Source organism: Streptomyces sporangiiformans (assembly GCF_005768555.2).
Classification (GTDB): Bacteria; Actinomycetota; Actinomycetes; order Streptomycetales; family Streptomycetaceae; genus Streptomyces; species Streptomyces sporangiiformans.
Genome location: NZ_VCHX02000342.1, coordinates 1 through 46,173, shown reverse-complemented (window position 1 = coordinate 46,173; position 46,173 = coordinate 1). Strand labels below are relative to the sequence as shown.

Annotated in this window: 43 protein-coding genes; 25 read left to right on the top strand and 18 right to left on the bottom strand. The window is 70.5% G+C overall.

The annotated features are described in order from the left end of the window. Positions 1-99: 99 nt before the first annotated feature. Positions 100-960: a dihydropteroate synthase gene (folP, locus tag FGD71_RS43905; RefSeq protein ID WP_119106198.1), complete on the bottom strand. Its 861-nt coding sequence runs from the start codon at positions 958-960 to the stop codon at positions 100-102. Between the two features lie 164 nt (positions 961-1,124). On the opposite strand from folP, the gene FGD71_RS43900 reads away from it, so the two are divergent. Both FGD71_RS43900 and FGD71_RS43895 read left to right on the top strand, forming a co-directional pair. Beyond that, on the top strand, positions 1,125-1,475 hold the full coding sequence (locus FGD71_RS43900) for a DivIVA domain-containing protein (RefSeq protein ID WP_119106197.1): 351 nt from the start codon (positions 1,125-1,127) through the stop codon (positions 1,473-1,475). Next, the gene (locus FGD71_RS43895) at positions 1,472-2,053 is read left to right on the top strand and encodes a DNA-3-methyladenine glycosylase I (RefSeq protein WP_119106196.1); all 582 of its coding nucleotides are present in this window, start codon (positions 1,472-1,474) and stop codon (positions 2,051-2,053) included. Before FGD71_RS43900 ends, FGD71_RS43895 begins: the two co-directional genes overlap by 4 nt. A gap of 15 nt (positions 2,054-2,068) precedes the next feature. On the opposite strand, the gene chcB is transcribed toward FGD71_RS43895, so the two are convergent. After that, a complete protein-coding gene (gene chcB, locus FGD71_RS43890; protein WP_119106195.1) occupies positions 2,069-2,884 on the bottom strand; it encodes a 2-cyclohexenylcarbonyl CoA isomerase in 816 nt (271 codons plus the stop codon). Positions 2,885-3,227: 343 nt separating this feature from the next. Between chcB and FGD71_RS43885 the strand changes: the two genes are divergently transcribed. Then, positions 3,228-3,395 (top strand): DUF3117 domain-containing protein, encoded by a 168-nt coding sequence (locus FGD71_RS43885; protein WP_003966491.1) that lies wholly within the window; start codon positions 3,228-3,230, stop codon positions 3,393-3,395. A 161-nt stretch (positions 3,396-3,556) separates the two neighbouring features. Here FGD71_RS43885 and FGD71_RS43880 read toward each other — a convergent pair whose 3' ends face one another. Next, positions 3,557-4,255, bottom strand: coding sequence for an O-methyltransferase (locus FGD71_RS43880; RefSeq protein WP_119106194.1), 699 nt, complete (start codon positions 4,253-4,255; stop codon positions 3,557-3,559). Between the two features lie 214 nt (positions 4,256-4,469). Between FGD71_RS43880 and sigE the strand changes: the two genes are divergently transcribed. From sigE to FGD71_RS43855, 5 genes are all read left to right on the top strand, one after another. Continuing rightward, positions 4,470-5,171: an RNA polymerase sigma factor SigE gene (gene sigE / locus FGD71_RS43875; RefSeq protein ID WP_119106193.1), complete on the top strand. Its 702-nt coding sequence runs from the start codon at positions 4,470-4,472 to the stop codon at positions 5,169-5,171. Further along, positions 5,168-6,097, top strand: coding sequence for an anti-sigma factor family protein (locus FGD71_RS43870; RefSeq protein WP_119106192.1), 930 nt, complete (start codon positions 5,168-5,170; stop codon positions 6,095-6,097). The genes sigE and FGD71_RS43870 overlap by 4 nt, the downstream gene beginning before the upstream one ends. Before the next feature lie 138 nt (positions 6,098-6,235). Next, positions 6,236-8,311, top strand: a complete 2,076-nt coding sequence (locus tag FGD71_RS43865; protein ID WP_119106191.1) for a trypsin-like peptidase domain-containing protein — start codon at positions 6,236-6,238, stop codon at positions 8,309-8,311. Positions 8,312-8,510: 199 nt separating this feature from the next. Beyond that, positions 8,511-8,954 (top strand): sec-independent translocase, encoded by a 444-nt coding sequence (locus tag FGD71_RS43860; RefSeq protein ID WP_119106190.1) that lies wholly within the window; start codon positions 8,511-8,513, stop codon positions 8,952-8,954. Positions 8,955-9,152: 198 nt separating this feature from the next. Next, entirely contained in the window at positions 9,153-9,824 is a 672-nt protein-coding gene (locus FGD71_RS43855) for a hypothetical protein (protein WP_162931397.1), read from the top strand. 57 nt (positions 9,825-9,881) lie between these two features. On the opposite strand, the gene FGD71_RS43850 is transcribed toward FGD71_RS43855, so the two are convergent. The 3 genes from FGD71_RS43850 to FGD71_RS43840 are packed head-to-tail and all read right to left on the bottom strand — an operon-like array spanning position 9,882 to position 12,944. Next, entirely contained in the window at positions 9,882-11,015 is a 1,134-nt protein-coding gene (locus tag FGD71_RS43850) for an Mrp/NBP35 family ATP-binding protein (protein ID WP_119106188.1), read from the bottom strand. Between the two features lie 44 nt (positions 11,016-11,059). After that, positions 11,060-11,638 carry a DUF1003 domain-containing protein gene (locus tag FGD71_RS43845; protein WP_119106187.1) on the bottom strand — a complete coding sequence of 193 codons (579 nt, stop codon included), beginning with the start codon at positions 11,636-11,638 and terminating at the stop codon, positions 11,060-11,062. Next, positions 11,628-12,944: a magnesium transporter MgtE N-terminal domain-containing protein gene (locus tag FGD71_RS43840; protein WP_119106186.1), complete on the bottom strand. Its 1,317-nt coding sequence runs from the start codon at positions 12,942-12,944 to the stop codon at positions 11,628-11,630. Before FGD71_RS43840 ends, FGD71_RS43845 begins: the two co-directional genes overlap by 11 nt. A 245-nt stretch (positions 12,945-13,189) precedes the next feature. Here FGD71_RS43840 and FGD71_RS43835 point away from each other — a divergent pair, with 245 nt between their 5' ends. Next, positions 13,190-13,948 (top strand): hypothetical protein, encoded by a 759-nt coding sequence (locus FGD71_RS43835; protein WP_119106201.1) that lies wholly within the window; start codon positions 13,190-13,192, stop codon positions 13,946-13,948. Positions 13,949-13,987: 39 nt separating this feature from the next. Here the strand turns inward: FGD71_RS43835 and FGD71_RS43830 are convergent, their stop codons facing one another. Continuing rightward, positions 13,988-14,527, bottom strand: coding sequence for a hypothetical protein (locus tag FGD71_RS43830; RefSeq protein WP_119106185.1), 540 nt, complete (start codon positions 14,525-14,527; stop codon positions 13,988-13,990). 77 nt (positions 14,528-14,604) lie between these two features. Then, positions 14,605-15,714, bottom strand: a complete 1,110-nt coding sequence (locus tag FGD71_RS43825) for a magnesium and cobalt transport protein CorA (RefSeq protein ID WP_119106184.1) — start codon at positions 15,712-15,714, stop codon at positions 14,605-14,607. Between the two features lie 518 nt (positions 15,715-16,232). Between FGD71_RS43825 and FGD71_RS43815 the strand changes: the two genes are divergently transcribed. The 4 genes from FGD71_RS43815 (at position 16,233) to FGD71_RS43800 (ending at position 19,456) form a co-directional block, all read left to right on the top strand. Then, positions 16,233-16,817: a suppressor of fused domain protein gene (locus tag FGD71_RS43815; protein ID WP_119106183.1), complete on the top strand. Its 585-nt coding sequence runs from the start codon at positions 16,233-16,235 to the stop codon at positions 16,815-16,817. 151 nt (positions 16,818-16,968) lie between these two features. Further along, entirely contained in the window at positions 16,969-17,610 is a 642-nt protein-coding gene (locus FGD71_RS43810; RefSeq protein ID WP_119106182.1) for a DUF6758 family protein, read from the top strand. Between the two features lie 162 nt (positions 17,611-17,772). Then, positions 17,773-18,639, top strand: coding sequence for a PHP domain-containing protein (locus tag FGD71_RS43805; RefSeq protein WP_119106181.1), 867 nt, complete (start codon positions 17,773-17,775; stop codon positions 18,637-18,639). A 211-nt stretch (positions 18,640-18,850) separates the two neighbouring features. Next, entirely contained in the window at positions 18,851-19,456 is a 606-nt protein-coding gene (locus FGD71_RS43800; RefSeq protein WP_119106180.1) for a MarC family protein, read from the top strand. 109 nt (positions 19,457-19,565) lie between these two features. Here FGD71_RS43800 and FGD71_RS43795 read toward each other — a convergent pair whose 3' ends face one another. After that, entirely contained in the window at positions 19,566-19,718 is a 153-nt protein-coding gene (locus FGD71_RS43795; RefSeq protein ID WP_095852725.1) for a hypothetical protein, read from the bottom strand. Between the two features lie 233 nt (positions 19,719-19,951). Between FGD71_RS43795 and FGD71_RS43790 the strand changes: the two genes are divergently transcribed. Next, positions 19,952-20,866: an NYN domain-containing protein gene (locus FGD71_RS43790; RefSeq protein WP_119106179.1), complete on the top strand. Its 915-nt coding sequence runs from the start codon at positions 19,952-19,954 to the stop codon at positions 20,864-20,866. A 71-nt stretch (positions 20,867-20,937) separates the two neighbouring features. Here FGD71_RS43790 and FGD71_RS43785 read toward each other — a convergent pair whose 3' ends face one another. Continuing rightward, positions 20,938-21,900, bottom strand: coding sequence for an alpha/beta fold hydrolase (locus tag FGD71_RS43785; RefSeq protein ID WP_119106178.1), 963 nt, complete (start codon positions 21,898-21,900; stop codon positions 20,938-20,940). A gap of 242 nt (positions 21,901-22,142) precedes the next feature. After that, positions 22,143-24,440, bottom strand: a complete 2,298-nt coding sequence (locus FGD71_RS43780) for a DEAD/DEAH box helicase (RefSeq protein WP_240437061.1) — start codon at positions 24,438-24,440, stop codon at positions 22,143-22,145. Between the two features lie 468 nt (positions 24,441-24,908). Between FGD71_RS43780 and FGD71_RS43775 the strand changes: the two genes are divergently transcribed. After that, entirely contained in the window at positions 24,909-25,676 is a 768-nt protein-coding gene (locus tag FGD71_RS43775; protein ID WP_119106176.1) for a ferritin-like fold-containing protein, read from the top strand. Between the two features lie 175 nt (positions 25,677-25,851). Here FGD71_RS43775 and FGD71_RS43770 read toward each other — a convergent pair whose 3' ends face one another. The 4 genes from FGD71_RS43770 to FGD71_RS43755 all read right to left on the bottom strand — a co-directional run bounded on the left by FGD71_RS43770 (position 25,852) and on the right by FGD71_RS43755 (position 27,831). After that, the gene (locus tag FGD71_RS43770; protein WP_119106175.1) at positions 25,852-26,145 is read right to left on the bottom strand and encodes a hypothetical protein; all 294 of its coding nucleotides are present in this window, start codon (positions 26,143-26,145) and stop codon (positions 25,852-25,854) included. 223 nt (positions 26,146-26,368) lie between these two features. After that, positions 26,369-26,596, bottom strand: coding sequence for a DUF3107 domain-containing protein (locus tag FGD71_RS43765; protein WP_119106174.1), 228 nt, complete (start codon positions 26,594-26,596; stop codon positions 26,369-26,371). 168 nt (positions 26,597-26,764) lie between these two features. Continuing rightward, positions 26,765-27,409 carry a TetR/AcrR family transcriptional regulator gene (locus FGD71_RS43760; protein WP_119106173.1) on the bottom strand — a complete coding sequence of 215 codons (645 nt, stop codon included), beginning with the start codon at positions 27,407-27,409 and terminating at the stop codon, positions 26,765-26,767. Between the two features lie 209 nt (positions 27,410-27,618). Continuing rightward, positions 27,619-27,831, bottom strand: a complete 213-nt coding sequence (locus FGD71_RS43755; protein WP_119106172.1) for a hypothetical protein — start codon at positions 27,829-27,831, stop codon at positions 27,619-27,621. A 137-nt stretch (positions 27,832-27,968) separates the two neighbouring features. On the opposite strand from FGD71_RS43755, the gene FGD71_RS47805 reads away from it, so the two are divergent. The 8 genes from FGD71_RS47805 (at position 27,969) to moeZ (ending at position 37,262) form a co-directional block, all read left to right on the top strand. Further along, a complete protein-coding gene (locus tag FGD71_RS47805; protein WP_162931396.1) occupies positions 27,969-28,121 on the top strand; it encodes a hypothetical protein in 153 nt (50 codons plus the stop codon). Positions 28,122-28,454: 333 nt separating this feature from the next. Beyond that, positions 28,455-29,447 (top strand): alpha/beta fold hydrolase, encoded by a 993-nt coding sequence (locus FGD71_RS43750; RefSeq protein ID WP_119106171.1) that lies wholly within the window; start codon positions 28,455-28,457, stop codon positions 29,445-29,447. A gap of 8 nt (positions 29,448-29,455) precedes the next feature. Then, positions 29,456-30,946, top strand: a complete 1,491-nt coding sequence (locus FGD71_RS43745) for a DUF3152 domain-containing protein (RefSeq protein ID WP_162931395.1) — start codon at positions 29,456-29,458, stop codon at positions 30,944-30,946. 163 nt (positions 30,947-31,109) lie between these two features. Next, positions 31,110-32,903, top strand: a complete 1,794-nt coding sequence (locus FGD71_RS43740; protein WP_119106169.1) for a DUF3492 domain-containing protein — start codon at positions 31,110-31,112, stop codon at positions 32,901-32,903. A gap of 17 nt (positions 32,904-32,920) precedes the next feature. After that, complete coding sequence (locus tag FGD71_RS43735) at positions 32,921-34,165, top strand: hypothetical protein (protein WP_420878403.1); 1,245 nt, start codon at positions 32,921-32,923, stop codon at positions 34,163-34,165. Positions 34,166-34,323: 158 nt separating this feature from the next. Beyond that, entirely contained in the window at positions 34,324-35,283 is a 960-nt protein-coding gene (locus FGD71_RS43730; RefSeq protein ID WP_119106168.1) for an NAD-dependent epimerase/dehydratase family protein, read from the top strand. Continuing rightward, on the top strand, positions 35,271-36,020 hold the full coding sequence (locus FGD71_RS43725) for a spherulation-specific family 4 protein (RefSeq protein WP_119106167.1): 750 nt from the start codon (positions 35,271-35,273) through the stop codon (positions 36,018-36,020). The genes FGD71_RS43730 and FGD71_RS43725 overlap by 13 nt, the downstream gene beginning before the upstream one ends. Before the next feature lie 63 nt (positions 36,021-36,083). Beyond that, a complete protein-coding gene (gene moeZ, locus FGD71_RS43720) occupies positions 36,084-37,262 on the top strand; it encodes an adenylyltransferase/sulfurtransferase MoeZ (RefSeq protein ID WP_119106166.1) in 1,179 nt (392 codons plus the stop codon). A 149-nt stretch (positions 37,263-37,411) separates the two neighbouring features. Here moeZ and FGD71_RS43715 read toward each other — a convergent pair whose 3' ends face one another. From FGD71_RS43715 to FGD71_RS43705, 3 genes are all read right to left on the bottom strand, one after another. Continuing rightward, positions 37,412-38,905, bottom strand: a complete 1,494-nt coding sequence (locus FGD71_RS43715; RefSeq protein ID WP_119106165.1) for an alpha/beta hydrolase — start codon at positions 38,903-38,905, stop codon at positions 37,412-37,414. A 128-nt stretch (positions 38,906-39,033) separates the two neighbouring features. Beyond that, positions 39,034-40,575 (bottom strand): alpha/beta hydrolase, encoded by a 1,542-nt coding sequence (locus FGD71_RS43710; RefSeq protein ID WP_119106164.1) that lies wholly within the window; start codon positions 40,573-40,575, stop codon positions 39,034-39,036. 103 nt (positions 40,576-40,678) lie between these two features. Next, positions 40,679-43,510: a lysylphosphatidylglycerol synthase domain-containing protein gene (locus FGD71_RS43705; protein ID WP_119106163.1), complete on the bottom strand. Its 2,832-nt coding sequence runs from the start codon at positions 43,508-43,510 to the stop codon at positions 40,679-40,681. Positions 43,511-43,695: 185 nt separating this feature from the next. On the opposite strand from FGD71_RS43705, the gene FGD71_RS43700 reads away from it, so the two are divergent. After that, the gene (locus FGD71_RS43700; protein ID WP_276147193.1) at positions 43,696-44,061 is read left to right on the top strand and encodes an MGMT family protein; all 366 of its coding nucleotides are present in this window, start codon (positions 43,696-43,698) and stop codon (positions 44,059-44,061) included. Positions 44,062-44,372: 311 nt separating this feature from the next. Further along, positions 44,373-46,173: ATP-dependent helicase (locus FGD71_RS43695; protein WP_140936068.1), on the top strand; the 1,801-nt coding region annotated here is incomplete at its 3' end.

Genomic DNA, 46,173 nt, shown 5'->3' with positions numbered 1-46,173 from the left:
GTTTGAGGACGAGGCCGTTCAGGCCGATAGCGGGGGTCTGGGGGCGCAGCCCCCAGGATGAGGATGGGACGGGTAGGGGCGGCGGGGGCGATCAAACCGCTACACCAGCCCCCGCCGGGCGACCGCGGGCGGCCGATGGCCGGCGATGGACGCGACCATGTCCAGCACCTGCCGGGTCTCGGCCACCTCGTGCACCCGGTACACCTGCGCACCCAACCAAGCCGACACGGCCGTGGTCGCCAGCGTCCCGAGCACCCGCTCCTTCACCGGCTTGTCCAGCGTCTCCCCGACGAAGTCCTTGTTGGACAGGGACACCAGCACAGGCCACCCCGTCCCGACCATCTCGCCCAGCCGACGCGTGGCCTCCAGACTGTGCCGCGTGTTCTTGCCGAAGTCGTGCCCGGGATCGATGAGGACCGACTCACGGGGCACCCCGAGTGACACGGCCCGCGAGGCGAGCCCGAGCGTCACGCGCAGGATGTCGGCCATCACGTCGTCGTAAGCGACCCGATGCGGACGGGTGCGCGGCCGCGCACCCCCCGCATGCGTACACACCAGCCCGACCCCGTACCGCCCGGCGACCTCCGCGAGCCGCGGATCGACGCCGCCCCACGCGTCGTTGAGCAGATCCGCCCCCGCCTCGCAGACCGCCTCGCCGACCTCATGCCGCCAGGTGTCGACGCTGATGATCACGTCGGGGAAGCGACGCCGCACCTCGGCGACGAACCCCACCGTCCGCCGCGCCTCCTCCTCGGCCGTCACTTCCTCCCCGGGGCCGGCCTTGACCCCGCCGATGTCGATGACCGCCGCGCCCTCCGACACCGCCTGCTCCACGCGCGCGAGCGCGGGCTCGTCGCGGAACGTGGCCCCCTGGTCGTAGAAGGAGTCCGGGGTCCGGTTCACGATCGCCATGATCACCGGCTCGTGCGCGTCGAATTCGCGCCTGCCCAGCCTGAGCATCCCCTGTGGCCTCTCCGAGTAGTTCTCGCTGTTCGGCCGCCTGCGACCCTGACTGTCAGCGTCGCATGGCACGATCGGAGCCTGACACTTTCCGCGCCGACGCGTCCGCGTCGGCACCAATCGCTGTCGGCAGCAGCCGACAACAGAGCGTGGGGACCTCAGCGATGTTCATGTTCTTGTTCCTGGTTGTCGCCCTCGTCGTGGTGGTCGGCGCGGTGACCCTGACCGTGGTGGGCGGCGGGGAGAGCGGCGCCCTGCCCGAGGCCTCGCCCGAGCGCTTCCAGGATCCCCTGCCCGCCGACCGCCCGCTGCACCGCGCCGATGTGGAGATGCTCCGCTTCCCGGTGGCCGTCCGCGGCTACCGCATGGGGGATGTGGACGACGCCCTGGGCCGCCTCGGTGCCGAGCTCGCCGAGCGGGACGCCCGGATCGCCGACCTGGAGACCGCGCTGGCCGGAGCCAGGGCGCCGGGGTCCCACTCCCTGGAGAAGCCCACGGAGGACGACCAGCGGTGACCGACGCCCTGAAGGGACCCGACGGCGCCCTGCGCTGCCCTTGGGCCCTGTCGACCGAGGACTACGTGACGTACCACGACCAGGAGTGGGGCCGTCCGGTCCACGGTGACGACGCCCTGTACGAGCGGCTGTGCCTGGAGGCCTTCCAGTCCGGCCTGTCCTGGATCACGATCCTGCGCCGCCGTGAGGGCTTCCGCGCCGCCTTCGCCGATTTCAAGATCGCCGAAGTGGCGGCCTTCACGGACGAGGACAAGGAGCGGCTGCTCGCCGACCCGGGCATCATCCGCAACCGCGCGAAGATCGAGGCGACGCTCGCCAACGCGCGCGTGCTCGCCGACTGGTCCCCCGGGGAGCTGGACGAGCTGATCTGGTCGTACGCGCCGGATCGGGCGTCCCGACCGGTCCCGAAGACCCTCGCCGACGTCCCCGCGGTCACCGACGAGTCGACGGCCCTCGCCAAGACCCTCAAAAAGCGCGGTATCCGCTTCGTCGGCCCGACCACGGCGTACGCCCTGATGCAGGCATGCGGCCTGGTCGACGACCACTTGGCGGACTGCGTGGCCAGAAGCGCCCCGTAACTGCCCGGTGCTGCGTCACCGCCCCAGATACTTCGGCTTCTCCTTGTTGACGAAAGCCTGCACAGCGATCGTGTGATCCTCGGAAGACCCCGCCCGCGCCTGCAACTCGTCCTCCTTCTCCAGCGTCTCGTCCAGGGAGTGGGAGAGCGCGTAGGCAAGGGACTCCTTGAGCGCGGCATACGCCAGGGTCGGCCCCTCGGCCAGCGTGCGGGCCAGCTTCAGGGCCTCGGCCGCCAGGTCGGCGGAGGGGACGACGCGGTTGGCGATACCGAGGTCGTGCGCCTCCTGGGCAGTGATGCTGCGCGGGAAGAGCAGCAGGTCGGCGGCCCGGCCGGGACCGACGACGCGCGGCAGCGTCCAGGAGATGCCGGAGTCGGCGGTCAGCGCCACCCCCGCGAACGAGGTGTTGAAGGAGGCAGTGTCCGCGACGATCCGGTAGTCCGCGGCGAGAGCGAAGCCGAAGCCGGCTCCGGCCGCCACACCGTTGACCGCCGCCACGACCGGCTTCGCCGCCCCGGTCAGGGCCCGCAAGATCGGGTTGTAGTGCTCCCGCACCGTGCTCATGACCCCGCCCTGGTCCTGGGCGCCGCCCGATTCACGCGCCGCGAGCAGCCCGCCGATGTGCTCCTTGAGGTCCTGGCCCACGCAGAAGGCCCGGTCACCGGCAGCGGTGAGCAGCACCGCCCGTACGGAGTCGTCCGCCGCTGCCGCCTGCGCCGCGTCCCGGAAGGCGACCTTGGTCTCGGTGTTCAGCGCGTTCATCGCCTCGGGGCGGTTCAGCGTGATCGTCGCGAGTCCGTCGCTCACCTCGTAGAGCACGGTGTCGGCCATGGTGGATCCCCTCCGTTGTCGCGGCTCGGTCATCGTCTGAGGACAGCATGGCGGAGATCATGAAGGACGGCAGGGTGCGGACATGTGACCTGCGTCAAAGAATTCCCGCGCCCGAAAGTCGATGCGGTGGCGCAGTATCGCAGTCACATCGGCGAATTGAGTGGTTTTGCTCAAGCGCGTTGCGCAAGCGATGCCGACTGATGTTGGTCATCGGGTCCTGAGATGCGGGATAATGGCCTGGAAGCAATGTGTTCGATGCCGGTGACGCGCGTCCGACAAGAGGACGCGTGCCCATCAAGGGGCCGTCGGCGAGGATGAGCTGGTTTCAGGAAGGGGAACGAGCATGGCGGCCATGAAGCCGCGGACGGGCGATGGCCCGCTCGAGGTGACCAAGGAGGGGCGGGGCATCGTCATGCGCGTTCCGCTCGAAGGCGGCGGTCGGCTCGTCGTCGAGCTGACCCCTGACGAGGCCGACGCGCTCGGCGACGCCCTCAAGAAGGTCGTCGGCTGAGCGGAAGCGACATACCTTTTAGCTGCCCCGGCACCGCGGTTTGCGGTGCCGGGGCAGTTTTTTTCGGCTCGGCTCGTTTTTGGGGCGGAAACTTGGCTCGTCGCGTACCTGTCAACCGCTTTTCGGCTCACTCGCCGGGCCCGGGCAACTCGATGCCTCAATCAGCGTTTGACCGCGCAGAGCAGGCCGTCGCCCACCGGCAGCAGCGAGGGCACCAGCTCCTGGTTCTCGCGGACCGCGCGCAGCAGCTCGCGCTGGCGCAGTACCTCCGTGGGCTGAGGGCCCGAGTCCACGGTCCGGCCGTTCGAGAAGACGCCCTCGAAACAGACGAGGCCGCCCGGACGCAGCAGGCGCAACGATTCAGCGAGATAGTCCAGATATTCCAGACGGTCCCCGTCGCAGAAGACGAGGTCGTATCCGGAGTCCGCGAGCCGGGGCAGGACGTCCAGGGCGCGCCCCGGAATGAAGCGGGCGCGATTGCTGGCGAAGCCGGCGGTCCGAAAGGCCTGCCGGGCGAACTGCTGGCGCTCCGGCTCCGTATCCACGGTGGTCAGTACGCCGTCGGGCCGCATACCGTGCAGCAGATGAATTCCGGAGACTCCGGTTCCGGTCCCGATCTCCGCCACCGCCTTGGCGCCCACGGTGGCGGCGAGCAACCGCAGCGCGGCGCCCGTGCCGGGCGACACCGAGCGCAGGCCGACCTCCTGGGCCCGGTCCCGGGCCCAGTGCAGCGCGTCGTCCTCGGCGACAAAGGCGTCGGCGAACGCCCAGCTCGTCTGCCGGTTGCCGGTAATGGCCCTCTCCTGTCCCCGTGGTTGCCTGGGCGTGACTGTATCCGTTGGCGTCGGGAACCCGCAGATGGGACCGGTCGTTTAGAGGGGTGGGGAACGACGCGGGGGGAAAGAGATGGATCAGGACGCCGAGCAAGTGCTGACGCAGCCCCAAAAGCGCGCATCAAATTCTCGTAAAACCGCTTATCCGGAGCTAACGGGCGAGGTGGCTATGGTAGGGGCTCCACTGGACACCACCAGAGCCGACAGGGGAGGTGCGGCTGCGCCTGTGGATCGAGGAGGGGTGCTGAGGCGCCTGCTCAGATCGGCGGGTGAGCCGAAATCCGTGAACAACATCGCTGACCGTTCCCGCACCGCTGACTCCGCTCAGACCGCGACCTTCACGTCCGAAGCGGACTCGCAGGCGTGGACTCCGCCCACCTGGGAGGAGATCGTCAGCATGCACAGCGGCCGGGTCTACCGGCTCGCCTACCGCCTGACCGGCAACCAGCACGACGCCGAGGACCTGACCCAGGAAGTCTTCGTCCGGGTCTTCCGCTCCCTGTCGACGTACACGCCGGGCACCTTCGAGGGCTGGCTGCACCGCATCACCACGAACCTCTTCCTGGACATGGTGCGCCGCAAGCAGCGCATCCGCTTCGACGCGCTCGGCGACGACGCGGCCGAGCGGCTGCCCAGCCGCGAGCCATCCCCACAGCAGGTCTTCAACGACACCCACTTCGACGCCGATGTCCAGCAGGCGCTCGACACGCTCGCGCCGGAGTTCCGCGCCGCGGTCGTCCTCTGCGACATCGAGGGGCTTTCGTACGAGGAGATCGCCGCGACCCTGGGCGTCAAGCTCGGCACGGTCCGCAGCCGGATCCACCGCGGCCGTTCGCAGCTGCGCAAGGCCCTCGCCCACCGGTCGCCCGAGGCCCGCGCCGAGCGGCGCGGCTTCGCGATCACCGGAGTGCCCGCACTGGGAGGAGGGGGCGCGACCGCGTGAGTGGATCACGTCCTACGCCTGCAGAGCAGCACCTGGGAGACCGACTCTCCGCCCTGGTGGACGGAGAGCTCGGTCATGAGGCGCGCGAGCGCGTCCTGGCCCACCTCGCCACCTGTGCGAAGTGCAAGGCCGAGGCCGACGAGCAGCGACGCCTGAAGAACGTGTTCGCGGAGGCGGCCCCACCGCCTCCCTCAGAGAGTTTCCTGGCCCGCCTTCAGGGGCTGCCCGGGGGAAGTGACGGGGACGGGGGCGGCTCTCGGCTGGGCGGAGGAGGTTTCGGATCGTCCGGCCTCTTCGGAGTGAAGCCGGAACCGTTCGAGTACGTGCCGTCGGGACCCCACGCCTCCATGCTGCCGTCGGAGCAGCACGGATTCCGTATCCATGACATCAGCAGACGTGACGCCGACCGGTCGGCCTCACGTGGGCTGCGCTTCGCGTTCGTCGCGGCCGGGGCGGTGTCGCTCGCCGCCATCGCGCTCGGCGGTGTGACGACCGGCGTGCCCGCTGACACCACGGACGCGCGGGGCGGCCCCTCGGGCTCGGGCAGCAACGTGACGCCGATGCGCACACAGGGCACGGCCGGTGCGATGGCCCCCGAGTCGCAGCGCCGCCGTGGCACGGGGCCGCTCCTCGCGCAGGGACAGCGCTCCTTCAGCGCGGACCTGGGCACGCCGACCGAGGCGGCCGCGCCGCTGATGCCCGGCGCACCCCAGCCGGTCGATCAGGGCATGGAATCCCTGCCGGAGCTCACCACACCCGTGGTGGCCGGCGCCGCCGCGATGTCCCCGCTCATACGGCCGCTCAGCACGCCCCCGCCGGTCACGCTGACCTCATGGTCGACGGCGTCGGAGTTCGCGACGTCCGGGCTGCCGGCCGTGCCGATGCCCGACTCGTCGGCCTCAGCTGCGCCTCCCCCCTCGCGCTGACCCCGTCGTCTGCGCGGCGGCCCGTGAACCTGGTTGAATCCAGGGATGGGCCGCGCCAGCCGGAGGGAACCGGGGCGCGGAGTCGACAATCCGCGGCGACCGGCGACGGGTCTGCCGCGGGCCAGGTGTGGGGAGAGCATGGACGAGGGGAAGCCCGCGAAGCCGAAGTGGTGGAGCCGGCCCAGGGCACATTCCGCTGCCGCGGTGGAGCGGGATGAGGTCGGCCCCGCCGGGGACGAGACGGCGCCGGTCGACGGCGCCCCGGCCCCTGCTCCGGCCGGGTACGCGGCGGATGCCGCGGGCGGGCTTCGCGGGAGCGACACCGACGGGGACTTCGAGCTGGAGCGGCCCGCGGGGGCCGCGCCTGTCCGGGCCGGATCCGACGGTGGTGCGCACGGTTCGGTGTCAGGGGGTTCGGTGTCGGGCGGTTCCGTTTCGGACGAGGTGCGCGGTGGCGCGAGCCCGTCCAGTGATCCTGGCTCACGTGAGCCCGCGTCCGGTGAGCGGCCCAAGCCCCTGCACGACCCCGACCCCTACAGCACGCCGCCGTACGGTGAGCCCGGTCCCTGGGCGCCCGCGCCGCCGGTGCAGCATCCGGGGGCAACTCCCGCACACGGTACGGCCGTTGCGCCGGGGACACCGGCGCACGGTACCGCCATACCCGGGGCGAGCGCTGATCGCGGTGTGTCTGGGCAGGCGGCAACTCCGCCGCCGAACAGCCCGGTCGGGGTCGCGGCCCCGATCCATGGAAACCCCGGCCCCGCCCAGGGCACCTCCAGCCCCGCCCAGGGCGCCCCCAGCCCCGCCTACGGCACGCACATACCCTCGCCCACCGCCCCGGTCCCCCCGCCGGCGCAGGGGCTGCACGGTCCTCATACCGGCCCTCATGCGAGCCATCAGCACAGCCACGCACAAGATCCCCAGACCCAGGGCCCGCGGATCCCTGGCCCGCAGGCCCATGGCCCGCAGCCTCAAGGTCCTCAGCCCCAAGGTCCGCAGCCCCAAGGCTCTCAGCCCCAAGGCCCCTGGCAGCACTACGACCCCTGGGCCGCCGCTCCCCTCCAGCAGAACGGGGCAGCGGTCGAAAGCACGGGCGGGCGGCGTAGGCGGGCCAAGCGGATGCTGGTCCTCGGGGCCGTACTCATCGCGTTGGTGTCCGGAGGCGTGGGAGGCGCCGTAGGGGCGTATCTGGAGCGGAACGGCGGGATCGACGACGTCGAGCTGCCGCAGGCCGGGGCGGAGGCCGAGGGGCGCGCGCCGGACAGTGTGGCGGGGATCGCGGCCAGCGCGCTGCCCAGCGTGGTGACCCTGCATGTGCGCGGGTCGGAGGCGCAGGGCACCGGCACCGGGTTCGTGCTCGACGAACGGGGACACATCCTCACCAACCACCACGTGGTGGAGCCCGCCGGATCGAACGGCGAGATCTCCGTGACCTTCAGCGGCGGCGAGACCGCCAAGGGCAAGGTCGTCGGGAGCGACATCGGCTACGACCTCGCCGTGGTGAAGGTGACCGGCGTCAGCGGCCTCAAGCCCCTGCCGCTGGGCAACTCCGACAACGTCCAGGTCGGCGACCCCGTCGTGGCCATCGGCGCCCCCTTCGACCTCGAGAACACCGTGACCTCCGGGATCATCAGCGCCAAGGAGCGGCCCATCACCGCGGGCGGGGAGTCGGGCGGCGGCAGCGATGTCTCGTACGTCGACGCGCTGCAGACGGACGCCCCGATAAACCCGGGCAACTCGGGCGGGCCCCTCGTCGACTCCAAGGCCCGTGTCATCGGCATCAACAGCGCCATCCGCTCCGCCGACAGCGGCTCCGACCTGGAAAGCAGCCAGGCGGGTTCGATCGGCCTGGGCTTCGCCATCCCCATCAACCAGGGCAAGCGCGTGGCCGAGGAGCTGATCAACACCGGTAAGGCCACCCATCCGGTGATCGGCGTCACGCTCGACATGGACTACGCGGGTGACGGCGCCCGCGTCGGCGACAAGGGCAAGGACGGCGGCCCGGCAGTCACTCGGGGCGGCCCGGGCGACCAGGCCGGCCTCAAGGCGGGAGACGTCGTCACCGAGGTCGACGGCCAGCGCGTCCACTCCGGTGAGGAGCTCATCGTCAAGACCCGCGCCCACCGTCCCGGCGACCGCCTGGAGCTGACGCTGGAGCGCGACGGCAAGGAGCGGAAGGTCACCCTCGTCCTCGGCTCCGCCGACGGCAGCTGACAGGGCGATTGACAGAAACTTCACAGGGAGCGGGTCGAAGTACCGCCCGACAAGGCAAACATCCCGGAAAACCCGGCGTGTACACGCGGCCGGAGGTCCCGGGACAGTACCGGACAGACAGGAACGGCGGGTACCGTGGACCCGGCCCGGACCACGGACAAACCCGCCGCGGGCCGAGGACATCGCGAGGAGCTGCAAGGTGTTCAATGACATAGGACCGCTTGAGCTGGTGACGCTCGTTGTCCTTGCCGTGCTCGTCTTCGGCCCGGAGAAGCTCCCGAAGATGATCCAGGACGTTTCGCGGACCATTCGCAAGATCCGTGACTTCTCGGAGAGCGCCAAAGAGGACATCCGCCAGGAACTCGGTCCGGAGTTCAAGGACTTCGAGTTCGAGGACCTGAACCCCAAGACGTTCATCCGCAAGCAGCTGGACAACGAGGACCTGGGGCTCAAGGAGATCCGCAACGGCTTCGACCTGAAGAAGGAGATGGCCGAGGTCACGGACGCGGTGCACAGCCGCGAGTCCGACGGGTCGTCATCCTCGTCCTCCTCCTCGTCGGGCTCGGGCACCGTCGACATGACGAAGAAGCGCGAGAAGCTCGAATCGGCCGAGCGTCCCCCGTTCGACGCGGACGCCACCTGAGGCGCAAGCCTTGCGCCGCCTGGGTTTCCGCCTGCTCACGGCGGTCCGAATCTGACGCGTACACGCCCCACGAGCCGACCGGTTTCGCGGCCTGCTCCTAAGCTGTGGCTATCCTGCCTAGTTGTTGTGCGGACCGGAAGGACGCCCGAGGGGGGCGGGCCGCTTCGGTCCGACGAGAGCAAGGAGGCGTCCGGGCAGATGGAGACGACAAGTCGGGTAGGCGCGGAGGCGTCGGACGCGGAGGGCGGACAACAGGCCCCCTCCGACCGGCGTACGGTCGACGGCTACCTACTGGCGCCCTTCCCGTGGTACGGCCTCGACGAGGCCTTCACGGGGCCGCGCTGGCTGATGCAGGTCGGCACCGCGGCTGACGGTGCCGTCGAGCACGGCTCGATCGGGCACGGCGACGAGCCGTCCATACGCAGTGAGGGGACGGCAGGGTCGGCGAAGGACGCCAAGGAGCGTTTCGCGGTGGTGGTCACCGTCGCGGCCAACCCCGTGCGGCGCAGCGCCGACGGCACGGGGCTCCTGGAGGCCACGTCGGTCTCGTCCGCGGCCTGGCTCGCGGGTGTGGGCCTGCTGTCCGTCACGTGGCCCGGCCAGATGGACCACACGCTGCGGGACGACTGGGTGGATCAGCAGACCGAGACGGCGTGGGTCCTCGCGGACGACCTCACCGGCCCCGACTGGTCGACGCTGTCCCTCCCCGTGGACGGGGTGCCCAGCACCTTCCACTACCGCGAGTCCGAGTTCGGCTGGGTTCTCGCGGGCTCCACCCAGCAGGGCGTTCACCTGGGCGCGTACGGGCGGGGGATGAGCGCGTACGGGCTTGGCTTCGCCTTGATCAAGGACATCGGAGCGTACGCCTAGCCGGCGAGGTTACGGGGAAGGGGGCGCCGTCTTTGGACGGCGCCCCCTTTCGAAGCCCTAGAACTTGTTCCTCGGGGTGATCCCCAGGGACATGCCCGAGAGGCCGCGCTGGCGGCCGCCCAGTTTGCCTGCGATGGCTCGGAGGGCCGCACCCGCCGGGGAGTCGGGGTCGGTGAGGACGACCGGCTTGCCCTCGTCGCCGCCCTCGCGCAGGCGGACGTCGATCGGGATGGCGCCGAGGACCGGCACCGTGGCGCCCGTCGTGCGCGTGAGGCCGTCGGCGACGCTCTGGCCGCCGCCCGTCCCGAACACGTCGACCATCTCGTCGCAGTGCGGGCAGGGGAGGCCGGACATGTTCTCCACGACGCCGACGATCTTCTGGTGGGTCTGGACGGCGATGGCGCCCGCCCGCTCCGCGACCTCCGCGGCAGCCTGCTGAGGGGTCGTCACCACCAGGATCTCCGCGTTCGGGACCAGCTGCGCGACCGAGATGGCGATATCGCCCGTGCCCGGGGGCAGGTCGAGCAGCAGGACGTCCAGGTCGCCCCAGTAGACATCCGCGAGGAACTGCTGGAGTGCGCGGTGGAGCATCGGGCCACGCCAGACCACCGGCGCGTTGCCCGGGGTGAACATGCCGATCGAGATGACCTTCACGCCGTGCGCGGACGGCGGCATGATCATGTTCTCGACCTGCGTCGGACGACCGTCGGCGCCCAGCATGCGCGGCACGGAGTGGCCGTAGATGTCCGCGTCGACCACACCCACCTTCAGACCGTCCGCCGCCATCGCCGCCGCGAGGTTGACCGTCACGGACGACTTGCCGACGCCCCCCTTGCCGGAGGCGACCGCGTAGACGCGGGTGAGTGAGCCCGGCTTGGCGAACGGAACCTCACGCTCGGCCTGGCCGCCGCGCAGGGCGGCCGTCAGCTCACGGCGTTGCTCGTCGCTCATCACGTCCAGCGTGACGTCGACCCGCGTGACACCGTCGACCGCCGAGACCGCCTTCGTCACGTTCTCCGTGATGGTCTCGCGCATCGGGCAGCCGGAGACGGTCAGATAGACGGTGACCGCGACCGCACCGTCCGCACCGATCTCCACCGATTTGACCATCCCCAGCTCGGTGATGGGTCGCTGGATCTCGGGGTCGTTCACCGTCGCCAGTGCTTCACGCACCGCGTCTTCCGTAGCCATACGGACGATGGTACGGCGCTTTCACCCACCCCCGGAAAGCCCTGTCAGTGGTCGCCTACATCACGTCCGCGCGGATGTTCCGCCGGGAATACGACACGTCCCTCCGGCGGCCGCTCCTCCAGCCCCCTGACCAGGTCCTCGAGCTCGGAGCGGATCCAGTCGCGGGTGGCGACCTCACCGAGGCCGGTGCGCAGCGCGGCGATCTCGCGGGTCAGATATTCGGTGTCCGCGATCGACCGCTCGTTCTGCTTGCGGTCCTGTTCGAGGTTCACCCGGTCGCGGTCGGCCTGCCGGTTCTGCGCAAGCAGGATCAGCGGGGCGGCGTACGAGGCCTGGAGCGAGAGCATCAGGGTCAGGAAGATGAACGGGAACTCGTCGAAACGCAGGTCGCTGGGCGCCGTGACGTTCCACAGCACCCACAGGATGATGACGACCGTCATCCAGACGAGGAACCGCCCGGTGCCGATGAGCCGTGCGATCCGCTCCGACAGCCGTCCGAAGGCCTCCGGGTCCCACTCGGGCACGAACCGGCGGCGCGGCGGCAGCGGCTGGTCGAGCCGGATGCGCGGCCGCGCGGCCGCGCCCACGGGGACCCGCTGGTGGGCCTCGCGCTCAGGAGCCATGGGCGGCCCCCTCGGCTCTCCCGGTCCCCTCGGTCCCCTCGGCCGTCTCCTCGTCGAGGTGGAACTCCGTCTCGCGCCAGTCGTCGGGCAGCATGTGGTCGAGTACGTCGTCCACGGTGACCGCCCCGAGCAGCGAGCCGCTCTCGTCGACGACGGGCGCCGCCACCATGTCGTACGTCGCGAAGAAGCCGACCACCACGGGTAGCGCGGCCTCCGGGGCCAGCGGCTGGAGATCGTCGTCGAGGAGCGAGCCGACGAGCGTGTACGGCGGGTCGCGCAGGAGCCGCTGGAAGTGGACCGTGCCGAGGTACTTGCCGGTCGGCGTCTCGTCGGGCGGGCGGCACACGTACACCTGGGCGGCGAGGGCGGGGGAGAGGTCGGCGTTGCGGATCCGGGCCAGCGCGTCGGCGACCGTCGCGTCCGGCCGCAGCACGATCGGCTCGGTCGTCATCAGACCGCCGGCCGTCCTCTCCTCGTACGCCATCAGCCGCCGCACGTCCGCCGCCTCGTCCGGGCGCATCAGCTGCAGCAGCCGCTCCTTGTCGGCCTCCGGCAGCTCGGCCAGCAGGTCGGCGGCGTCGTCGGGGTCCATCGCCTCCAGGACGTCCGCGGCGCGCTCCTCCTTCAGCTTGCCGAGGATCTCGATCTGGTCGTCCTCGGGCAGTTCTTCGAGGACGTCGGCGAGGCGGTCGTCGTCGAGTGCGGCGGCCACCTCCGAGCGCCGCTTGGGCGAGAGGTGGTGCAGCACGTTCGCGAGGTCGGCCGGGCGCAGCTGCTCGAAAGTGGCGAGCAGGTTCTCCGCGCCCTGCCCTTGTTCGTCGAGCGAGAAGCCGGTCACGGCGGACCACTCCACGGTCAGCGTCTCGCCCCTGCTGCGCCGGAAGGCCCCGCTCCTTCCCTTCCGTACGAAGACCCGGTCGATCCCCCAGTCCCGGCGGGCCGGCAGCTGCTGGATCGACACATCGAGGACCGTGACCTCCTCCTCGCTCTCCACGAGCCGTACGCGCCGGTCCAGCAGCTCGCCGAGCACGAGCCGTTCGGTGGGCCGCTGCTCGAAGCGCCGCATGTTCAGGACGCCCGTCGTGATGACCTGGCCCGACTCGATGCCGGTCACACGGGTCATCGGCAGGAAGATGCGGCGGCGCGTGGACAGCTCGACGACCAGACCGAGCAGGCGGGGCGGGCGGTTGCCGACGCGCAGCATGGCGACCAGATCGCGTACGCGGCCCACCTGCTCGCCGTTCGGGTCGAAGACGGCGGTGCCGGAGAGGTGCGAGACGAAGATCCGGGGGGCGCCTGCGGCCATGCTCGCGCCTCCTTTTCGTACTGCGGGTGCGCACTGCTTCGTACGGCGTCGGGGGTACTGCTTCGCTCGGCGAGTACGTACTGCCTGGATATCCCAATTGTCCGCTCGGATGGGCTTCAGGCTAGCCCGTCCCGGTCGGATACGCCCTGGTGAGCGGTCCGGAAGGACTGGCTCCGACGGGCGTGGGCGGCACCGGTACGCTGCGGTACACCGCTGAGGACCCCGTACGAGAGGCGGCCCCACCTGTGACTGCGATTCCCTCTGGTCGTACCCCTAGGGCGGCGCTGCTGAGCGCGATGTGTGCCCTGATCGTGACGGGTACAGGACTGACGGGCTGCGGTGGCGAGGACCCGAATGCGGGCACGAACGGCGTCGGCAAGCTTCCCGCCGACGAGATCCAGGCCAGGACGGCCAAGGCTGCCGGGGCCGCGGACGCGGTCCGTCTCTCCGGCTCGGTGGTGAGCAACGGGCGTACGTACAAGCTCGACATGCGGCTGAAGTCCAACGGAGGCACCGGTTCGGTCACCTCCAAGAACATGGACTTCAGGCTGCTGCGGGTCGGCGAGCATCTGTTCCTGAAGGCCGACAAGGCGTTCTGGGACCACGAGGAGGGCAAGGGCGGCGCCGGCCACGGGGACACGGAGGCCGCCGACAAGCTCGGCGGCATGTACGTCAAGGTCCCGAAGGGCGACCCCGCCTACCAGCGCTTCAGCGGCTTCACGGACAAGAACGTACTCCTCGAGGGCCTCCTGACCCTCCACGGCACCCTTGCCACGGACGGCCACCACGAGCAGTCCGGCATCCGTACGATCCGCATCACCGGCGACAAGGGCTCCGGCGGCACACTCGACGTCTCTCTGGAGGGCAGGCCCTACCCGCTCCGACTGGCCCGGGCCGGCGGCGCCGGCACGCTCCGCCTGACCGAGTGGGGCAAGGACTTCACCCTGGAGGAGCCGGAGAAGGACGAGGTAGTGGACTACGGGAAGCAACTGCCGACGTCGTAGTCCTCCGGCGTCCTGGTCCTACCGGACAGGTCTCAGGTCCTAGCGGCGCTTGCGGCGGAACAGCAGCCGGTGAAGCCCCGCGGGGATGGGGTGCCGCGTCGTCGCGGGCGTCGGCAGCGGCGGGGCCGCGAGCGAGCCGTCGGGCAGCTCGGCCCGGTCCCCCGTCGGTTCCAGGCGGAGCACCCGGCACTCCCGCGCCCACCGCTCGGGCATGGCCTCGCCGTCGGGCGCGTTCAGGCGCTTCCCCTTCAGCTCGGCGACCGTGGCGTCCCACTCGGGGGAGCCGGGGGCCAGTTCCGTGACCTTCGCCGACCAGGAGACGAGGCGCCCGCCCTTGTCCTTGCTGCGTACGGTGACGACCGCCTCGCCGCCGTCGACCAGCCCGGGCAGCGGCTGCTCGCCGGGCCCGTCGCCGACCAGGCACACCGCCCCGTCGTGCCACACGTGCCACAGGGCACGCGTCGGCACACCGCGCTCCTCGGCGTGGGGCGCCGGTGCACCGTTGCCCCGCACCCAGATGAGCCCGGACTTCTTGGTGGCCTCCTCGACGAGAGCCTGTTCGAGCAGCTGATCGGTCATGGGGCCAGCCTAGGGCCTGTCCGGCGGATCATGGACGGGTCCGCCGGACCAGGCCATGGGCGGGGCTCCGAAGCGCCTCAGAGCCAGCCGTTGCGCTTCAGAGTGCGGTGGATCGCGAAGCAGATGCCGACCGTGACACCGAGCACCATCGGGTACCCGAACTTCCAGTGCGTCTCGGGCATGTAGTCGAAGTTCATGCCGTACACGCCACAGACCATGGTCGGTACGGCGATGATCGCCGCCCAGGACGTGATCTTGCGCATGTCCTCGTTCTGCGCGACCGAGGCCTGAGCGAGGTTGGCCTGGAGGATCGAGTTGAGGAGCTCGTCGAAGCCGACGACCTGCTCCTGGACGCGGGCGAGGTGGTCGGCGACGTCCCGGAAGTACTTCTGGATGTCGGGGTCCACCAGCCGCATCGGCCGCTCGCTCAGCAACTGCATGGGCCGCAGCAGCGGCGACACCGCCCGCTTGAACTCCAGTACCTCACGCTTGAGCTGGTAGATCTGCGCCGAGTCGACTCCGCGCGAGGTTCCGCCCTTGCGCCCCGGCGAGAACACGGCGGTCTCGACCTCGTCGATGTCGTCCTGCACGGCGTCCGCGACCGCGACGTACCCGTCGACGACATGGTCGGCGATGGCGTGCAGTACCGCCGAGGGCCCTTTGGTGAGCAGTTCGGGGTCGTCCTGCAGCCGGTGCCGCAGCGCGCGCAGCGAGCCCTGCCCGCCGTGCCGCACGGTGACGAAGAAGTCCCGGCCGGTGAAGCACATCACCTCGCCGGTCTCCACGATCTCGCTGGATTCCGTCACTTCGTCGTGCTCGACGTAGTGGATGGTCTTGAAGACCGTGAAGATCGTGTCGTCGTAGCGCTCCAGCTTGGGCCGCTGGTGGGCGTGGACCGCGTCCTCGACGGCGAGCGGGTGCAGCCCGAACTCGCTGGCGATGACGGCGAATTCGGCCTCGGTGGGCTCGTGCAGCCCGATCCAGGCGAAGCCGCCGTCGCGGCGCACCTGGAGCATCGCCTCATGGGGCGTGAGGGTGCCGGAGAACGCGACGCGGGCGCCGTCGCGGTAGACGGCGCAGTCGACGACGGCCGAGTTCGTCCCGGCGTCGCGGGTGCTGTCGTACGTGCTGCCGTCCTTGCGCAGCGAGGGGCGGACCGCGGCGCGCAGGTCACGGATCATCGACATGGCAGGCTCCTTCGCGAACGAGAGCCGCCGACGACGGTTGAAACTACCCGGAATGGGGACGTCCTGACTGGGGATGTTTGGCACGTCCACAAAGCGGGGAGCACCGCACCGTCGCGGTGGCAGCTTCGCTACTGATACAGATCAGACAGATCAGGCAAAAACGAAGTGCTCTTCCGTCGTGCACCAGACCGGCATGACGCGAGTGCAAGGGGCGGCAGCCAGTAGAGCTCGAATTCGAGGACTCAGAGGACACAACAGCCGGAAGAGCGGGCGGTACTGCACGGTCGACTTCGATCCATGGAGCCCCACCTCCTCCGGCCGGTCCCCCGTAGGGGAAGGTCCACCCCCCGTAGGGGATTCTCACGCGTCGGTCAGGACTGAGAGCGACGCTTCTGCGTGCTGCCCCGACCAGCGGCCAAGACTATCAGCCGACTGGCGTGTCAAGTCGACGCTTTGCCGTTTTGCCGACCTGAGGCCTGGGCAGAAGCACCGGAAAAGACGCAGCTTATGCTCGCCGTATGGCTGATGTTCTTCCTTTGGTGGAAGCCCGGTTGCGTACCGCGCTGGGCGAACCGGACGCGCGCGCCGCGGTCACCTTCCTCGGCACGGAGCGCATCGAGGTACTCCGCTTCACCGATGGTGACATCGTCCGCTACGCCACACTCGGCATGTCCGCCCAGCCGATGACGGACCCCACGTCGGCCGTCGCCGACTCGCTCAAGGGTCCGCGCGCCGAGCTGATCCTCTCCGTGCGCGCAGGTGTCGCCGATACCGACAAGGTGCTCCGCCCGCTCGCCGTACTGGCCGCTTCTCCGCAGGTCGAGGGTCTGGTGGTGGCCTCCGGCGCCTCGCTCGACGTCGGTGAACCCCTGTGGCCCGGCGCCCCGTTCACCTCTGTGCTGGTCGCCGAGCCGGGCGGCCTGGTCGAGGACCTGGACCTCGACGAGCCCCTCGATCCCGTACGTTTCCTGCCGCTGCTCCCGATGACGCCGAACGAGGCGGCGTGGAAGCGGGTGCACGGCGCGCAGGCTCTGAGGGAGCGCTGGCTCACGGGCGGAACGGACCTGCGCGACCCCTCGCGCAAGTCCGTGGCCCTGGACTGACCTCAGCGGCCGGTCAGTTGGGAATGTCACATTCAAATAAGCTAGAAGAACTAATTAGTGTAAATCACATCTAAATTCACCTGGTCATCGGGCTCGCCGGACGGGTGATCGTCCTTGACGCGGCGACAGCCGGGGAGGACCGTTGGGGCCTATGAGGGGCGAACCCAGTTGCCCGAAGTGTGGTGGCCGGGTCAGGGCTCCCGGACTCTTCTCCGACTCCTGGCAGTGCGATGTGCACGGGGCCGTGTATCCGCTGCAGCCCGTGATCCCGCCCAGCGTCGAGGCCCTCAGCGTCGTGGTGCACCGCGCCCACGTACCGGTGTGGATGCCGTGGCCGTTGCCGGTCGGCTGGCTGTTCACGGGTGCGTCCTTCGCGGGTGACGACCGGAGCGGCGGGCGCGCCACCGCCGTGGCCTGTTCGGGGCCCGGCCCGCTCGGCGGCGTGGGCGAACTGGTGCTCATCGCCGAGGAGCTCGGCGTCGGCATGGGCGCGCGGTACGCCGGCATCGACGGCCCCGACCCGGGCCCGTACATGAGCGTCGAGAAACCAGCTCAGGCGAAGGTCCTCGCGGCAGGCCGTCCTACACCGCTCTGGCATGTCTCCGGTACCCCCGACGATCGCGCCGTCTTCGCCGGCGAAGCGCGCGGGCTGTGGCTGTGGGCGGTCGTATGGCCCGAGCAGTCGGGCCTGCTGATGTACGACGAGTTGGTACTGACGGACCTCCGGGACGCGGGCGCGGAGGTGGACCTGCTGCCGTGCGGGGCGTTGTCCCCGCGGATTCTGGAGCCGTAGGTCGTCCGTCCGGTCCAGCCGTCCCCAGGCTCCGGGGCCGGGTCTGGAGCCTGGAGCCTGGGGTGCTGGCGCGCGGGTGCGGGTGCGGCCTCCGGACGTGTATGGGCCTCCCGTTACCCTTTGGGTGTCCCCTTCCGACTGGCCGAGCCTGGAGTCCGCGCAGTGCGCATCGATCTGCACACCCACTCCACCGCTTCCGACGGTACGGACACCCCGGCCGAACTCGTGCGCAACGCCGCCGCGGCCGGTCTGGACGTCGTCGCGCTGACCGACCACGACACCACGCGCGGTTACGCCGAGGCCATCGCGGCGGTCCCCGAAGGCCTCACCCTCGTCACCGGGGCCGAACTCTCCTGCCGCCTCGACGGCGTGGGCCTGCACATGCTGGCGTACCTCTTCGATCCCGAGGAGCCCGAGCTGCTGCGCGAGCGCGAGCTGGTGCGCGACGACCGGGTGCCGCGGGCTCATGCGATGATCCGCAAGCTCCAGGAGCTGGGCGTGCCGGTGACCTGGGAGCAGGTGGCGCGGATCGCGGGCGGCGGGTCCGTCGGGCGGCCGCACATCGCGACCGCGCTGGTGGAGCTGGGCGTCGTGCCCAGCGTCTCCGACGCCTTCACGCCCGAGTGGCTCGCCGACGGCGGGCGGGCGTACGTCGAGAAGCACGAGTCCGACCCCTTCGAGGTGATCCGGCTGGTCAAGGCCGCGGGCGGCGTCGCTGTGTTCGCGCACCCCGCCGCGGCCAAGCGGGGGCAGGTCGTGCCGGAGTCCGCGATCGCCGAACTCGCGGCGGCCGGGCTCGACGGGATCGAGGTCGACCACATGGACCACGAGCCGGCGACCCGGGCCAGGTTGCGGGGCCTCGCCGCCGAGTTGGGGCTGCTGACGACCGGGTCCAGCGACTACCACGGCAGCCGCAAGACGTGTGTGCTAGGGGAGTTCACGACGGATCCCGAGATCTACGGGGAGATCACGAGGCGGGCCACGGGGGCGTTTCCGGTGCCGGGCGCGGGCGGAACCGTGGGCGTCTGACGCTGCACTTCACCGGCGCGGGTCGGGGGGCGACGGGCGAGGGGGACGACGGGGGCCGCACCGAGAACGACTTCGCCGCCGGCCCTCGATGCGCGGCTCCGTTCGTACGCCCGGTACAGCACCCTTCGCGCGCCACGTAGTCCCGTCGCTCGCGTGCCCCGTGCCGCCCCTTTTCTGCTTCACTCCACTTCTCACCACCGCAAGGCTCACCGTGTTCGACCTCGCCGTCTTCGGCTCGCTCTTCCTCACCCTCTTCGTCATCATGGATCCCCCCGGAATCACCCCGATCTTCCTCGCTCTGACGGCCGGCCGGCCCGCGAAGGTGCAGAAACGGATGGCGTTCCAGGCCGTCTGCGTGGCCGGCGGAGTGATAGCCGTGTTCGGGCTGCTCGGACACCAGATCCTGGCCTACCTGCACGTGTCCGTGCCCGCGTTGATGATCGCGGGCGGCCTGCTGCTCCTGCTGATCGCCCTCGACCTGCTCACCGGCAAGACGGACGAGCCCCAGCAGACGAAGGACGTCAACGTCGCCCTCGTGCCGCTGGGCATGCCGCTGCTCGCCGGACCGGGCGCGATCGTGTCCGTCATCCTCGCGGTGCAGAAGGCCGACAGTCTCGCGGCGAACGTGTCGGTGTGGACGGCGATCCTCGCCATCCATGTCGTGCTGTGGCTGGTGATGCGGTACTCGCTGCTGATCATCCGCGTCATCAAGGACGGCGGGGTCGTCCTGGTGACCCGGCTCGCCGGCATGATGCTCTCCGCGATCGCCGTGCAGCAGATCATCAACGGGGTCACGCAGGTGGTACAGGGGGCCTGAACGCACACCCCGGGTGCGCGCGGGCATGCAGAACCCCGTACGGCATTCGGCCGTACGGGGTTCTGAAGTGTTGGCGGGTTGTCCGCGTGTGCCGACGGGTGTCCGCAGGTTACGAGGCCGAGGATTCGGCCGGGCGGATCCAGAGGCGCTGCCCGATGGCGGCGGCCTGCTGCACAATCCGGTTGACGGAGGCGGCGTCTACGACGGTCGTGTCCACGGGCGTGCCGTCGACGTCATCGAGGCGCATGATTTCGAAGCGCAAGGGCTTCTCCCTTCGTCTGGTCATCCTCCTGAAGGAGAACTACTGGTGAGTGGTGCTCTGCGTGTCAGTGGTGCAAGGGGCATGAGTGCCCCCTGTTCCTGCTGTCACTCCATACAACGGGCTGCGTGTTACAGACATTCCCTACGCTAAAGAAATTTTTCGAACGCCTAATTACTTTCGAGTAGTGGACCGGTTGTGTTCACGCAGTGACGTCCTGCGACAATGAGGCGTATATGAACGACGACTTCGTGAGAGCTGACGACCCAGCCACCCTCGGCGCGCGCATCGAACGCACGAACGAGCTGCTCCAGCGCATGCTCGCCGAGGTGGCGAAGACGCCGTCCACTCATGCGATCTTCGTCGACGCCGGTTATCTGTACGCGGCCGCAGGACGGCTCGTCACCGGCACCGAGGACCGCCGGGCCTTCGACCTGGACGCCGAGGGCCTCATCGAAGCGCTCATCGACAAGGCGCGCACGATCTTCGCGGACAGCAGGCTGCTGCGCGTCTACTGGTACGACGGGGCGAGGCGCCGGATCCACACGGCCGAGCAGCAGTCCATCGCCGAACTGCCCGACGTCAAGGTCCGGCTGGGCAACCTCAACGCCAACAACCAGCAGAAGGGCGTCGACTCCCTGATCCGCTCGGACTTGGAGTCACTGGCCCGACACCGCGCCATCAGCGACGCGGCGCTCATCGGGGGCGACGAGGATCTGGTCTCCGCGGTCGAGGCGGCGCAGGGGTACGGGGCACGTGTCCACCTCTGGGGCATCGAGGCACCGGAGGCGCGCAACCAGGCGGAGCCGCTGCTCTGGGAGGTTGACAGCCAGCGGACCTTCGACCTCGAGTTCTTCAAGCCGTACGTCACCCGGCGGACCGCCGCCTCGTACGACGCGTCGGCTGTGGCGCGCCCCGCGCGGGAGGATGTGCGGTTCGTGGGGGCGCAGATCGCCGCGAAGTGGCTGGGGGCGCGGGGGCGGGGGGCTCTGGTGGAGCTGCTGCCCGGGCACCCGTATCTGCCCGGGCCGGTCGACCAGGATCTGCTGGTGGAGGCCGAGGGGATGCTGCAGTACTCGCTGCGCGGCCAGTCGGATCTGCGGCGAGCGCTGCGGGACGGGTTCTGGGAGCACTTGCAGGCGCAGTACTAGGTCCGTCCCAGGGCCGTCCCAGGGCCGTCTCAGGGCCGTCCTAGGCTTTAGGTCACTGATCGGTTTTCAGGTCACTGATCCAGCTGGTGCCAGAAGGCGGCCAGGGCCGCGGCCGTCTCCAGGGGGCAGTCCGTGTTGGGGGAGTGCTCGGCTCCCCGTACGACCGTGCGGTGTGCTGTGAGGCGTACGGCCATCTCGTCCAGGAGCGCGGGCGACCAGGTGTCGTCGCGTTCGCCCGACAGGACGTGCACGGGGAGCGGTACGGCGGCCAGCTCGGCGACGCGGTCGGGTTCCGTGCACAACTGCCGGCCCGTGGCGGTGAGTTGAGCGGGGCTGTTCAGGAGCCAGCGCTTCCTGAGGGTTTCGAGGTCGTCGAGCCCCGCGTCCAGGTCCTTCTGGCCGGCCGCGTCCTCCGGGGGCTCCAGCGCCTGGATCGCGTCCCACACCTGCGCCATGTTCATCACCGCCAGGCCGTCCCGCAGCAGCTTGACGCGCTGCTGCTGTGAGGGGGAGATCTCGGCCGGTCCGGAGGACATGAGCGTGAGCGAGCGGAACCGGGTGTGGTCCAGCAGCACGGCGGCCCTGGCGACGAGGCCGCCGAGCGAGTGGCCCACGAGGTGGACGCGATTCTGCGTGGCGTCGGCCCCCGAGTCGGTGCTCGTGCCGCCCGTTGCGTTGGTCGACGCGTTGGTCGTCGCGTTGGTCGTCGCCCCGGTCAGTGCGTCGACCTGGGCGATGACGTCCCGCGCCAACTCGTCCAGCGCGTACGGGGTTTCGTCGTCCTTCGGGCCTGGAGTCTCGTACTGCCCCCGTCCGTCCACGGCGACGGTCCGGTATCCGGCCGCCGCCAGCGGTTCGTGCAAGGCGATGAAGTCCTCCTTGCTGCCGGTGTAGCCGGGCAGCAGCAGCACGGTTCCCTTTGCCGCCGTGCCGGGCGCCACGGGGGCGTCGATCACGGCGAACTCACCGCGCGCGGTACCGAGCCGGTACGCGCGAGCGCCGGACGGCGGGACGAAGGTGGCGGGCCTGCTCATGGAGAGGAGGCTATCGGGGAACGCCGGGGGTGGATGCTGGGCGGGGGGTCCCTTCGCCGGCCGTTGCCTTTTCGGTGTCCCAGTCGCCCTGGCGCGGTTGGTGCGCCGTCATACGGCGGCCCGCTGTGCCCGCTGTGCCCGTTGTTCCCAGTGCCCCCGCTGTGCCCGTGTTCCCCTGCCCCCGCTGTGGGAACGCCGACGGCCCGGCCCCCAGGTGCTGGGGCCGGGCCGTCGGATGGGACTCAGCTCTCCGGAGCCTCGGTGGCTGCCACCGTCTTCCGCGTGCGGCGGCGCGGCTTGGCCTCCGCCGCGTCGGCGGCAACGGGTGCTGCCGCTGCGGTCGCCGCCTTGCGGGTGCGGCGCGGCTTGGCCGGAGCCGGAGCCTCGTCGGTGACGGTGGCCTCGGTCGCCTGGGCCGGGATGCCCGCCTCCGCCGTCTTGCGCGTACGGCGGCGGGGCTTCACCTCGGTCGCCTCCGCCGTGTCCACGGCGGCCTTGGCTGCGGACGTGCTCTTCCGCGCGCGACGCGGCTTGGGTTCCGTCACCACCGCGACCGCTGTGCCTTCGCCCTCGGTCGTGCCTTCAGCCGTGTCCAACGCGCTCTCCGCCGCCTTGCGCGTACGGCGACGCGGCTTGGCCTCGGGCGCCTCGGGCTCCGCGGCCGCCTGGGCCGGGATACCCGTCTCGGCGACTTCCACGACTTCGGCGGCCTTGGCCGTGGCCTTGCGGGTGCGGCGCGGCTTGGGCTCCGTCACCTCGGCCGGCGTCCCGTCCGCCGTGTCCACGGCCGTCTCGGCGGCCTTGGCCGTGGTCTTGCGGGTGCGGCGGCGGGGCTTTGCCTCGGTCGCTTCCGCGGTGTCCAGGGCGGCTTCGGCCGTGGCCTTGCGGGTGCGACGCGGCTTGGGCTCCGTCACCTCGGTCGGCGCTGTGGCCTCGGGCGTCTCCTCGACGACAGTGGTCGCTGTCTGTGCGGCCTCCGTCGTCTTGCGGGTACGGCGCCGGCGCGGCTTCTCGGCCGCGTCCGTCGGCTCGGTGGCCTCCGGCAGCGTCCCCTCGGCTGTGGCGACGGCGGTCTCGGCCGCTTCCGGGGTTGCCCCGGCGCGCGTCCGGCGACGGCGCCGCGGGGTGCGCGGCTCGGTGGCCGGCGTCTCCGTGGCGGTCGTCTCCGTGGTGGTCGGCCCTGTGCTGGTCGGCTCCGTGGCGTCGATCGGTGCGCCGTTGCGCATGCGACGGCGACGACGAGGCGTACGCGCCGGGCGGTCGCGGTCACGCTCACGCTCGCGATCGCGATCGCGCTCCCGGTCCGGGGCCGAGGAACGGCCGCCGCGGCCGCGCGGTCCGCGCCCGCCCGTCTCACCGAGGTCCTCGACCTCCTCGGCGGCGAGCCCGGCACGGGTGCGCTCGGCACGGGGCAGAACACCCTTCGTGCCGGCGGGGATGCTGAGCTCCTCGAAGAGGTGCGGCGAGGTGGAGTACGTCTCCGGCGGGTCGTTGAAGCCGAGGTTCAGCGCCTTGTTGATGAGCTGCCAGCGAGGGATGTCGTCCCAGTCGACGAGCGTGATCGCGATGCCCTTGGCGCCCGCGCGGCCCGTACGGCCGATGCGGTGCAGGTACGTTTTCTCGTCCTCGGGCGACTGGTAGTTGATGACGTGGGTCACGCCCTCGACATCGATGCCGCGCGCGGCGACGTCGGTGCAGACGAGCACGTCCACCTTGCCGTTGCGGAACGCTCGCAGCGCCTGCTCTCGCGCGCCCTGGCCGAGGTCGCCGTGGACCGCGCCGGAGGCGAACCCGCGCTGCTGCAACTGGTCGGCGAGGTCCGCGGCCGTCCGCTTCGTACGGCAGAAGACCATCGCGAGCCCGCGGCCGTCAGCCTGCAATATGCGCGCGACCATCTCGGGCTTGTCCATGTTGTGCGCGCGGTAGATGAACTGCGCGGTGTTGGCCACCGTCGCGCCCTCGTCGTCCGGCGCCGTGGCGCGGATGTGCGTGGGCTGCGACATGTAGCGGCGCGCGAGACCGATGACCGCGCCCGGCATGGTCGCCGAGAACAGCATCGTCTGGCGGCGGGCCGGCAGCATGTTGATGATCTTCTCGACATCGGGCAGGAAGCCCAGGTCGAGCATCTCGTCGGCCTCGTCGAGGACGAGCGCGCGGACGTGCTTCAGGTTCAGCTTCTTCTGGCCCGCGAGGTCCAGCAGCCGGCCCGGGGTGCCGACGACGACGTCGATGCCCTTCTTGAGGGCCTCGACCTGCGGTTCGTACGCACGGCCGCCGTAGATGGCCAGCACGCGTACGTTGCGGACCTTGCCGGCGGTGAGCAGGTCGTTCGTCACCTGCGTGCACAGCTCGCGTGTGGGAACCACGACGAGTGCCTGCGGTGCGTCGGTGAGCTGCTCGGGCTGGGCGCGGCCCGCCTCGACGTCGGCGGGGACGGTGACGCGCTCGAGGAGCGGGAGGCCGAAGCCCAGGGTCTTACCAGTGCCGGTCTTGGCCTGGCCGATGACGTCGCTGCCCGAGAGGGCGACGGGGAGCGTCATCTCCTGGATGGGGAAGGGATTGATGATGCCGACGGCTTCAAGGGCCTCGGCTGTCTCGGAAAGGATCCCGAGCTCTCGGAAAGTTGTAGTCAGGGTGCTGCCTCTTCTGTGTACGCGGTGCGAGGCGAGCGCGGGGGTCGTTGAACCGTGCCGGGGACGTCGGCCGCTTGACGGGCGGGCCTCGGTGGCACGGGACCACTGCCAACGCTCGAGCGCTCTTACCGCTGAGGGTCCCTCCGGATGCCGTACGCACTGTGCCGTACGGGCGAGGAGAGCTGTCTGGTCGGAGCCGATCGGGCCACCGACCGGGCATCCTCATTCATATGGCCCGTCGAGATACGTAGATCAACTCAGCGGGCGCATTACCACCATACCCCGGAATCGCGCATATGCGATGGCCGATTTGGTCACGTAGTCGTTGTCACACTGATTGACCAGGCCCTTACGCGCTGCTGCGAGCGGGCTATTGTGCGCTGCATGACGACGCCCGACAACGCCCCCGGCACCGCTGACACCGCCGCCGACACCTCCGCCGAACACACCGGAGTCTCCGCCCAGGACTGGGCGAAGGCCTCCGTCGACCCTCAGTACCGCGCCGCGGTCGTCGACCTGCTCGGAGCGCTCGCGTACGGGGAGTTGGCGGCGTTCGAGCGGCTCGCGGAAGACGCCAAGCTGGCGCCGACGCTCGCCGACAAGGCGGAGCTCGCGAAGATGGCGTCGGCGGAGTTCCACCACTTCGAGCAGTTGAGGGACCGGCTCGCCGCGATCGGGGCGGAGCCGACGGAGGCGATGGAGCCGTTCGTCGCGGCGCTCGACGGCTTCCACCGGCAGACGGCGCCGTCGGACTGGCTCGAGGGACTCGTCAAGGCGTACGTCGGCGACTCGATCGCCAGTGACTTCTACCGTGAGGTCGCGGCGAGGCTCGACTCCGACACCCGCGCGCTGGTGCTCGCCGTCCTCGACGACACGGGGCACGCGAGCTTCGCCGTCGAGAAGGTGCGCGCCGCGATCGACGCGGACCCGCGCGTGGGCGGGCGGCTCGCGCTGTGGGCGCGGCGGCTGATGGGCGAGGCCCTGTCGCAGTCCCAGCGCGTCGTCGCCGACCGCGACGCCCTGTCCACGATGCTCGTCGGCGGCGTCGCGGACGGCTTCGACCTCGCGGAGGTCGGCCGAATGTTCTCGCGTATCACCGAGGCCCACACGAAGCGGATGGCTGCGCTGGGCCTGGCGGCCTAGCTTGACTCACCGGAGTCGGGCTCGGACTCCGAGTCTGAGGCCGACTCCGACTCCGACTCCGAGTCCGAGCCTGAGTCGTTCTGGCGTTGTGACTCGGCATCGTCCGGGGTCTCGGGTCCGGCGTCGCTTCGCTCGCCTTCTCCGTGTCGGCGATGCCCTGGCGCCGGGCTGCGGCCTATGACCCCGCGGCCGTCGGATGGGCGTTCCGCGGGCGCGGGTGGCGGAGTCTTCCCGCGGGGCGCAGGAGCAGCGAGAGGGACGCCGTGGCGATGGCCAGGGCGCCGAGAACGATCAGGGCGGAGCTGCCGGTGCCCAGCGCGCTGTGAGTGAGGAAGGCACCGAAGAGGGCTCCGGCGGCGCCCGTCGACAGGACCAGGCGGCGGTCGGGCAGTCGGTGCGGCAGACGATGGGCCGCGATCCACGCCAGTGCCAGGCCTAGCATCACGGAGACGAGCGCTTCCAAGAACATGGTGAAGTCCCTCCCGCACAGCCGTGTGCCCCTTGGTCCTAGCCGGTCCTACCCGTGACCTGCGGAACGCAATCATCTCCTGTGGATGATCTGTGCTCCATCTGTGGAGATCATCATGTAGGTGGCCTGCATGAAAACCGGGCCGGGGCAGGCAGAGAAAGAGGCCCGGTGGCGTGATGCCATCGGGCCCCTTTACCGCGACGTATGAACTCGCGACGTATGACTACAGCGCGCCGAAGCCCACCTTGCGCGGGGCCGGCTCGCCGAGCTCCACGTAGGCGAGGCGGTCGGCCGGAACCAGGACCTTGCGGCCGTGGTCGTCCACGAGGCTGAGCAGCTGTGTCTTGCCGGCCAGTGCCTCGGACACCGCCCGCTCGACCTCCTCCGGGGTCTGACCGCTCTCCAGAACGATCTCGCGGGGCGCGTGCTGCACGCCGATCTTGACCTCCACGGCTATGTCCCTCCGACGGTCACTGATGTGCGCGTTCGTCCGCGCCGTACGCAGCACACATTAGCCCGGTGAGGGGACGTACACGCTCCGCCCAAGAACGCCAGGAGCGAACAGAGGACGGGAACAGATCGGGAGCAGGCGGGAACACGGACCGGAACGAGGCGCGGTTCAGTGGTGCTGCTCGCTGCCGTGCAGCGGGAAGCCGGCGATGCCGCGCCAGGCCAGCGACGTCAGCAACTGCACCGCCTGGTCGCGTGGCACGCTGCGGTCGCTGTGCAGCCAGGAGCGTGCCACCACCTGTGCGAGTCCGCCCAGGCCCGAGGCGAGCAGCATCGACTCGGCCTTGGACAGACCGGTGTCCTCCGCGATGACCTCGCAGATCGCCTCCGCGCACTCGAACGTCACCTTGTCCACGCGCTCGCGCACCGCGGGCTCGTTCGTCAGATCCGACTCGAAGACCAGCCGGAAGGCGCCGCCGTCGTCCTCGACGTACGCGAAGTACGCGTCCATCGTGGCCCGTACGCGCTGCTTGTTGTCGGTGGTCGAGGCGAGGGCGCCCTGGACCGCCTGCAGCAGGGACTCGCAGTGCTGGTCCAGCAGGGCGAGATAGAGGTCGAGCTTGCCCGGGAAGTGCTGGTAGAGCACCGGCTTGCTGACGCCCGCGCGCTCGGCGATGTCGTCCATCGCGGCCGCGTGGTAGCCCTGCGCCACGAAAACTTCCTGGGCGGCGCCCAGCAGCTGGTTCCGTCGGGCACGGCGCGGCAGGCGTGTGCCCCGCGGGCGTGCCGCCTCTGTCTGCTCGATGGCTGTCACGCCGCCTCCCAAAATCGTCCACATGCGGTGTGCGCCGCGCCGCCATCGTACTTTTCGGTAACCCTGGTGTGCGCGGTGCGAGCGCAGAATTTCATGGACCGGACGCCGGTGAGAACCGCTCAGAACGCATCAGATGCGGACACGGCGGGCAGGTCGAGTCCTCGGTGTGCGTCGCTGGGCGGTCACCGGCCATCCGTTCCGTACCTGCCTCACCGATAGTCGTCCTCATCCAGTTCGACGACTCGCGCCTGCTCCGCACGGTCCGCTTCGTTCGCGTCGTTCTCCGAGCCGGTCAGCAAGTCGTCCTGGTGGGGTGAGAGGTCCGCGTGCTGTTCGGCGGCGTCGGCCTCGGGGGCCTCCACGTCGAACTCGGCGGCATCGGATTCCTCGAGGGTCTCGGGGTCGGTGGGGTCGACAGTCATGTGTCCTCTTCCCGAGCGGGTGCGAGTGCGCTCTTGCACGAGTACGAGTGCCCTCGTTTACGAAGCGTATGAGAGAGGAGATCGCGGCGCTATGCGATCCCGCCGCAAATCGGCCGCGGCGCCCCTGCGGATCGGCCGTGGTCCTGCTGCGTATCTGCTGCCGTATCTGCCGCGAGTCGAACGTGATCCCGGCGGTGATCCGGGACGTGGTCCGGGCCGTGATCGGGGCCCGGTCCGGACTCGGTCCGGACTCGGTCCGGGCCCGGTCCGGATCGTGGGCCGGACTGTGATCCGGACGTCGGCCGGGCTCGATCCGGCCGGAATCGTGGCTGAGATCCAGCCTGGATGTGGCCGGGATTGTGTCGCGATCTCATCGTGATCCGACCGCGATCCGATTGTGATCAGGTGGAGCTCTTCTGTGATCAGAAGGCGCTCGTCGGAGGGCTGACGGCGCCGATGCAGGTCTGGCGGGGGTCGGTGCAGGTCTGGCGGTGCGCTTGACGGGACCTGGCGCAGACCTGAGTGAGGTTCGAGCGCGACGCGACGGCGGTGGCCGCTTCCCGATCGCCCCTTGTGATGGCGAACACACGATCCAGGGCGTGATCGTCTCGTAACATTGCCGCATGTCTTCGACCGAACTGCCGTCCGTCTTGGCCACCAGTGCCGCGCCGAAGGTCGGTTCCGTCAGGGTGGCGCCGGGGGAGCGGCTGCGTACCGTCGGGCTGCCCGGGGTCACGCTGACGGTTCGGTCGAGACCGCCGGCCCGCGAGGGACTGCCGCCGGCTCTGTACGTGCACGGGTTGGGCGGTTCCTCGCAGAACTGGTCGGCGCTGATGCCACTCCTCGACGGTCTGGTGGACAGTGAGGCCGTCGATCTGCCGGGCTTCGGTGATTCGCCGCCGCCGGACGACGGCGACTTCTCGGTGACCGGGCACGCGCGTTCGGTCATCCGCTATCTCGACTCGTCCGGTCGCGGTCCGGTGCACCTCATCGGGAACTCGCTGGGCGGTGCGATCTCGACGCGCGTCGCGGCCGTGCGGCCCGATCTCGTCCGCACGCTCACGCTGGTGTCCCCCGCGCTGCCGGAGTTCGCGGTGCAACGCACGGCGCTGCCCACGGCGCTGCTGGCGCTGCCCGGAGTCGCCAGGGCCTTCACCCGGTTCACCAAGGACTGGTCCGCCGAGCAGCGCGTACGGGGCGTCATGGCGCTCTGCTACGGGGACCCCGCGATGGTGACGCCCGAAGGGTTTCGCAACGCGGTCGAGGAGATGGAGCGGCGGCTGGCCCTCCCGTACTTCTGGGACGCCATGGCGCGGTCGGCGCGCGGCATCGTCAACGCGTACACGCTGGGCGGCCAGCACGGGCTGTGGCGCCAGGCCGAGCGGGTGCTCGCGCCGACGCTCCTCATCTACGGTGGCCGCGACCAACTCGTGTCGTTCCGCATGGCCCAGCGGGCGGCCCGCGCGTTCCGTGACTCCCGACTGCTTGCGCTCCCGGACGCGGGGCATGTGGCGATGATGGAATACCCCGATACGGTGGCCATCGCCGTCCGTGAACTCCTCGCGGAAACGGGTCAATTGCCCGACACCGGCACGACAACGAGCGCAGGGAGCTGAGACGGCGCGTGGGACGTCACAGCCGACGTGGAGCGGCCCGCGAGGGCGGCGACACCGCGGACATACCGGTAGTTCCGGTTCAGGGCGGCGGTCGCCCGGAGCCGAGTGGGGGACGCCGCCGGGCCCCCTCGGCACCGCAGCCGCCGCAGATGAGCGACGGTTCTCCAACGATGGGCGGCTCACCACCGATGCGCGGTGGCCCCGGCACCCCGGCGCGCGGGGTTCCGCGCTTTTCTGACGGCACGCCGGCCCAGGGCCTGCCGCGGTTTGCGGACGGCACCCCCGCCCATGGCGTCCCACGTCTTGCCGACGGCACGCCCGCTCGGGGCGTCCCCCGAGTCCGTGGCGGGCACCCGGAGCAGCGTGAACCCGGCGGCGGCTGGGGGCAGTTCGGGGGCGCCGACGAGTACGGCGCGCCAGGCGCCGGTCCGGGGCGGCGAGGACCCACGGTTCCCCGGCAGCGGCAGGGGCCGCCGCCAGGGTCTGGCCCTCGGCAGGACTACGTCGACGCGTTCGACGAGGACGACGACATCTTCGCGTCCCGTTCCGCGTCCCGTTCCGCGTCTCGTTCCGCCGCCTCGGGGCTTCGAGCGGACCCGTACGCCTCCGTCACCGTGTGGGACACCGGCGTCGAGGACGACGTCGAGCACAAGGTGCCCCCGGAGGGCGAGCGGCCGGAGAAGGCCAAGGGGGGCAAGGGGCGGACCTTCACCGGGATCGCGGCCGCCGCTGTCACCACCGTGCTGGCCGTGGTCGTGGCGGGGCAGGTCATCGGCGGCGAGGACACCTCCGCGCGCTCGCAGACCGCGGGGAGCGCGGACCGGGCGGCCAAGGATTACCCCTCCCGCGGCGACAAGCGGCCGACTCCGCCCGGGGCGGCCGACGCGGACGCGGTCCCGCTGACGTACAACCAGCAAATGGCGAAGAAGTACCCGCTGGCCGCGACCTTGAAGGGCGGCGGCGAGTTCGACGCGATCCGCGGATTCGACCAGGCGCCCGGCACCGGCCAGAAATTCACCTACCGCGTCGACGTCGAAAAGGGCCTCGGCCTGGACGGTGAACTCTTCGCGCAGGCCGTGCAGAAAACCCTGAACGACGAGCGGAGTTGGGCCCACGGCGGCGGACGAACCTTCGAGCGGATCTCCTCCGGGAAACCCGACTTCGTCATCACGCTGGCGAGCCCCGGCACCACCGCGACCTGGTGCGCCAAGTCGGGCCTCGACACGACCGAGGACAACGTCTCCTGCGATTCCGCAGCCACCGACCGCGTGATGATCAACGCGTATCGCTGGGCCCAGGGCTCCGAGACGTACGGCGACAAGATGTTCTCGTACCGTCAGATGCTGATCAACCACGAGGTCGGTCACCGGCTCGGCTATGGCCATGTGAGCTGCGACAGGGACGGGGACCTCGCGCCCGTCATGCAGCAGCAGACCAAGTTCCTCAACCATGACGGGATCCGCTGCCGGGCCAATCCCTGGCCGTTCCCGGGCAATTAACGCGGCGGAACGCGATCCGTACGCGAAAGTTACGACCGTTCACCCCTTTTGATGGCGCGATGGACAACCGTCCGTCGCGCCACCGTCATGTCCGCGTACGTTCGTCCCGCTGTGAGCCGCTGGACAACGGCGGTTCCCCATACGGGAGATCAGAGGTGTACTCGTGCGCATCGGACTGCTTACGGAGGGTGGCTATCCGTATGTGAGCGGTGACGCCAGGCTCTGGTGCGACCGGCTCGTGCGCGGGCTCGGACAACACGACTTCCACATCTACGCGCTCAGCCGGAGCGAGCGGCAGGAGGACGAGGGCTGGATCCCGCTCCCGCCCCAGGTCGGCCGCGTACGCACCGCACCGCTGTGGACCGCGGACGACGACGGTGTGGGGTACGGGAGACGGGCACGACGACGGTTCGCCGAGTGCTACGGAGAGCTGGCGGCAGCTGTTTGTGCGGGGGATGGCTCCGGGGATGACGGTGCGGGCGTGGCGGACCGTTTCGGCGCCGCGCTGTACGGGCTCGCCGAACTCGCCCGGGACGAGGGCGGCGGCCTGGTCGGTGCTCTGCGCTCCGAGGCCGCCGTACGCGTCCTCGAGGGCGCCTGTCGCGCGCCCGGTGCCCTGCGGGCCGCACGGGACGCACGCGTGCCCGACCTGTTGGCTGTCGCGGCCCAACTGGAGCGCACCCTGCGCCCCTTGTCGCTCGACTGGTACGAGGAGGAGGACGCGCTCGGCTCCGTCGACCTGTGCCACGCCACGTCCGGCGGCGCGGCGGCCCTGACCGGACTGCTCGCACGGCACTTCTCGGGAGTGCCGCTGCTGGTCACGGAGTACGGGGTGCAGCTGCGGGCGCACTATCTGGGCGCACGTGGTTCTCATGGCGCCCGGGGTTCTCATGGCGCTCCTGGCTCTCGTGAGGCGTCGCCTTCGGCGCGGGCTCTGCTCGCGGCGTTCCACGGCCGGCTCGCGGCCGAGGCGTACCGGCAGGCCGCGCTCATCACGCCCGGCAACACGCACGCCCGTCGCTGGCAGGAGCGGTGCGGCGCCGACCGCGCCAAACTCCGTACCGTCTATCCGGGCATGGACGCGTCCCGCTTCTCGGAGGTGGGCGAACGGGCCGAGTGCGCCGATCCCGACACGCTGGTCTGGGTCGGGCGGATCGAGCCCGCCAAGGATCTGTTCTCGCTGCTGCACGCCTTCGCGGCGATCCGCCAGGAGCGCCCCAAGGCCCGGCTGCGGATCGTCGGCGCACCCGCCGAAGGGCCGGACGGTGCGACGTACCTCGCCCAGTGCAAGGCCCTGGCCGCCCAGCTCTTTCCCGACGAGGGCCAGGACGTGAGTGCCGCCGGCGCCAACCCGGTCTCCTTCGCGGAGATCGGCGGGCCGGAGGCGCCCAGCCTCGCCGAGGCCTACGGGGCGGGGGCCGTGGTCGTCCTGTCCAGCGTTGTCGAGGGCTTCCCGATCAGCCTTGTCGAGGCGATGTTCAGCGGACGTGCCACGGTGTCCACGGACGTCGGCGCGGTCGTGGAGATCATCGGCGGTACCGGTCTGGTGGTGCCGTCGCGCAATCCGCGGGCGCTCGCCGAGGCGTGCGTCGCCCTGCTGCGCGACCCCGAGCGCCGCGAGCGCCTCGGTGCGGCGGCACGCGCGCGTGCCCTCGAACTGTTCACCGTCGAGCAGAACATCACGGCATTTCACAGCATCTATATGGAAATCATCTCCCGCTGCCCCGTGCGGCGCGTTGCCGTCGGCGATACGGGGGAGCCGCTGCTGTTCGCCGTACCGGCCGAGGCGCATGTGCCCGGAAGGTGGGCCGAGCGTGGCACGCGGCTCGCGGCGGCGGACGGCGCACTGAAGCGGGCGGCGGACGGCGCACCGAGATGGGCGGCGGGGCCGCCGGTCCGGGGGGTGGCTTCGGACACCGGGACGGAGCCGATGCCCGCCGGGGAGGGGGCACGGTGAGCGCACGACGACGGGACATGGACCTGACTCGGCCCCCGGGGGACGCCGGAGCGTGGGACGCGCGGACGGACGACTGGCTGGTGACCGTTGGCGCCGAGGGCTCGCCCCATGAGTCCACTACGGGCGTCGAGGACTCGCCGGACGCTGACTCCGCCGAATCCACGACCACCCGCCGAGGTGCCGTGGACCCCGTGAAAGCCCTGATGCACCGTCACCGCGAGCTGTGCGAGCGGGCCGTGGATCCATTGGAGATCGCGGCGGAGCTGGAAGCGCACGGGGTGACCGATCGGACCGCAGCCCGCTGCCGGCACCGGGACGTGTTCTCGCTGGCTGAGGAGATGTACGCGCGCGTGCCCCGCGTCGGCGAGACGCCACCGCAGGCGGCGACACCCGATGCTCCCGGCATCCGCGCCGGCTGGGCCGTGCTCGCCCTGCTGCCGGGTGCCCTGTGCGCGGCCGCGGTGACCGGGCTGCGGCTCACCGAGGGACGGCCCCGCCTCGTCGTCGCGGTCGTAGGCGTGCTCGCCGTCGCCGCCGGCCTGCGCGTGGCCCTCCGCCGCGGCCCCCTGCACGCCACGCGGGAGAGGCGCACGACAGCGAGCACGCGCGTGTGGACCTGCTGGCTCCTCGTGTACGCCCTCCTCGGCGACGGACTGCTCGGCGCAGGCATCGCGGGCGGACCGGACGGCCGGCCGAACGGTGACCCCTACGGCCCCTGGCCGGTCGCCCTCACGTCCGTCCTGGCCCTCACCCTGGCCTGCGCCCCGGCGGCCTGGTGCGCCCACTTCTTCGCCGTACGCGCCCGGCGAAGACTGGCCGCCAGCCGTGCCCTGGAGGAGTTCACCGCCTCCGTGCGACCCCTGCTCCTGGGCACCTTCGGCCTGTACCTCGCCGCCTTGGGCGGGTTGCTCGCGCTGTGCGGGTCGCTGCTGGGTGAACCGGTCGGGTACGCAGGAGCCGCCGGGCTCGGCGCGCTGCTGCTGCTCGCCCGGCTGCTCACCGTGCACGGCTTCACGCACGCCCCCGCCGTCGTCCTCGCCGCCGCCGGCGCGGCGGAGGCGATCGCTCTGGCGAGTGTCTACGCAGGCCGTCTGCCCGGCTGCTCGTTCCTGGCCGTACCCGTCGAGACCGTGGTCGCCGCCCGGGGGCCCGGCATCGTGCCGGCCCTCGTGTGCGGGGCCGCGGCACTCACGCTCCTGGTCCACGCGACCAGGAAGCTCACCCGGGCCTCGGCCCATGCGGACCGCGGCGGGACGCCGTGAACCGCACCCCGCGCTCGGCACCCAGTCATCGAGCCGTGCGCACCCCTCCCGCGGTTGCCGACACCGCGGGCTTCCCTGACGAACCATGGCAACACTCCTGAAGGAGAACCAGACATGATCACCCTCCGCATCGGAAAAACCACTCCGGGAGCCGCCCGATGAGGGTGCTACTGATCGGAGCGAATGGATACCTGGGCCGGTTCGTCGCCGACCGCCTCCTCGCCGACCCGGCCGTGCAGCTCACCGCGCTCGGCCGCGGCGACGACGCGGACGTACGCTTCGACCTCGCCAGCGGCAGCCCGGGCGCGCTCACCCGCTTCCTGGACGCGGTGCATCCCGGCGTCGTCATCAACTGCGCGGGCGCCACCCGCGGTGGCGCCCGCGAGTTGACACGGCACAACACGGTCGCCGTCGCCACCGTCTGCGAGGCCCTGCGCCGCAGCGGTTGCGGGGCACGCCTCGTCCAGATCGGCTGCGGCGCCGAGTACGGCCCCAGCCAGCCCGGCTCCTGCACGGCCGAGGACGCCGTACCGCGCCCCGGCGGCCCGTACGGCGTCAGCAAGCTCGCCGGTACGGAGCTCGTCCTGGGCTCCGGCCTGGACGCCGTCGTCCTGCGCGTGTTCTCGCCGGCCGGCCCCGGCACCCCTGCCGGCTCGCCCCTCGGCCGCCTCGCCGAGGCCATGCGCCGCGCCATGCAGTCCGGCGACGGGGAACTCAAACTCGGCGGACTGGGTGTCCAGCGCGACTTCATCGACGTACGCGATGTCGCGCGCGCCGTCCACGCCGCCTCGCTCTCCGCCGCGCAGGGCGTCATCAACATCGGCTCCGGACGCGCCGTACGCCTCCGGGACGCGGCCGCCGTTCTCGCGCGCGTGGCCGGCTACGGCGGCGCGCTGCACGAACTCGACGGACCGCCTTCACCCATCAGGCCCTCCATCGGGCACCCCCGCTCCGAAACGGAGCACACGTCCCCGGCCGCATACCCCTACCCGGACGGCTGCGGCAGCTGGCAGCAGGCCGACGTGCGCACCGCCCGCGACCGGCTCGGCTGGCGGCCCCGTATCAACCTCGAAGAGTCCCTGGCCGACATCTGGATGGAGGCCGCATGCCGTATCTGACCAGCGCCGCAACGGGTGCCGCCAGCACCGACATACGCCTCGGCTTCGGTGTCCCCGGCTATGCGCACCCCCTCGTCGCACCGCTCGAATGGGGCGAACTCGCCCGCCCCGGAACCCCTTTGCACTGGGTGGTCCTGAACGTCGCGGACGGACCCGGCACCCGCTCCGACCCGCATTGCCTGGAGGCCGCGGGACGACTGCGGAACGCCGGCGTCCGGGTGCTGGGCCACCTGGACATGACGCACGGCGCACGCGCCTTCGGCGAGCTGATCACGGAAGCGCAGCGGTACCTCGACTGGTACCGGGTCGACGGCTTCCTGCTGGACGACTGTCCCACAGGGCGGACAGCGCTCCCGGAGGTGCGGCGCACCGTCACCACCCTGCGCGCGCTTCTCGGCGAGGGGCATATCGTCCTCGGCCACGGCGGTCACCCCTATCCCGGATATGCCGAAACCGCCGACCAGTTGGTGACGTTCGCCGGGCCCTGGAGCGATTACCGCTGGTCGCAGGTGGCGGAGTGGACCGCCGAATACCCGCCGGAGCGCTTCTGCCACTTCGTGCACGGCGTGCCCCGCGGCCATCTCGAGGAGGCGCTGCGCATCGCCCGCTGGCAGGGCGCCTCGACGATCTACTTCACCGACCGCACGGACGACGGCGGCCGCACCGACCCCTGGGCATCCATGCCCGGCTACTGGGACGAAATCGTCTCGCGGGTCGGAACGGGTGTCTCGGAATGAAGATGGGCGTGGCAGTGTTACGGAGAGAACAACCGTAGTGATTGACCGACCAACGGAGTCCCCGTGTCGCTGCCACCCCTGGTCGAGCCAGCTTCTGAGCTCACCGTAGACGAGGTCCGCAGGTACTCCCGCCACCTGATCATCCCCGACGTGGGGATGGACGGGCAGAAGCGGCTGAAGAACGCCAAGGTGCTCTGTGTGGGCGCCGGCGGCCTGGGCTCGCCGGCCCTCATGTACCTGGCGGCGGCGGGCGTCGGCACGCTCGGCATCGTGGAGTTCGACGAGGTCGACGAGTCGAACCTGCAGCGTCAGATCATCCACAGCCAGGCGGACATCGGCCGCTCCAAGGCCGAGTCGGCCCGCGACAGCGTGCTCGGCATCAACCCGTACGTGAACGTGATCCTTCACGAAGAGCGGCTCGAGGCCGAAAACGTGATGGACATCTTCAGCCAGTACGACCTGATCGTCGACGGCACGGACAACTTCGCGACCCGCTACCTGGTCAACGACGCGTGCGTGCTCCTCAACAAGCCGTACGTATGGGGTTCGATCTACCGCTTCGACGGTCAGGCCTCCGTGTTCTGGTCCGAGCACGGCCCCTGCTACCGCTGCCTCTACCCGGAGCCCCCGCCGCCGGGCATGGTCCCCTCCTGCGCCGAGGGCGGCGTCCTGGGCGTGCTGTGCGCGTCCATCGGCTCCATCCAGGTGACCGAGGCGATCAAGGTCCTCACGGGCACGGGCGAGCCGCTGGTCGGGCGCCTGATGATCTACGACGCCCTGGAGATGCAGTACCGCCAGGTCAAGGTCCGCAAGGACCCGGACTGCGCGGTCTGCGGCGAGAACCCCACCGTCACCGAGCTCATCGACTACGAGGCCTTCTGCGGCGTCGTCTCCGAGGAGGCCCAGGAAGCGGCCGCCGGCTCGACGATCACTCCCAAGCAGCTCAAGGAGTGGATCGACAGCGACGAGAAGATCGAGATCATCGACGTCCGTGAGCAGAACGAGTACGAGATCGTCTCGATCCCCGGCGCCAGGCTGATCCCGAAGAACGAGTTCCTCATGGGCACCGCCCTGGAGAGCCTCCCGCAGGACAAGAAGATCGTTCTGCACTGCAAGACGGGTGTCCGCAGCGCGGAGGTTCTCGCCGTGCTCAAGTCCGCCGGTTTCGCGGACGCGGTGCACGTCGGCGGCGGTGTGATCGGCTGGGTCAACCAGATCGAGCCCGAGAAGCCGGTGTACTAGGCGAAGGCCTTGCGAAGAGGGGCTCGGCACCGGGTGTGCCGGGCCCCTTCCTGCTGCGCGAGATCCTGCCGCGCGGGCACGGCGGGGCGAGAGCCGGAAGCCCGCTGCTCGCCCACGTCCGAACCGGAGCCGGTGGCCCGCCGCCCGGTCTACGACGCGCAGACCTTGCCGTCCTTCGGCACTGTCCCGTCCAGCAGGTACGCGTTGACCGTGTCGTCCACGCAGGAGCTCCCGCTCCCGTACGCGCCATGCCCCTCGCCCTTCCAGGTGAGCTCGATGCCGACGCCCTTGCCCAGTTCGTCCGCCATCCTGCGTGCACCCTCGTAGGGCGTCGCCGGGTCGCCGGTGTTGCCCACGACCAGGACGGGGTCGGCTTCCGGCGCGCTGACCTCGGGTGTCTCGCGCTGACCGGGCACCGGCCAGTCGTGGCACCAGCCGGCCGTGTCCCAGCCCATGAACTCGCCGAAGACCGGCGATATCTTCCGGAACTCGGGGAGCAGCTTCTTCGTCTCCGCCGGCGTGGGCCGCTCCTTGTCGTCCAAGCACGATATGACTCGTTGTGAATGCGTCGTCGTGCCGTAGTTCCCCGACGCGTCACGTTCGTTGTAGTCGTCGGCGAGCTTCAGCAGTTCCGAACCGTCGCCTTCCTCAGCCGCGTCCAGCGCAGTGGTGAGGGTGGGCCAGCTCTGCCGGCTGTAGAGCGGCAGGACGATGCCGGTGAGCGCCAGCGTCTGCGTGAGCTTGCGGCCGCTCGACGTCGGCAGCGCCTTCCCGTCGATCTTCTTCAACAGATCCGCGATCTTCTGTGAGCCCTCCTGCGGGTCCTGTCCCGTGGACTTGAGGTAGTTGTCCAGCGCGCGCTGGAAGCCGCGTGTCTGGTTCTTGGCATGCCCGACCGTGTCGGCGCTCGGGTCGACGACGGCGTCCAGCACCAGGCGGCCCACTTTCCTGGGGAACAAGTGGGCGTACACGCCGCCCAGTTCGGTGCCGTACGAGATGCCGAGGTAGTGCATCTTCTGATCGCCCAGTACCTGGCGCATCAGGTCCATGTCGCGGGCCGTGTCGGTGGTCGAGACATGTGCCATGAGCTTGCCGGCGGACTTCGCGCAGCCCTTGCCGAAATCCGCGGAGTCCTTGAGGTAGGCCGTCTCCTCGGCCGCGGTGTCCGGCGTGGAGTCGACGGACTCAGCGGCCTGGATCTCCTTGTCGCTCCGACAGCGCACGCCCTTGCTGGCCGCGACCCCGCGCGGGTCGAAGCTCACCAGGTCGTAGCGGTCGCGGAGCTTGGGGGTCAGCGTCGCGTACGCCGGCAGCATGGAGACGCCCGAGCCGCCCGGACCGCCGAAGTTGAACAGCAGTGAGCCGATGCGTGAGCCCTTGCCGGTGGACTTGCCCCGGATCAGCGCTATGTCGGTCGTCTCGCCCGTCGGCTTCGCCCAGTCCAATGGCACCTTGAGTGTGGCGCACTCCCAGCCGCTGCCCGGCGCGGGGCCGTCCGACGTGGCCTTGCAGTCGTCCCAGTCGAGCTTCTGCGAGGTGAGCTTGCCCTCGTCGTCGGACGAGCCGCCACCGCAGCCCGCCGCGAGCCCGGAAACCAGCACAGCGGCCGCGGCCAGCGCCGTGGATCGTACGAAACGCACCATGAACCCTTCCCCCCTCGCTTGTCATCCGCACCGAGCCGCGCATGACGGTCAGGCCATACTAGGCAGATCGACACGAAGCCGTCGCAGGGTGTGGATAACGCTGTGACCTGCGGTTTTAATCTGCTCTCTTATGAGCAGACGAGCCCTGACGGCGGGATCCTGCCGTCCAGCAGATAGCCGTTCACCGCATCGCGCACGCACTTGTTCCCGCTGTCGTACGCGCCGTGTCCCTGGCCCTTGTACGTCAGCTCGATGCCGACGCCCTTGCCCAGCGCTTCCACCATCTTGTGGGCACCCTCGTACGGCGTCGCCGGATCGCCGGTGTTGCCGATCACGAGGATCGGCGCCGAACCCGGTGCGCTCACGTCAGGGTGGTCGGCCGCCCCGGGCACGGGCCAGTCGGTGCAGCTGAGCAGGCCCCACGCCAGGTAGTCGCCGAAAAGGCGGGAGGCCTCGCGGAACTGCGGAAGTTTCGCCTCCACATCGGCGGTGGTGTAACGCGACTTGTCGTCCGCGCAGTTGATGGACACATTGGCGGCGGCGACGTTGCTGTACTCCCCGTCCTGGTTCCGCCCGTTCAAGGAGTCGGACAACAGCATCAGGATCTGGCCGTCGCCGTTGTACGCCTGCTGGAGCCCCTCGGTGAGGTATTCCCAGAAGTCCTGGGAATAGAGGGCCTGCGCGATGCCGCTGGTGGCGGCCGTCTGGGTCAGCATGCGCGGAAAGACGCCCGGGATCGGCTTGCTGTCGAGGTCCTCGAGCAGTCTGGTGATCCGGTCCTTGACGTCCTCGGCGGTGTCGCCGAGCGGGCACTCCTCCACCTTCGACGTGCAGTCCTCGGCGAAGTTGTCGAGCGCGCGCTGGAAGCCCCTGGCCTGTCCGAGCGAGCCCTGCTCCGGATTCTGCGTCGGGTCCACGACGGCGTCGAAGACGGCCCGTCCCACCTTCTTGGGGAACAGGTGCGCGTAGACGCCACCCAGTTCGGTGCCGTACGAGATGCCGAAGTAGTACAGCTTGTCGTCGCCGAGGACCTGCCGCATCAGGTCCATGTCGCGGGCCGCGTCGGTCGTGCTCACCTGCGGGAGGACCTTCCCGGAGTTCTCCTCGCAGGCCGAGTTGAACTCCTTGGTGCTGTCCACGAGCGTCTCCCGCTCGGCCCCGCTGTCGGGGGTGGCGTCCTGTTGGAAGTACTCGTCGAGCTGTTCGTCGTCCACGCATTCGACGCCCGCGCTGCGGCCGACGCCGCGCGGGTCGAAGCTGACCAGGTCGTAGCGGGTGCGCAGCTGCGTGAATTCCTCGCCGAACGCGGGCAGTGTGGTCACGCCGGAGCCGCCCGGGCCGCCGAAGTTGAAGATCAGCGAGCCGATCCGCTCGTCCTTGGCGCCGCTCGCCCGCGCCCGGATCAGCTCGAGCCCGATCGTGTCGCCCTCGGGCTTGTCCCAGTCGAGGGGTGCCTTCATGATCGCGCACTGCCATACGGCGCCGTCCGGCAGGGGCGACGGGGCCTCTCCGTCTCCCTGGGCGTCGGACGGCTCCGGACAGTCCTCCCAGCTCAGCTTCTGCGTCGGCAGGTTCTCGTCCTCGGGCTCGCTGTCACATCCGGCAACGGGCGCGGACAGCAGAAGGGCGGCGGCCAGGGCGGCGGCGCGTAGCCGGGAAGGAGTCGGCATGCCTCCATCCTGGGGGCGTACCCGAGGGGGCGCTCGGGGCGCGGGCCGTGTGGGTGAGCGGCACTTCCGCTCCCCGCGTACGACAGGCCATAGATGTATTTGCCTAGAGCGCGCCCTTGCGCGTCAGGTGGTTGAAGAACAGCCACCCGGGCAGTACCGGTAGCCACAGCGTGAGGAGCCGGTAGAGCAGCACCGCGGGCGCCGCGACCTCCTTGGGCAGTCCGACGGCGATCAGACCGACCGTGAGGGTCGCCTCGACGGCGCCCACGCCACCCGGGGTCGGCGCCGCCGAGCCCAGCGCGTTACCGGCGAGGAAGACGACCGCGACGCTCGCGATGCTCAGCGCGGGCATGTCGTCGCTGCCGAACGCCCGGATCGACGCGTCCAGGCACATCACGAAGCAGGCCGTCAGCAGCAGCATGCCGCCGATACCGGTGATGAGCTTCTGCGGCCGCTGCAGTACGTCGAGCATGCGCGGCACGACACCAGCGAACAGCGACCGCACGCGCGTGACGACGAACTTCCGCAGGAACGGAATCGAGGTCACCACCAGCACCAGTACCGCGACGGTCAGCAGACCCGCGATCACCGTGCGAGACGGCGACAGCGACGGCGTCTTCTCGGTCCCCGTCAGGTAACCGAAGGCGAGCAGCAGCAGAATGTGGCTGCCCAGGCCGAACAACTGCGAGGCTCCGACACTCGCCACCGCGAGCCCCGGGCGCACCCCCGCGCGCTGCAGGAAGCGGGTGTTGAGGGCGACACCGCCCACCGCCGCGGGCGCCACGATCTTCACGAAGGACCCGGCGACCTGCGCTGCCACGGCCCGCAGGAACGGCACCCGCTCGGGCACGAAGCCCAGCAGGCTCATGGCCGCCGCGAAGTAGCTCAGCGCCGAGAAGAGAACGGCCGCTGCGACCCAGCCCCACTCGGCGTTGTCGAACAGGGTGCCGAACTCGATGTGCGTGAGCTGCGACAGCAGGAAGTACGCGCCGATGGCACCGGCGATGAAACTGATGAGCGTCCGGGGCCGGATGCGCTCCAGGCGGGCCGGTTCGACGGGCGCCTGCGGCCTGATCAGCAGCACCTGGTGGCGGATCTGGGTGAGCAGATCCTCCTCCCGGGCCTCCTCCACGGCCTCGTCGATCGCCCGCTTCTCGGAGCGCTTCTCGGCACGTACGGCCTTCTTGTCCGGCTTTTCGAGGAGGGGCCGGGTGTCCTCCTCGTGCTCTTCGCGGTCCGGCTTGGCGTGCCGCGAGGCCTCCAGGACGGCCTCGCGCTCGCGCTGGGCCCGCTCCCTGCCGCGTTTGCGCAGTGTCGCGCGCGTGGCACGGGTCAGCGCGATGGGCTGCAGCATCGGCAGACAGTCGGCGACCGTGTCGGGGCCGAGCACCCCGACCGCCGACGCCACCGCGCGCTCCGCGCCGACCCGCAGGCCGAGCGTGGTCACCAACTGGGCGATGTCCATGCGCAGCAGCAGCTCACCGGCCGCGATCTCGCCGCCGCGCAGATCGGTGAGGATGACCGTGCCGGAACGATCCACCAGAATCGCGTCGCCCGCCAGCCTGCGATGCGCGATGCGCCGCGACTGCAACGCCTGTACCTGGTGCCAGGTGTCACGCAACAGGTCGTCGGTGATCTCGTCGTCGGGCAGGGTGTCGAGCGTGTGACCGCCGATGTGCTCGTAGACGAGCATCACGGCGTCCGGGCCCAGCTCGGAGGTCGCGATGAGCTTGGGCGCGTTGGCGCCGGCCGCGATGGCGGCGTAGGCCAGGAGCGCCTCCTGCTCCAGCGCCTGGCGCAGCGACTGGAGGCTGCGGCGCGTGGCGAAGCCACGCAGCGTCAGGTTGCGCCACGCGCGGTAGAAGAAGCCCTGCGCCTGCTGCTCCCGGTCGACCACCGTCACGTCCAGCGGCGGGCCGTCCTCCAGCGTCACGAAGTAGCGCCGCCCGCGGTCGCCGGTCTCGGTGCCCTCCTGCGTCTCCTCGCGGGATGCGCTCACCGGGTGGAAGCCCACGTGCCGCAGGCCCGCCATCAGCGTCCGTCCCGTGGGCCGCACGTTCGGCGAGCCGACCGCGTACAGCGTTCCGTACGCGATCGTCCAGCCGATCAACACCGTCAGGATGATCGAGAACGGAGTCGTGTAGCCGGTCACCAGCATGGAGAAGGCGTCGAGGAGCAGGACCACCCACAGCACCGCACGCCAGCGTGGTCGGCGCGACATGCCGACGGCCGTCATGTAGGCGATGACGGGAGCGAGATAGCCGTGAACGGGGTCGGTGAGAGCATGGACATCGCCCGGCGAGGGCTGGGTGAGCGCCTTCTGGATCGAGTCCGGGGCGCCCCGGGCGACCCACAGGTCGGTGGCGAGGGTCACCCCGTGCGCGAGCACCGCGGCCAGGACGCCGTCGGCGATGCGCAGCCCGTCCCGCTTGATCAGCCGCTCGATCGCGAAGGCCACCGGCACCAGGAGGATCGCGATGCTCGACGCGAGCCCCGCGATCTTGATCAGCAGGTCGGGCGCCTCATCGGTGCCCTTGTTGATGTCCTGGGCGAGCCCGGACGTCGTGCCGTGGGCGAACGCGGCGATCGCCAGCAGTACACCGACAGCGAGGATGCCCACCAGGAGGCGCATCAGGTCGGAAGGACGGTGCACGCGCGCGGGGAGCAGCGGTTCGTCGCCCTCGACCTCTTCAGGGACGGCGTCGTCGGGGTTCGGCGCGCGCGTTTGGTCGTGCGCGTCCGGGGTGTGATCGTTCGTCTGCTCGCGCTCCTCCGGGGAGTGCTTGTCCTTCTCATTGTGGGCGGTCGGCGTGTTTTTGTCCGTCATGCCGGGCGTGTCCGAGGTGCGCTCGTCCGAGTCGCCGTCGGCGTCGGGGCGTGGCGAAACCTCAGAGGTGCCCTCCGCGTCTTCGGGGTGCACGCCCTGCTGTTTCATCGTCTCTTCTTGATCTCGTATCACCAGTCACCGCCCGCATGATGGTGGCATGCTCCGCCGACACAGGAGGGCATCAGGGGCCAATGCGGGGGCGGACAGTCTGCCCGAAGTGCCGCTTCGGAGCGAGGAATACGCACGGTCGCCACCGCGTCACGTTGTCGGTGGGGTGGGGCAGGATGGGTCGGATGAGCGAGGAAAGTCTTCCGGTGGACGCCCTGCCGGAGTATGCGGAGCGGGTCCTCGAGGTCGCCGAGCTGATCCCGCCCGGGCGCGTCATGACGTACGGGGACGTCGCCGAATGGCTGGAGGAGGGAGGGCCGCGCCAGGTCGGCCGCGTGATGGCCCTCTACGGAGGAGCCGTGCCGTGGTGGCGCGTCATACGCGCGGACGGCGTGCTGCTCCCGGGCCACGAACTGGACGCCCTGGGCCACTACCGCACGGAAGGCACCCCCCTGAAGGAGGCGAGCAGGGCCTCCGAGGGCCACCTCCCGCGAGTCGACATGAAGCGGGCGCGGTGGGACGGCGGTGAGCACGCACAGGGTCACACCTGACAGCTTCCGCCATCGAAGGCCCGAAAGGGGGATCCGCGGCCCGTACGGGGGAAACGGGGCGCGTCCGTGACATGCCGTACCTTCGTGGCGTGGGGGACGCACGCGACGTGAGGGGTTCGAGGGAAGAAGAGGAAGCCCTCCTTCCGCAGCGTCCACCGGCGTAGCGTCGACGGCGCGCATCCCCCTCACCACGCGGCCACCGCCCTCCACGCGCGGCCGTCCACCCACCCGTCGCCCGACCACCACCTCGCAACGACGGCGCTCCGCGCCGGCAGTGACCAATGGCACACCCACCAGGACCGGCGAACCACGTGAGCTCCTCTTCTTCCACCAGGCGCCTGTCGCACCACCAGGGGCGACAGGGGAACCGTGGCGCTTACCGACTGGTGCGTACCCCGCCTGTCCGGGTAGATCCCCCTCTGCTGGACGCAGCGCAGCGCCGCGTGGTTGACCACAAGGGGGGCCCGCTCCTCGTCCTCGCAGGTCCGGGCACCGGCAAGACGACCACCCTCGTGGAGTCCGTGGCGGCGCGGATCGAGCGCGGCACGACCCCCGAGCGGGTCCTGGTGCTGACGTTCAGCCGCAAGGCCGCCGTGGAACTGCGTGACCGTATGGCACTGCGCATAGGGGCGGCCCGCGCGCCGCAGGCGACGACGTTCCACTCCTTCTGCTACGCCCTGGTCCGCGCCCACCAGGACAGCGGCCTGTTCGTGGAGCCCCTGCGGTTGCTCTCCGGACCCGAACAGGACGTGACGGTCCGTGAACTGCTGGCCGGCCAGCCCGACCTGGAGCGGCTCGGCCTCGCCCACGTGCGCTGGCCGGACGAGCTGCGCGCCTGCCTGACCACCCGCGGCTTCGCCGACGAGGTCCGCGCGGTCCTCGCCCGCAGCCGCGAACTGGGCCTCGGCCCAGACGCCCTGGACGCCTTCGCCTCCCGCATCGGCCGACCCGACTGGCGCGCCGCCGCCGTCTTCCTCGCCGAGTACCTCGACGTTCTCGACCTGCAAGGAGTGCTCGACTACGCGGAACTGGTGCACCGCGCGGTACTCCTCGCCCACCGCCCCGAGACCGCCGCGCGTCTTGCCGCGCAGTACGACGCGATCTTCGTCGACGAGTACCAGGACACCGATCCGGCGCAGGTACGTCTCCTCCAGGCGCTCGCGGGCGGCGGCCGCACCCTCGTCGCCTTCGGCGACCCCGACCAGTCGATCTACGCGTTCAGGGGCGCCGACGTGAACGGCATCCTGGAGTTCCCGCACACCTTCCCGCGCGCGGACGGCGCGCCGGCGCCGGTCGAGGTCCTGAGAACGTCACGCCGGTCGGGCGCCCAACTGCTCGGGGCCACCCGGCTGCTGACCCAGCGCATGCCCCTGACCCGCCTTCCGGCGGAGAAGGTACGCGCCCACAGAGAGCTGACTCCCGTACGGGACGGCGGCCGCGTCGAGGTCTACACGTACCCGACCCCCGGCACGGAGCTGGACAACATCGCGGACATCCTCCGCCGTGCCCACCTGGAGGACGGCGTCCCCTGGGGCGAGATGGCCGTCCTGGTGCGTGCCGGCTCCCGCACGATTCCGACGATCCGCCGCACACTCACGACGGCCGGCGTCCCCCTCGACATAGACGGCGACGACCTCCCCCTCCGGCACGAACCGGCGGTGACACCGCTGCTGACGGCCCTCAAGGCGGTGGCCGGGGCAGCGGTCCGGGACGGCGCGGGGCCGGCTGAGCCGCCCGAAGCGACATCTGAGCCCGCGCCCCAGGCGCCCTGGCTCGACACCGAGACCGCGCTCACCCTTCTCGCGTCCCCGATGACCGGTATGGACGCCGCTGATCTGCGCCGCCTGGGCCGCGCACTGCGCGAGGAGGAACGCGCCGGGGGCAACCTCGTCCCGCCGCCCTCGGACGAGTTGCTGGCGCGGGCGCTGGCCGAGCCGGAACGGTTGGTCGCGCACGACCCGTCGTACGCGAGAGGCGCCCAGCGCCTGGGCGCGCTGCTGCGCAAGGCCCGGGAGCGCCTCGCGGGCGGCGGCACGGCCGAGGAGGCGCTCTGGGAACTGTGGGACGGCACACCGTGGCCGCGGCGCCTGGAGCGGGCCGCCCGCCGCGGCG

Excerpts from the sequence above, each read along its gene's own strand:
- folP (WP_119106198.1), bottom strand. The coding sequence starts at position 960 with ATGCTCAGGCTGGGCAGGCGCGAATTCGACGCGCACGAGCCGGTGATC.
- FGD71_RS43900 (WP_119106197.1), top strand. The coding sequence starts at position 1,125 with ATGTTCATGTTCTTGTTCCTGGTTGTCGCCCTCGTCGTGGTGGTCGGC.
- chcB (WP_119106195.1), bottom strand. The coding sequence starts at position 2,884 with ATGGCCGACACCGTGCTCTACGAGGTGAGCGACGGACTCGCGACGATC.
- FGD71_RS43885 (WP_003966491.1), top strand. The coding sequence starts at position 3,228 with ATGGCGGCCATGAAGCCGCGGACGGGCGATGGCCCGCTCGAGGTGACC.
- FGD71_RS43865 (WP_119106191.1), top strand. The coding sequence starts at position 6,236 with ATGGACGAGGGGAAGCCCGCGAAGCCGAAGTGGTGGAGCCGGCCCAGG.
- FGD71_RS43855 (WP_162931397.1), top strand. The coding sequence starts at position 9,153 with ATGGAGACGACAAGTCGGGTAGGCGCGGAGGCGTCGGACGCGGAGGGC.
- FGD71_RS43850 (WP_119106188.1), bottom strand. The coding sequence starts at position 11,015 with ATGGCTACGGAAGACGCGGTGCGTGAAGCACTGGCGACGGTGAACGAC.
- FGD71_RS43845 (WP_119106187.1), bottom strand. The coding sequence starts at position 11,638 with ATGGCTCCTGAGCGCGAGGCCCACCAGCGGGTCCCCGTGGGCGCGGCC.
- FGD71_RS43840 (WP_119106186.1), bottom strand. The coding sequence starts at position 12,944 with ATGGCCGCAGGCGCCCCCCGGATCTTCGTCTCGCACCTCTCCGGCACC.
- FGD71_RS43830 (WP_119106185.1), bottom strand. The coding sequence starts at position 14,527 with ATGACCGATCAGCTGCTCGAACAGGCTCTCGTCGAGGAGGCCACCAAG.
- FGD71_RS43825 (WP_119106184.1), bottom strand. The coding sequence starts at position 15,714 with ATGTCGATGATCCGTGACCTGCGCGCCGCGGTCCGCCCCTCGCTGCGC.
- FGD71_RS43815 (WP_119106183.1), top strand. The coding sequence starts at position 16,233 with ATGGCTGATGTTCTTCCTTTGGTGGAAGCCCGGTTGCGTACCGCGCTG.
- FGD71_RS43810 (WP_119106182.1), top strand. The coding sequence starts at position 16,969 with ATGAGGGGCGAACCCAGTTGCCCGAAGTGTGGTGGCCGGGTCAGGGCT.
- FGD71_RS43790 (WP_119106179.1), top strand. The coding sequence starts at position 19,952 with ATGAACGACGACTTCGTGAGAGCTGACGACCCAGCCACCCTCGGCGCG.
- FGD71_RS43785 (WP_119106178.1), bottom strand. The coding sequence starts at position 21,900 with ATGAGCAGGCCCGCCACCTTCGTCCCGCCGTCCGGCGCTCGCGCGTAC.
- FGD71_RS43780 (WP_240437061.1), bottom strand. The coding sequence starts at position 24,440 with ATGACGCTCCCCGTCGCCCTCTCGGGCAGCGACGTCATCGGCCAGGCC.
- FGD71_RS43770 (WP_119106175.1), bottom strand. The coding sequence starts at position 26,145 with ATGTTCTTGGAAGCGCTCGTCTCCGTGATGCTAGGCCTGGCACTGGCG.
- FGD71_RS43755 (WP_119106172.1), bottom strand. The coding sequence starts at position 27,831 with ATGACTGTCGACCCCACCGACCCCGAGACCCTCGAGGAATCCGATGCC.
- FGD71_RS43750 (WP_119106171.1), top strand. The coding sequence starts at position 28,455 with ATGTCTTCGACCGAACTGCCGTCCGTCTTGGCCACCAGTGCCGCGCCG.
- FGD71_RS43735 (WP_420878403.1), top strand. The coding sequence starts at position 32,921 with ATGGACCTGACTCGGCCCCCGGGGGACGCCGGAGCGTGGGACGCGCGG.
- FGD71_RS43730 (WP_119106168.1), top strand. The coding sequence starts at position 34,324 with ATGAGGGTGCTACTGATCGGAGCGAATGGATACCTGGGCCGGTTCGTC.
- FGD71_RS43725 (WP_119106167.1), top strand. The coding sequence starts at position 35,271 with ATGCCGTATCTGACCAGCGCCGCAACGGGTGCCGCCAGCACCGACATA.
- FGD71_RS43715 (WP_119106165.1), bottom strand. The coding sequence starts at position 38,905 with ATGGTGCGTTTCGTACGATCCACGGCGCTGGCCGCGGCCGCTGTGCTG.
- FGD71_RS43710 (WP_119106164.1), bottom strand. The coding sequence starts at position 40,575 with ATGCCGACTCCTTCCCGGCTACGCGCCGCCGCCCTGGCCGCCGCCCTT.
- FGD71_RS43705 (WP_119106163.1), bottom strand. The coding sequence starts at position 43,510 with ATGAAACAGCAGGGCGTGCACCCCGAAGACGCGGAGGGCACCTCTGAG.
- FGD71_RS43700 (WP_276147193.1), top strand. The coding sequence starts at position 43,696 with ATGAGCGAGGAAAGTCTTCCGGTGGACGCCCTGCCGGAGTATGCGGAG.